Source organism: Siminovitchia sediminis, from assembly GCF_042680885.1.
Lineage (GTDB): Bacteria > Bacillota > Bacilli > Bacillales > Bacillaceae_C > Siminovitchia > Siminovitchia sediminis.
In genome coordinates this window covers 1-57671 of record NZ_JBHUEO010000020.1, presented here as the reverse complement: position 1 = coordinate 57671, position 57671 = coordinate 1, and the positions used below count along the sequence as shown (strand labels likewise).

Annotated in this window: 57 protein-coding genes, 2 pseudogenes and 1 other annotated feature (1 of these 60 running past the window's edge); of the genes and pseudogenes, 22 read left to right on the top strand and 37 right to left on the bottom strand. The window is 44.0% G+C overall.

The window, feature by feature from the left end:
• Positions 1 to 105 carry the end of a helix-turn-helix domain-containing protein gene (locus tag ACFSCZ_RS09110; protein ID WP_380773598.1) on the top strand. It extends 120 nt beyond the left edge of the window, so 105 of the gene's 225 nt are visible here — the last part of the coding sequence; its start codon lies beyond the left edge, outside the window; it ends in the stop codon at positions 103 to 105.
• 86 nt (positions 106 to 191) lie between these two features.
• Here the strand turns inward: ACFSCZ_RS09110 and ACFSCZ_RS09105 are convergent, their stop codons facing one another.
• Both ACFSCZ_RS09105 and ACFSCZ_RS09100 read right to left on the bottom strand, forming a co-directional pair.
• On the bottom strand, positions 192 to 908 hold the full coding sequence (locus tag ACFSCZ_RS09105; protein WP_380773596.1) for a 3-ketoacyl-ACP reductase: 717 nt from the start codon (positions 906 to 908) through the stop codon (positions 192 to 194).
• A gap of 703 nt (positions 909 to 1611) precedes the next feature.
• Entirely contained in the window at positions 1612 to 2418 is an 807-nt protein-coding gene (locus ACFSCZ_RS09100) for an RDD family protein (RefSeq protein ID WP_380773595.1), read from the bottom strand.
• Between the two features lie 84 nt (positions 2419 to 2502).
• Between ACFSCZ_RS09100 and ACFSCZ_RS09095 the strand changes: the two genes are divergently transcribed.
• Complete coding sequence (locus ACFSCZ_RS09095) at positions 2503 to 3465, top strand: stage II sporulation protein M (protein ID WP_380773594.1); 963 nt, start codon at positions 2503 to 2505, stop codon at positions 3463 to 3465.
• A gap of 352 nt (positions 3466 to 3817) precedes the next feature.
• Here ACFSCZ_RS09095 and ACFSCZ_RS09090 read toward each other — a convergent pair whose 3' ends face one another.
• From ACFSCZ_RS09090 to ACFSCZ_RS09060, 7 genes are all read right to left on the bottom strand, one after another.
• The gene (locus tag ACFSCZ_RS09090; protein WP_380773593.1) at positions 3818 to 5182 is read right to left on the bottom strand and encodes a DUF58 domain-containing protein; all 1365 of its coding nucleotides are present in this window, start codon (positions 5180 to 5182) and stop codon (positions 3818 to 3820) included.
• A complete protein-coding gene (locus ACFSCZ_RS09085) occupies positions 5130 to 6059 on the bottom strand; it encodes an AAA family ATPase (protein ID WP_380773592.1) in 930 nt (309 codons plus the stop codon). Before ACFSCZ_RS09085 ends, ACFSCZ_RS09090 begins: the two co-directional genes overlap by 53 nt.
• A complete protein-coding gene (locus tag ACFSCZ_RS09080) occupies positions 6056 to 7186 on the bottom strand; it encodes a DUF4350 domain-containing protein (protein ID WP_380773590.1) in 1131 nt (376 codons plus the stop codon). Before ACFSCZ_RS09080 ends, ACFSCZ_RS09085 begins: the two co-directional genes overlap by 4 nt.
• A gap of 11 nt (positions 7187 to 7197) precedes the next feature.
• Positions 7198 to 7833 carry a DUF4129 domain-containing protein gene (locus ACFSCZ_RS09075; RefSeq protein WP_380773589.1) on the bottom strand — a complete coding sequence of 212 codons (636 nt, stop codon included), beginning with the start codon at positions 7831 to 7833 and terminating at the stop codon, positions 7198 to 7200.
• A 15-nt stretch (positions 7834 to 7848) separates the two neighbouring features.
• Positions 7849 to 8760 (bottom strand): hypothetical protein, encoded by a 912-nt coding sequence (locus ACFSCZ_RS09070; RefSeq protein WP_380773588.1) that lies wholly within the window; start codon positions 8758 to 8760, stop codon positions 7849 to 7851.
• A gap of 89 nt (positions 8761 to 8849) precedes the next feature.
• The gene (locus ACFSCZ_RS09065) at positions 8850 to 9482 is read right to left on the bottom strand and encodes a hypothetical protein (RefSeq protein ID WP_380773587.1); all 633 of its coding nucleotides are present in this window, start codon (positions 9480 to 9482) and stop codon (positions 8850 to 8852) included.
• The gene (locus ACFSCZ_RS09060; RefSeq protein ID WP_380773586.1) at positions 9457 to 10227 is read right to left on the bottom strand and encodes a MerR family transcriptional regulator; all 771 of its coding nucleotides are present in this window, start codon (positions 10225 to 10227) and stop codon (positions 9457 to 9459) included. The genes ACFSCZ_RS09065 and ACFSCZ_RS09060 overlap by 26 nt, the downstream gene beginning before the upstream one ends.
• 170 nt (positions 10228 to 10397) lie before the next feature.
• Here ACFSCZ_RS09060 and ACFSCZ_RS09055 point away from each other — a divergent pair, with 170 nt between their 5' ends.
• The 3 genes from ACFSCZ_RS09055 (at position 10398) to ACFSCZ_RS09045 (ending at position 13664) form a co-directional block, all read left to right on the top strand.
• A complete protein-coding gene (locus tag ACFSCZ_RS09055; protein ID WP_380773585.1) occupies positions 10398 to 11054 on the top strand; it encodes an SIMPL domain-containing protein in 657 nt (218 codons plus the stop codon).
• 99 nt (positions 11055 to 11153) lie between these two features.
• Complete coding sequence (gene ilvA, locus ACFSCZ_RS09050; RefSeq protein ID WP_380773584.1) at positions 11154 to 12422, top strand: threonine ammonia-lyase IlvA; 1269 nt, start codon at positions 11154 to 11156, stop codon at positions 12420 to 12422.
• A 252-nt stretch (positions 12423 to 12674) separates the two neighbouring features.
• Positions 12675 to 13664, top strand: coding sequence for a nuclease-related domain-containing protein (locus ACFSCZ_RS09045; RefSeq protein WP_380773582.1), 990 nt, complete (start codon positions 12675 to 12677; stop codon positions 13662 to 13664).
• 106 nt (positions 13665 to 13770) lie between these two features.
• Here ACFSCZ_RS09045 and ACFSCZ_RS09040 read toward each other — a convergent pair whose 3' ends face one another.
• Complete coding sequence (locus ACFSCZ_RS09040; protein WP_380773581.1) at positions 13771 to 13974, bottom strand: hypothetical protein; 204 nt, start codon at positions 13972 to 13974, stop codon at positions 13771 to 13773.
• Positions 13971 to 14162 (bottom strand): hypothetical protein, encoded by a 192-nt coding sequence (locus ACFSCZ_RS09035; RefSeq protein WP_380773580.1) that lies wholly within the window; start codon positions 14160 to 14162, stop codon positions 13971 to 13973. Before ACFSCZ_RS09035 ends, ACFSCZ_RS09040 begins: the two co-directional genes overlap by 4 nt.
• Positions 14163 to 14344: 182 nt before the next feature.
• Here ACFSCZ_RS09035 and ACFSCZ_RS09030 point away from each other — a divergent pair, with 182 nt between their 5' ends.
• The 5 genes from ACFSCZ_RS09030 (at position 14345) to ACFSCZ_RS09010 (ending at position 18587) form a co-directional block, all read left to right on the top strand.
• Positions 14345 to 15403 carry a C45 family autoproteolytic acyltransferase/hydolase gene (locus tag ACFSCZ_RS09030; RefSeq protein ID WP_380773579.1) on the top strand — a complete coding sequence of 353 codons (1059 nt, stop codon included), beginning with the start codon at positions 14345 to 14347 and terminating at the stop codon, positions 15401 to 15403.
• A gap of 223 nt (positions 15404 to 15626) precedes the next feature.
• Positions 15627 to 15782 (top strand): hypothetical protein, encoded by a 156-nt coding sequence (locus tag ACFSCZ_RS09025; RefSeq protein ID WP_380773578.1) that lies wholly within the window; start codon positions 15627 to 15629, stop codon positions 15780 to 15782.
• A gap of 238 nt (positions 15783 to 16020) precedes the next feature.
• Positions 16021 to 17178 (top strand): M20 peptidase aminoacylase family protein, encoded by a 1158-nt coding sequence (locus tag ACFSCZ_RS09020; RefSeq protein WP_380773577.1) that lies wholly within the window; start codon positions 16021 to 16023, stop codon positions 17176 to 17178.
• Positions 17168 to 18307 carry an o-succinylbenzoate synthase gene (menC, locus tag ACFSCZ_RS09015; RefSeq protein ID WP_380773609.1) on the top strand — a complete coding sequence of 380 codons (1140 nt, stop codon included), beginning with the start codon at positions 17168 to 17170 and terminating at the stop codon, positions 18305 to 18307. Before ACFSCZ_RS09020 ends, menC begins: the two co-directional genes overlap by 11 nt.
• Before the next feature lie 31 nt (positions 18308 to 18338).
• Positions 18339 to 18587, top strand: a complete 249-nt coding sequence (locus ACFSCZ_RS09010) for a hypothetical protein (RefSeq protein WP_380773576.1) — start codon at positions 18339 to 18341, stop codon at positions 18585 to 18587.
• A 276-nt stretch (positions 18588 to 18863) separates the two neighbouring features.
• Here ACFSCZ_RS09010 and ACFSCZ_RS09005 read toward each other — a convergent pair whose 3' ends face one another.
• Entirely contained in the window at positions 18864 to 19676 is an 813-nt protein-coding gene (locus tag ACFSCZ_RS09005) for a GNAT family N-acetyltransferase (protein WP_380773575.1), read from the bottom strand.
• A 233-nt stretch (positions 19677 to 19909) separates the two neighbouring features.
• On the opposite strand from ACFSCZ_RS09005, the gene ACFSCZ_RS09000 reads away from it, so the two are divergent.
• The 4 genes and pseudogenes from ACFSCZ_RS09000 to ACFSCZ_RS08985 all read left to right on the top strand — a co-directional run bounded on the left by ACFSCZ_RS09000 (position 19910) and on the right by ACFSCZ_RS08985 (position 23335).
• Positions 19910 to 20089, top strand: a complete 180-nt coding sequence (locus ACFSCZ_RS09000) for a response regulator (RefSeq protein ID WP_380773608.1) — start codon at positions 19910 to 19912, stop codon at positions 20087 to 20089.
• A gap of 266 nt (positions 20090 to 20355) precedes the next feature.
• Positions 20356 to 20727 carry a sensor histidine kinase gene (locus tag ACFSCZ_RS08995; protein WP_380773574.1) on the top strand — a complete coding sequence of 124 codons (372 nt, stop codon included), beginning with the start codon at positions 20356 to 20358 and terminating at the stop codon, positions 20725 to 20727.
• A 95-nt stretch (positions 20728 to 20822) separates the two neighbouring features.
• Positions 20823 to 21195: pseudogene (locus ACFSCZ_RS08990) on the top strand (hypothetical protein).
• Positions 21188 to 23335 (top strand): MMPL family transporter, encoded by a 2148-nt coding sequence (locus ACFSCZ_RS08985; protein ID WP_380773573.1) that lies wholly within the window; start codon positions 21188 to 21190, stop codon positions 23333 to 23335. Before ACFSCZ_RS08990 ends, ACFSCZ_RS08985 begins: the two are co-directional and overlap by 8 nt.
• 16 nt (positions 23336 to 23351) lie before the next feature.
• Here the strand turns inward: ACFSCZ_RS08985 and ACFSCZ_RS08980 are convergent, their stop codons facing one another.
• Positions 23352 to 24155 (bottom strand): cytochrome c oxidase assembly protein, encoded by an 804-nt coding sequence (locus ACFSCZ_RS08980; protein ID WP_380773572.1) that lies wholly within the window; start codon positions 24153 to 24155, stop codon positions 23352 to 23354.
• 201 nt (positions 24156 to 24356) lie between these two features.
• A pseudogene (locus ACFSCZ_RS08975) lies at positions 24357 to 25907 on the bottom strand (multicopper oxidase family protein).
• A 194-nt stretch (positions 25908 to 26101) separates the two neighbouring features.
• Here ACFSCZ_RS08975 and ACFSCZ_RS08970 point away from each other — a divergent pair.
• The 3 genes from ACFSCZ_RS08970 to ACFSCZ_RS08960 are packed head-to-tail and all read left to right on the top strand — an operon-like array spanning position 26102 to position 28045.
• Entirely contained in the window at positions 26102 to 26485 is a 384-nt protein-coding gene (locus tag ACFSCZ_RS08970; RefSeq protein ID WP_380773571.1) for a GntR family transcriptional regulator, read from the top strand.
• A complete protein-coding gene (locus ACFSCZ_RS08965; protein WP_380773570.1) occupies positions 26469 to 27365 on the top strand; it encodes an ABC transporter ATP-binding protein in 897 nt (298 codons plus the stop codon). Before ACFSCZ_RS08970 ends, ACFSCZ_RS08965 begins: the two co-directional genes overlap by 17 nt.
• Positions 27362 to 28045, top strand: coding sequence for a hypothetical protein (locus ACFSCZ_RS08960; protein WP_380773569.1), 684 nt, complete (start codon positions 27362 to 27364; stop codon positions 28043 to 28045). Before ACFSCZ_RS08965 ends, ACFSCZ_RS08960 begins: the two co-directional genes overlap by 4 nt.
• Positions 28046 to 28216: 171 nt before the next feature.
• Here the strand turns inward: ACFSCZ_RS08960 and ACFSCZ_RS08955 are convergent, their stop codons facing one another.
• The 12 genes from ACFSCZ_RS08955 to ilvE all read right to left on the bottom strand — a co-directional run bounded on the left by ACFSCZ_RS08955 (position 28217) and on the right by ilvE (position 43121).
• Positions 28217 to 29440 carry an MFS transporter gene (locus ACFSCZ_RS08955; RefSeq protein WP_380773568.1) on the bottom strand — a complete coding sequence of 408 codons (1224 nt, stop codon included), beginning with the start codon at positions 29438 to 29440 and terminating at the stop codon, positions 28217 to 28219.
• Between the two features lie 45 nt (positions 29441 to 29485).
• A complete protein-coding gene (locus ACFSCZ_RS08950) occupies positions 29486 to 30043 on the bottom strand; it encodes a TetR/AcrR family transcriptional regulator (protein WP_380773567.1) in 558 nt (185 codons plus the stop codon).
• 1096 nt (positions 30044 to 31139) lie between these two features.
• A complete protein-coding gene (locus ACFSCZ_RS08945) occupies positions 31140 to 31475 on the bottom strand; it encodes a hypothetical protein (protein ID WP_380773566.1) in 336 nt (111 codons plus the stop codon).
• 740 nt (positions 31476 to 32215) lie between these two features.
• A complete protein-coding gene (leuD, locus tag ACFSCZ_RS08940) occupies positions 32216 to 32803 on the bottom strand; it encodes a 3-isopropylmalate dehydratase small subunit (RefSeq protein WP_380773565.1) in 588 nt (195 codons plus the stop codon).
• Positions 32800 to 34215 (bottom strand): 3-isopropylmalate dehydratase large subunit, encoded by a 1416-nt coding sequence (gene leuC / locus ACFSCZ_RS08935; protein WP_380773564.1) that lies wholly within the window; start codon positions 34213 to 34215, stop codon positions 32800 to 32802. Before leuC ends, leuD begins: the two co-directional genes overlap by 4 nt.
• A 10-nt stretch (positions 34216 to 34225) precedes the next feature.
• On the bottom strand, positions 34226 to 35326 hold the full coding sequence (gene leuB / locus ACFSCZ_RS08930; protein ID WP_380773563.1) for a 3-isopropylmalate dehydrogenase: 1101 nt from the start codon (positions 35324 to 35326) through the stop codon (positions 34226 to 34228).
• Positions 35327 to 35354: 28 nt separating this feature from the next.
• On the bottom strand, positions 35355 to 36899 hold the full coding sequence (locus ACFSCZ_RS08925; RefSeq protein ID WP_380773562.1) for a 2-isopropylmalate synthase: 1545 nt from the start codon (positions 36897 to 36899) through the stop codon (positions 35355 to 35357).
• Positions 36886 to 37920 carry a ketol-acid reductoisomerase gene (gene ilvC, locus ACFSCZ_RS08920; RefSeq protein WP_380773561.1) on the bottom strand — a complete coding sequence of 345 codons (1035 nt, stop codon included), beginning with the start codon at positions 37918 to 37920 and terminating at the stop codon, positions 36886 to 36888. Before ilvC ends, ACFSCZ_RS08925 begins: the two co-directional genes overlap by 14 nt.
• A gap of 18 nt (positions 37921 to 37938) precedes the next feature.
• On the bottom strand, positions 37939 to 38454 hold the full coding sequence (gene ilvN / locus ACFSCZ_RS08915) for an acetolactate synthase small subunit (RefSeq protein WP_380773560.1): 516 nt from the start codon (positions 38452 to 38454) through the stop codon (positions 37939 to 37941).
• Positions 38451 to 40172 (bottom strand): acetolactate synthase large subunit, encoded by a 1722-nt coding sequence (ilvB, locus tag ACFSCZ_RS08910; RefSeq protein ID WP_380773607.1) that lies wholly within the window; start codon positions 40170 to 40172, stop codon positions 38451 to 38453. Before ilvB ends, ilvN begins: the two co-directional genes overlap by 4 nt.
• Before the next feature lie 111 nt (positions 40173 to 40283).
• Positions 40284 to 40536 (bottom strand) — a binding site (T-box leader).
• Between the two features lie 2 nt (positions 40537 to 40538).
• Positions 40539 to 42203, bottom strand: coding sequence for a dihydroxy-acid dehydratase (ilvD, locus tag ACFSCZ_RS08905; protein ID WP_380773559.1), 1665 nt, complete (start codon positions 42201 to 42203; stop codon positions 40539 to 40541).
• An 18-nt stretch (positions 42204 to 42221) separates the two neighbouring features.
• Positions 42222 to 43121 (bottom strand): branched-chain-amino-acid transaminase, encoded by a 900-nt coding sequence (ilvE, locus tag ACFSCZ_RS08900; protein WP_380773606.1) that lies wholly within the window; start codon positions 43119 to 43121, stop codon positions 42222 to 42224.
• Positions 43122 to 43528: 407 nt separating this feature from the next.
• Between ilvE and ACFSCZ_RS08895 the strand changes: the two genes are divergently transcribed.
• Both ACFSCZ_RS08895 and ACFSCZ_RS08890 read left to right on the top strand, forming a co-directional pair.
• The gene (locus tag ACFSCZ_RS08895; protein WP_380773558.1) at positions 43529 to 44104 is read left to right on the top strand and encodes a hypothetical protein; all 576 of its coding nucleotides are present in this window, start codon (positions 43529 to 43531) and stop codon (positions 44102 to 44104) included.
• Positions 44105 to 44123: 19 nt separating this feature from the next.
• Complete coding sequence (locus ACFSCZ_RS08890; protein WP_380773556.1) at positions 44124 to 45386, top strand: efflux RND transporter periplasmic adaptor subunit; 1263 nt, start codon at positions 44124 to 44126, stop codon at positions 45384 to 45386.
• Between the two features lie 38 nt (positions 45387 to 45424).
• On the opposite strand, the gene nagB is transcribed toward ACFSCZ_RS08890, so the two are convergent.
• The gene (gene nagB, locus ACFSCZ_RS08885; protein WP_380773555.1) at positions 45425 to 46138 is read right to left on the bottom strand and encodes a glucosamine-6-phosphate deaminase; all 714 of its coding nucleotides are present in this window, start codon (positions 46136 to 46138) and stop codon (positions 45425 to 45427) included.
• A gap of 289 nt (positions 46139 to 46427) precedes the next feature.
• Positions 46428 to 47612, bottom strand: a complete 1185-nt coding sequence (gene megL / locus ACFSCZ_RS08880) for a methionine gamma-lyase (RefSeq protein ID WP_380773554.1) — start codon at positions 47610 to 47612, stop codon at positions 46428 to 46430.
• A gap of 200 nt (positions 47613 to 47812) precedes the next feature.
• Between megL and ACFSCZ_RS08875 the strand changes: the two genes are divergently transcribed.
• Both ACFSCZ_RS08875 and ACFSCZ_RS08870 read left to right on the top strand, forming a co-directional pair.
• Complete coding sequence (locus tag ACFSCZ_RS08875) at positions 47813 to 48889, top strand: C40 family peptidase (RefSeq protein ID WP_380773553.1); 1077 nt, start codon at positions 47813 to 47815, stop codon at positions 48887 to 48889.
• Positions 48890 to 49178: 289 nt separating this feature from the next.
• Positions 49179 to 50768 carry an alkaline phosphatase gene (locus ACFSCZ_RS08870; RefSeq protein ID WP_380773552.1) on the top strand — a complete coding sequence of 530 codons (1590 nt, stop codon included), beginning with the start codon at positions 49179 to 49181 and terminating at the stop codon, positions 50766 to 50768.
• A 212-nt stretch (positions 50769 to 50980) separates the two neighbouring features.
• Here ACFSCZ_RS08870 and ACFSCZ_RS08865 read toward each other — a convergent pair whose 3' ends face one another.
• Both ACFSCZ_RS08865 and ssb read right to left on the bottom strand, forming a co-directional pair.
• The gene (locus ACFSCZ_RS08865) at positions 50981 to 51157 is read right to left on the bottom strand and encodes a hypothetical protein (protein WP_380773551.1); all 177 of its coding nucleotides are present in this window, start codon (positions 51155 to 51157) and stop codon (positions 50981 to 50983) included.
• Positions 51154 to 51540, bottom strand: a complete 387-nt coding sequence (gene ssb, locus ACFSCZ_RS08860) for a single-stranded DNA-binding protein (RefSeq protein WP_380773550.1) — start codon at positions 51538 to 51540, stop codon at positions 51154 to 51156. The genes ACFSCZ_RS08865 and ssb overlap by 4 nt, the downstream gene beginning before the upstream one ends.
• A gap of 274 nt (positions 51541 to 51814) precedes the next feature.
• Between ssb and ACFSCZ_RS08855 the strand changes: the two genes are divergently transcribed.
• The gene (locus ACFSCZ_RS08855; RefSeq protein WP_380773548.1) at positions 51815 to 52240 is read left to right on the top strand and encodes a YwpF family protein; all 426 of its coding nucleotides are present in this window, start codon (positions 51815 to 51817) and stop codon (positions 52238 to 52240) included.
• Positions 52241 to 52300: 60 nt separating this feature from the next.
• Here ACFSCZ_RS08855 and ACFSCZ_RS08850 read toward each other — a convergent pair whose 3' ends face one another.
• The 7 genes from ACFSCZ_RS08850 to spoIIID form a co-directional block, all read right to left on the bottom strand.
• A complete protein-coding gene (locus ACFSCZ_RS08850) occupies positions 52301 to 52612 on the bottom strand; it encodes a hypothetical protein (protein ID WP_380773547.1) in 312 nt (103 codons plus the stop codon).
• 168 nt (positions 52613 to 52780) lie between these two features.
• A complete protein-coding gene (fabZ, locus tag ACFSCZ_RS08845) occupies positions 52781 to 53206 on the bottom strand; it encodes a 3-hydroxyacyl-ACP dehydratase FabZ (RefSeq protein ID WP_380773546.1) in 426 nt (141 codons plus the stop codon).
• Between the two features lie 220 nt (positions 53207 to 53426).
• Positions 53427 to 53702, bottom strand: coding sequence for a DNA-directed RNA polymerase subunit beta (locus ACFSCZ_RS08840; RefSeq protein ID WP_380773545.1), 276 nt, complete (start codon positions 53700 to 53702; stop codon positions 53427 to 53429).
• Positions 53703 to 53752: 50 nt separating this feature from the next.
• The gene (locus ACFSCZ_RS08835) at positions 53753 to 54589 is read right to left on the bottom strand and encodes a flagellar hook-basal body protein (RefSeq protein ID WP_380773544.1); all 837 of its coding nucleotides are present in this window, start codon (positions 54587 to 54589) and stop codon (positions 53753 to 53755) included.
• 15 nt (positions 54590 to 54604) lie between these two features.
• Positions 54605 to 55381, bottom strand: a complete 777-nt coding sequence (locus ACFSCZ_RS08830) for a flagellar hook-basal body protein (RefSeq protein ID WP_380773543.1) — start codon at positions 55379 to 55381, stop codon at positions 54605 to 54607.
• Between the two features lie 14 nt (positions 55382 to 55395).
• On the bottom strand, positions 55396 to 56394 hold the full coding sequence (gene mreB, locus ACFSCZ_RS08825) for a rod shape-determining protein (protein ID WP_380773541.1): 999 nt from the start codon (positions 56392 to 56394) through the stop codon (positions 55396 to 55398).
• A gap of 531 nt (positions 56395 to 56925) precedes the next feature.
• Positions 56926 to 57186, bottom strand: a complete 261-nt coding sequence (spoIIID, locus tag ACFSCZ_RS08820; RefSeq protein ID WP_380773540.1) for a sporulation transcriptional regulator SpoIIID — start codon at positions 57184 to 57186, stop codon at positions 56926 to 56928.
• Positions 57187 to 57671 lie beyond the last annotated feature (485 nt).

Genomic DNA, 57671 nt, shown 5'->3' with positions numbered 1-57671 from the left:
AAGGCGATTCGTTTTTCAACATTAGAGGCGATTTGTAAGGCTTTGGATTGCCAGCCCGGGGATATTCTTGAATATCGAAGTGATGGTGACACTCAAGGTTCATAAAGAATATATTATTCAAATACAAAAAGGATAGATGAAACATATCTGTTCATCTACCCTTCCTCTGGATGACCGGCTGAAATATGTAATTATGGGTTTGTCGACCACAAACCTGCTTCCTTGAGGAAGACGCGCCGGTTGAGCTTCAGCTGAGCAACCATAAGCTCTGCAAGATCTTCCGGCTGCATGACTTTTTCCGGGTTCCCGTCTGTCAAGTTTTCTGCAAAAGCCAGGTCAGTAGCAACCGTACTTGGTGTCAAGGCTGATACACGGATATTGTATTTTCTGGCTTCCTGCATAATGGATTCTGTTAAACCCAATACGGCAAACTTGGAAGCACTGTAAGCACTCATCACCGGGCCGCCTTTCTGGCCGGCGGTAGAAGAAATATTGATAATATCTCCCGTTTTCCTTTCCATCATATCCGGCAGAACTTCTCTTGTCACATAGTAGGTTCCCATCAGATTAACATCGATGATTTTTTTAAATTCCTCCGGTGAAAGTTCCAGGATCTTGCCAAACTTGGCAATTCCCGCATTGTTGATCAAAATGTCAATTGAACCGAGATCTGATTGTACGTGCTCAACTGCTGATTTGACTGCCGCAGGATCTGACACATCTGCCACCGCCACGGTCACTTTGACATCGAATTCCTGAAGTTCTTTTGCCACTTTCTCAAGATGATCGAACGTTCTTCCGACAAGCCCCACGTTGATTCCTTCCCTGGCAAAAGCCAAGGCTGTTGCCCGTCCGATCCCTCTGCCGGCTCCCGTAATCAAAGCATTTTTTCCTTGTAGATTTTGCATATCCACTTCTCCTTTTTACACTGCTTTTGCCTAACGATGCAAATTCAACGCAAGAATACTATGGTACGTCTCTCAGGTCAAGTATTCCACCTGAGCAGAAGAAAATCCACTTCCTGCCTGAATGACAAAAAGGGGATTTTATATTTTTGGGGCATAAAAACATTTATGATTTAATGTAGTTGAACCCTTCTTAAGAGGATCACCCATTGTCAGACCTGATACACTTTGGCTTCGTCTATTTAATGGTTGGGTCCAGTTGAACCGGACAGTTGCCGGCAAATTACTTTCCCTTTTCAGCCAAACAATCTGTAAGACTGCTGTTCAAGTTAATTACAACCTTTAAAAAGTTGGAATAGATCACGGATTGCTGAACAGATGGATAAGCGGAGATCATACAAAAGGACTCTCTTAATAAAGAGAGCCAGGGAAAAACCATTTCATGAAAGCGCTTTATAAATTCATGAAACTAAGAAAGAAGTGATAAATCCAACGCTAAATTCAAGAAAAAGGCAGTGTGTATAATGGCAAAAATGAGTCCATTCTTTGTAGTTTTGTTCATAAAAATTATCACTCCTTTTTTTGGGTGTTTTTAGTATATATTAAAACAGGAGTTTTTGTAAACGTTTTCTTTAATTTTTTTCTGTACTTTTTCAATCTATTAAAAAGGAGGAAGAAGAACAATTATTCTCTCCCTCACACTCACCTACGATTCATACTCCCATTCATCTCTCAGTTTTACGTATAACGCTAACAATGTGCCCTCAAGCTCGGCCATACTTTTTCCCGTTGTCTCCCATCCAAATTTTGGAAATACCACTTCCGCAACTTTCCTTGTGATCTCCTCACGTTCACTGGCAGGCAGTTGCCATAAGCGGCTGCTGTAAGTACGGATCAAATCCCAATCCTGTGCACGAATGGATCGTAAAGTCAGCGGTTCAACAGGAAGATCATTTTTGGATATTCCTCTTTTATGAATCTCTTTTTCTATGAGTGAAAGCTTTCTGTTACTTTTTGCTTTCCGTTCGTGCACCACAATGGTTCCAGCAGCGAGATCCCCAATTCTTTTATGCTTTGAATGAAAAAAGATCATCAGCATCCCCAGCAAATAACTGGCAGGCAGCTGGTCAATGATTCGAAGGAAGTTTCGGATGAAACTTGAAAGCAGTGTCAGGCTGTGTCCATTTTCTTGAATAACGCGAATGCCCAGGACTCTTTTTCCAATCGTTTTACCTCCAAAGAAATATTCCATGAAGACAAAGTAACCCCAGTTTGCGATAAATACGATGATAATGGCTGCACCCAATATGATGGAGTTTACTTCATTCTCCAATCCGGAAAAGGAAGCATCCCTGCCCAGCAAAACGAATAAAATAATGATGACCACAAGATTAAACGAGGTCAGAATAAGCTGATCCAGCAATTGGGCCGCGATCCTGCTTCCAAGGCCGGCCAGCTGAAATTGTATAGAAACATACTCCGGCGTTTTAATGCCGATCTGGTCTTTATCCATCAAAATCACTTCCTTCTTTGAGGTGTATCTCATTCTCCGGCATGCTACTATATAGAGAGTACGTGATGAGAGGTGATAGGCCGCATGAATACAAATCAATTTATTCAAATGCACCGTGAGGACTGGAAGGAGCTGGAACAGCTTCATGCTCTGATGCGTAAGCGCAAAAATGTTTCAGGAGCTTCAGTTGATCGGTTTTACCGGCTCTATCAAAAGGCTGTACAAAATCTCTCATACGCTCAAACTTACTTACCGCATGAGGAGGTCACATTTTATTTAAATGGACTCGTCTCCAAATCTCATAATGTTTTATACAGAGATCAAATGTCCAGCATGCAGCAAGTTCGCCATTTTTTCAGCACGGTCTTTATCCGGCTCCTTTGGGGACAGTGGAAATTTGTTGCAGCAGCATTTGCGCTTTTTACATTCGGTTTTATTGGCAGCTATATCGCTGTACTGCAGGATCCGCAGAATATATATGCTATTCTCCCGCCGGACATTGCCTACGGGGTTGACCCTGATGCATTGGGCAGTGCGGATAGCCAGTGGAATTCCTCAATCATGTCCGCCAACATCATGACAAACAATATCCAAGTGGCGATACTGGCTTTTGCCGGCGGTATCACCTTCGGCTTGCTGACCGTCTATGTCCTCATATATAACGGAATCATCGTCGGAGCGCTTGCCGCCCTGTTTTGGAGCCATGGAAAAGCATATGAATTTTGGGCATATATCGTTCCTCACGGGATGATCGAGCTTACAGCGATATTCATTGCGGGCGGTGCAGGACTGTTGATGGGATACAAACTATTTGTGCCGGGATCTTTTTCTAGAGGCCACCAATTAAAGGTGAACGCCAAACGATCTATCCAGCTGCTGCTTGGAACGGTTCCCCTGTTCATTATCGCCGGAGTGATCGAAGGCTTTATTACACCGGCAGCTCTCCCGCTTGAAGCCAAATACTTCTTTGCTGTGCTGACCGTTCTGGGATTGGTATTTTACATAATTGTCGGAAAAAGACGCTACTTGCGTGAAAGCGGGGGCTGAGCCCCCATTTTGACCGCGTGGACAATACGCAGCGGTGTTGGACAGTATTACTGATCATGCGGACAGTATCCCTGTTTCAGCGGATAGTATTTTATGAAATTCAGACATTATTTTACTATTCTGCAGACAGTACCTGCTTACGATGGATAGTATTTCATCTTACTCGGCTAGTATTATCGAAACGGCTGACAGTATTTCAGTTCGTTGACAGTATTTCTGAAGATCGGACAGTATTTCCTATTCTGCGGACAATCTGCTGACGAACGGATAGTATTTCATCTTACTCGGACAGGACTGAATCCACGTCAAACAGGAGCGTTATAACCCGTTCGGACACTTCACCCGGCCATATCTACAAAAGATTCCGGTTCATCATATCTATATAATAGGAAACCGCTGCTGATGCCAGTTTTCCCTCCTCTGTTTCGACCATAAGCAGTCCCCGGCTTTCCCAATTAGCCTTTTCTCTCTTTTGAAACAGCATCTGCTGTTGGGCAATACTTTTGATCATTGCCTGCTCCACATGATTCGGCCTTTCGCTAATCCGCCTTTGAACCGCTTCGTCTTTTACACCGATCATGAAGAACACATGCCTTCTCCTGATTTTCATCAAATGATCCAGCATGCTTTCCTCATACAAAAATGCCCGAATATCACTGAACAACAGGAGAAGACTGCGTTTTTTCTGCATGGTCTCCAAAAATGAAAAAACGGCTCCATAATTTGATTCGACCGGATCGGCCTGGACAGAATAGATAGTCTTTAAGATTAACTGTAAGTGTTCCATCCCTTTCGCAGGCGGCACATAACCCTTTACCCCTTTTGAAAACACAAGGACGGAGACGTAATCACCTTTTTTCAGTGCAGCGGCTGCTACCGTCATGGCCGCTTCCAATGAGCGTTCCAAGCGGTTTCCCTTTTTCAATTCGGCGCCCATCATTCTTCCGCAATCCAATAAAATCGTAATATATTTTCCGTGCTCCGGTTCATATTCATTGGTCATGACTTCTTGGAGTTTGGCTGTCTGTCTCCAGTTAATCATGCGCGGGTCATCCCCCGCTGCATATTTTCGGATCTGGGCAAACTCTCCCGAGCCGCTGGAATATTTGCGGATTTTTTCCCCTTCGTGCAATAAAAATTTCTGTGCATCCTGCAGGTAATGCTTCGTTTCCGTCATGTCGGGGATGACTTTCACTTCTTGCGGGATTTCCACAGTTATTTGTTTTTCCCAGAGCCCCCATACACTTTGGTAGCGAAAATACAGCTTGTTCACCGCGTAATCCCCCCTGACAGACGCACGAGTATTGTAGGAGGCTTGGGTGACCGCTCTTTTTTCTCCTTTTCCGACAACCGGAAACGGACGAAGAAATGATTGCGGCAGATCATCGACAAATGCATAGGAAAAAGGATACTCTGAGCGATTCTCCACTTGCATGTGGATCGTATAAGGCAGCCCGCGTTCCCATTCATCCGGCAGGGTTCTCATCAAGCTTAACTCTTCTTTCCTCGGAGAAAAAAATACATCTGCCAAACTGGCGGCTAAAATGAAAAGATTCATTATAATGATGACCGGCCAAGAGATAGGTAAAAATCCTCCAAGCAAAACAAAAAAAACAGAGATTCCCAGGTAAATCCACAGGAGCCGCTTCGTTGGCAATATCCCTCTATCTTGGAACAGGAACCGAGCCCACAAGTTCTTCAATGACTTGGTCAACATTTCCTCCCTCCAATTCCACATGCGGAGATAATTGAATCCTGTGTCTGAGAGATGGTTTCGCCACCATTTTCACATCATCCGGAGTGACATAATCCCGGCCGTCCAAATAAGCCCAGGATTTAGCCGCTTTACCCATCGATATCGCAGCCCTAGTACTGGCGCCAAACCGGATTGTCTCGGTTTCCCTTGTTCTTCTGACAATATGCGTCATATATTCCAATATCGTATCGTTAACCGTTACCTGCTCGATCTCCCTTCTGATCTGTAAAAATTGATCCATGCTGATCACTGGCTCTGCTTCAGAAGCAGAAAAGCTGTTGGCCAATACAAGCTTCAAAACATCTTTTTCCTCTTCAAAAGCAGGAAAGTCTATCAACAGCTTAAACAGAAAACGATCTTGCTGTGCTTCCGGCAGCGGATAAGTACCTTCAAATTCAATCGGGTTTTGTGTAGCCACTACGAAAAACACCTCGTCCAGCGGGTAGGTAGTCCCTTGGATCGTGACCTGTTTTTCTTCCATGGCTTCCAATAGGGCAGCCTGCGTTTTGGCAGGTGTCCGGTTAATTTCATCGGCCAGTAAAATGTTGGTGAAGATGGGGCCTTTCAAGGTTTCAAAAGAACCTTCTTTTACGTTGTAAATGACACTTCCGGTAATATCACTCGGAAGGAGATCCGGTGTAAATTGGATGCGGTTGAACCTGCCGCCCAATAGTTTGGCAAGTGTACGGACCATGGCTGTTTTACCCGTACCCGGCACCCCTTCTATCAGGACATGGCCTCCTGCCAGAATGGCAGAAAGCAAGAGCCGGAGATTCATTCCCTGTCCAAGAATCCGTTCTTCGTATTTTTCCAGCAGCTTTACGATTTGCGTGTTCATTGTTCTTCCACCACTTTCCTCATCCTGTCAATTTGTTTTGACCAGAATATATACTCCTGTTTACTCAGCCTGTCTTTATTCAATACTTCCGTTAACCCATTCGTAAAAGAATCAATCTCCTTTTGGTCAATTCGGCCGCGGCTTCTTTTGATCAAACCGGAAACAGAGCTCCACCCCTCCTGGTATGGTATATGCCATCTTTCTTGTAAAACAAATTTTAAGTAGTCCGCCTGAATGGCAACCGAGTCATGATAGAGGCGGCTTCTCTTATACCAGGCAGCCAGTGCGCGAATCCCCTCATCGCTGAAACGCACGGTTGCTTCTCTCGGCCTGTATATTGGCCCGAACCGCTTCCCCTGATGCCAAAGCCAAAGGATCAGGAGGAGGGCCCCTTGAAACATCACAAGCAAAAACCACATCGGATAAACATGCATGACCTTTGCAGCACCCTGCGGCTGATGGACATATTCATCAAACAACAGATGATCGCTGCCCGCCTCATTGAACAAGGAAACCAAAAGGGGGACATGATCATCTGTTAAGAGGTTCCTATTCATCAGCCATTCAGGAAACATTGAAACAATTAACTTCCCTTTGCCGACCGGGCGCTCAAGAGCCATGGTTCCGGCATCATCATAAATCAGAATGTCATCTCCCTGATCAGTCTGCAGCCGGCTTCCATAGGACACTTGCGCTTGACGGCTGATGTCTTGCCGGTCATAAACCAAACCTTCTTCTGGTTCAGCTGCTGTAACGGGGTTGGTCTTGATATCAAACATCCCTTGCGGATTGTTCTTAAACAGTATGAGGGTATGGCCGGCTTTCATAAATTCTTCGTAAGCTTCCATTTCTTCGCTTTTGGGAGGTAACTGCGGTTCAATCATGACAAGGACCTTCCTGCCATCTCCGTCCGCCAATTTGCCGGGCGGCTTATTCCACCTTTTTACTGATTCTGCTTCTTCTTTTACATATGTATAGAAGGCTTTCGTGCCTGTTGGAGAGGGGGAATCAGACACATAGTCCAAATATGCGGCGGGCTGTTTGGACTGCAGAACATACCCTGCAGCCAAGAAACAGACAAGAAGAATGACAAGCGTGATCCATGTTCTTTTTCCTGATCTTTGCAATCTTCCGCCCCCTATCTTTCTATAGACGTGTGCGGCTCTTCCAGCCGTTCCATCACTTTTTTTCGAAATGGTTCAAAATCCTCTTTATCGAGTTCTCGTTTACCGTATGTTACTTCATCAAATATACGTGCCAATTGGTAAAATTGGCCGGCCCATTCGCTGTTGGACCTTTTTAATTCATCATAATACTCCCAGTTCGTTTTCCAAACTCTGGCTTCCAGCCACTTTTGCTGATGAGAATACAGAAGTAACGCCAAAAACAAGTGGCGGGCAGCCATGGAGTATTCCTTCTCACTTTCCTGCTTGAAAGCTTCCGACAGATGCCTGCCATACGTCCATTCAAGTTCCTGATTGGTGAACGGAGACCGGTCCTTATATTTTCTGGATCTGTGCGTCTGGCGGATCAGCCAGTACACAGCAGCCCCCAAAAGGAGGAGGACCAGTATCATCATCCCCGCCAGAACGGGCCCGGAGGCCGCGCTGGCAGCCTCAGAAGAAGAAAAAAGTTTTTCCAGCTGACTGGCTATCCATTCCTTGGCACTTTCCCACCACACTTGAAGAAAACTTTTTTCTTCCTGATACGCGGTGTATTCCGCCCTGCTTAAAATGTCCTCCAACCGCTGTCTTGCCTGGTCGGCATCTAACATGAGCCATCACCTAACTTAAATTTTTGGGGCTTGATAGTCATCGATCATTGCTTTTAGGTCATCCGCATCGTACCGAAGTTTTGCATCAAAATACATCACAGCATAGCCCACCGTAAAAATCAGGGTTGTGAAGATACTGACGAAATTAATAATGAGGGAAAGCAAAACACTGTTACCAAGCAGCATGCCAAACGTCATTTCCATCGCGACGCTGATCGCCATCACAATGAGCGAAAACACAATATAAAGTCCGAACAGAACCCATGTCCGCCCTCTCGTCAGCATCCAGCTTCTGTTTAGTCCCGGCGTGTCCTCCTTAAATACGACAGAGCCAAAATAAAGGCTCCAGCGGGTAAGCAGCAAACCCATTCCGATACCAAAGCCAATAAAAAGCAAGATGGCCGATATAATCCCAAATGCCGGATCAATGAACGCACCAAAGATGCCGGCAAGCACAGTGATAATTAAAGGAACGATAAATAAAGCAAATGCAATGATCCCATATAATATCGTGCTTCCCAGCATCGGCCCATACCGGGAAAATGCCTGCTTGATGACAGATCCAACTGTATAACTTTCTCCTTTTCTCACACGGTCAATGGCAATCATGATGGCTGCCCCGGCAACAGGAGCCAGGAAGAGCATGATAAAACCAACCAGCGCGATCCCCAAATCACCCGCCACATTCACGGGCTGCTGTGTTTCGTCAAAGCTGTTCACCATTTGGTCAAACCAGTTGTCTCCCGTTCCGACTTCCCTGAAAAAACTAACTCCGGAAGCCCATTGCACAAGCGCCTGCAGCAAATATACAGGCCCCATAAAAATGAGTAAAATCAAGAAAAAGTCTTTAAAATGCGTCTTGCTTAAACTAAATGTATGATCCAGAATCTGTCCAAACCCTTTCGGTCTGCTAAACTTCTCTTCCATTACTTTATCATCCTTCCTAAAAAACCCATATCGCTTATTTTAACATTATTCCTATGGTTATGAATTCGAAAAGAAAAAAGAGCATCGATTTATGATGCCCTTCTTGGAAATACAAAATATGAAACTGTAATAACCGTATCAATGATTAAAATAAGTGTCCAGACGCCTGTGATCTTCCCGAGAACCGGATCTGCAAACCATCCATTTTCAATGGTGCTTCCAAGCATATCACCCAAATTCTTATCTCCTGCAAGGTGGCTGAATCCGCGAAAATCCACAAAGAAACTCATAACAATCATCACGGCAGCAAACATCAGCACATGTTTCATAAGATCTTTCCCTTGTTTGATTGCATATGCCATGCCGTATAACTTCATGCTGTTTTGATCCTCATGAAGAGGCTCGCCTTTCACTTTCTTAATCTTTCTTTTTACCCAGCGGTCAAGATTTTTCATATCATTTCTTCCAAATGTCAACGCATAAAACAAGAAAATCAGAATGACTACTTGAAAGGTGTCAAATGTCCCGGTATGCCTGTAATCCAATATACCAAGCACCAAAAGCCAGACATCACTGAAAATCCAGACCAAAATAAAATATTTGCTTAGTTGTTCCCGCCCAAACGCATACCTGATCACAAAAAACCCAAGAAGGCTTACCCAAAAAATGATCTCGCCCAATATTAGAAAAAGCCACTTATACTGAAGAATCCATTCCGTCATGTTCTTTGCCCCTTTCCTGTTCGTATACCGCAAAGGCCTGATCCAAAAACTGCAATAAGTTTTTATCCAGCGGATACCAGCCGAGCTTAAGTGACTTTTCCGGTGATTTCCGTACATCCCACAGCTGCTGCTGAAGCAATTCATCATCGCCGAACAAAGCTGTGGATTTCATCCAAATTTCCCTTATAATCTCTTGAACCTTCGCCGACTCCGGAGGCAGGTCAATCATCTGCTGGACTTCCACTAATAAACGAATCCATTCTTTTGTCTCTTCATTGTCATCATTGACATTCGGAAGCTTTGCCCGGATTTCTTCGGCATGGTTTCCAAACATTTGCTGCGAAAGCTGTTTCATTTCAGCTTGACCGGCCTGCTGATATTGAAGCATCTCTATAATGAGGGACCAGTTCAGCTTTCCTTCCATTGAATAAGAATGCAGGAGTCCCACTACATCTCTCTCCATTTTCTTTAAAACCTGCTGTTCCGAACGGATCCAGCGGAGCTGTTTTTCCAAGTGGCCGGCAATGTCCGCTTCTCCTTCAAGCATCGTCTTGATCTCTTTTAAGGAAAAACCTGCTTTTTTTAAAAATTGAATTTGCTGAAGCCTGAAAATCTCTTTTTCATTATATGTTCTGTGCCCGCCTTTCGTGGTTCCGGAAGGGGTCAATAAACCAATAGAATCATAGTACCTCAAGGTTCTTGTTGTTACACTAGCTTTTTTAGCCAATTGGCTGATTGTAATCAACGCAAGCCCCCCTTTACATCTACCACAAGTATACAAGTTTACGTTACGTCAACTTCAATTATTTTTTAAACGGTTTGAACTTCTGCCCGGCATTCTTTTTTAAACAAGGTTGTTTTATACTTATATTCATCATAATTATGAAACTAAACAATGGAAAGCGGTGAATATTCATGTACTATCCACCTGCGTACAGAACGGTGAAAAGCAAGCCAAAAGTCATAAAAGTAACAGGTGAAGGAAGGCTCTCGGTGGAGCCTGATCGGGCAGAAGTCAGATTCGGAGTGTCAGTCGAACGGCAGGCGCTGGCTGAAGCGCAAAGAGAAAACGCCAATATGGTCTCTGCCATTAAAAAGGGGTTGAACCGCGCAGGGATTCCACCGGAAGAAATAAAAACGGTCGATTACTCGATCTATCCCCAACACGATTACAACCAGGGAAAGAAGCACTTTAGAAATTATAAAGTGGAGCACATGCTCCTGATTACGCTAACAGATATCGACCGCACAGGCCCTTTTGTCGATACAGTTGTACAAAACGGAGCCAATGTGGTGCCGAGCATCACTTTTTCAGTATCCGACTATGATCATCACTACCGGCAGTCATTGACACTGGCTATACAGAATGCCAGGGGCAAGGCGGAAACCATTGCTAAGACCATGGGATTACAGCTGGAAAAATCCCCTCTATCTGTTGCGGAAGGGACAGGTGAAGAGGTGATTCCGATTCAGACCCAGGCGTTTGCTGTCAGTGAAAGCCCCACGGATATCCAGCCCGGAGCATTGGAAATCATCAGCCACGTAATCATCGAATATACTTATACGGTGTAAATGTTTCCTCCAAAATGTTTTGAATACTCGTGTGTAATTTTTGTCCCATTCATGTTATAATATAGAAATGTTTATACCAAACCGGAGGGTGAATGAGCCATGAATACTACGGAGGAAAAAACAAAAACCTTGAATTTGGAAGATATTCTCATTGCACATCAGTCTTTAAAAGATGTAGTGGCACATACACCTTTGCAAAAAAACGAGCGGTTATCTGAGAAATATGATTGCCAAGTGTATGTGAAAAGAGAAGATCTGCAGCACGTACGCTCATTTAAGCTTCGTGGTGCTTACTATAAAATCAAAGCGGTGGAGCAGGAAGCACAAAAAAGCGGAGTCGTTTGTGCCAGTGCCGGCAACCATGCCCAGGGCGTTGCGTACGCATGCGCCCACCTTGGAATTGAAGGAACCATTTTTATGCCGCAAACGACGCCAACGCAAAAAATAAACCAGGTAAAAATGTTTGGCCGGGACCATATCGAAATCATACTTACCGGTGATACATTTGACGAATGCTCTGCTGAAGCGAATGAATATTCGGAAAAAGAAGGATGCATTTTTATTCATCCCTTTGATGACCTGGACATTATTGCCGGCCAGGGAACAGTCGCTATCGAGATTATGAATGATGTTCATGCTCCTGTTGATTTTGTCTTCGGCAGTATCGGCGGCGGCGGACTGATGGCGGGATTAAGCACATATATTAAAAATGTATCGCCGCACACCAAAATGATTGGTGTGGAGCCGGCAGGCGCTTTGAGCATGAAAGCAGCGCTGGAAAACAATGCCGTCACCCCGCTTCCTTCCATTGATAAATTTGTTGATGGCGCTGCGGTTCAATGTGCCGGCCAGAAAACATTTGAACTTTGTAAAAAATATGTCGATGATATTGTGTCCGTTCCGGAAGGAAAAGTCTGTACTTCTATTTTAGACCTGTACAACGAACATGCTATTGTTGCTGAGCCGGCAGGCGCCCTCCCTATCGCAGCCCTGGACTTTTACAAAGAAGAAATTAAAGGAAAAACGGTTGTCTGTGTGCTGAGCGGCGGAAACAACGACATCAGCAGAATGCAGGAAATTAAAGAAAAATCGTTGATGTATGAAGGATTACTCTATTACTTCATCGTTAACTTCCCGCAACGCGCAGGTGCATTAAGAGAATTTTTGGATGAAGTATTGGGTCCAGATGACGACATCACTACTTTTGAATATACGAAGAAAAACAACAAGGAAAGAGGGCCAGGCCTGGTCGGCATTGAACTGAAGCGCCGTGAGGACTATGCCGGACTCATCGAACGGATGAAAAAAAGCAACATTTCTTACACAGAAGTCAATAAGGACAGTACGCTGTTCCATTTATTGATCTGAGATCAATGAAAAAGCGCCCTTCGGGGGCGTTTTTTTTTGGATGTTATTGAGTTCGGTAAGGCAGATCGGATGAAATTTATGGTGACATTACCGGACCACGTATCTAGGTGAAGATCCGACTGTGAATCCACGAGGACATCGAGACAATGAAGAGCCTGGATGCGATACCGGAACCAAGCCTTAGCTTTTTATGAAGGATTTTTACGAATCATGTAGAAAGCCTTCTTTAACCGAATAAAAAGGAGTGATTGAATGATAGTAAAGACACGCGATCCGGATGAAAAAGTTTTAAAACTAGAAGCTTTAATACGACGATTACCTCGTCATCACTTAAAGTTAGCCGATTTAAAATCTGAGTTAGCTAACCGGCGTTCTGGAATCCGTGGAGAAAAATCCATTGATTACCATTTAACTTTTTTACCGGACAAGGAATATTATATTTTACATGATTTACGCCTGCAAAACGGACTCGGCTATTATTTTCAAATGGATACCCTGATTCTTTCCCCTTATTTTATGACTTTGTTGGAAATTAATAACTATAGTGGACATATTGTTTTGGATCATACATTTGAGCAACTTATTCAATTTACAAATCATGGAGACAAAAGAGTTTTACCAAATCCTATTCCGCAATTAAACCGGCAAGAAGCTCAATTGAAAAGCTGGCTTGCCTCCCGCAAGTTTAACTTACCGCCTATAGAACCCCTCGCGGTAATGAGCAACCCCTCAGCATTTATAGAATCCAGGAACAATACCCCTTTTTCTCAGCAAATCATCCATAGCTATAGTATTGATTCCAAAATCAAAGAATTTCAAAATAAATATCATAAGGAGATTTTCTCTAAAAATACCATCTATGCATTAACAAAGCTCTTCATGAACAAACATACCCCAGGAAGCTATCATCCACTTCGTGAATTCCAAATCTCGGTAAGAGAGATTTTAAAAGGCGTCCATTGTCCAAAATGCTCTTTTTTACCTATGAATCGTACACACGGAACATGGACATGCCCTTCTTGTAAAGGTGTATCAAAAAATGCCCATATCGCTGCATTAGCTGACTATATTTTACTAATCGGAGATACTATAACAAATCCGCAAATGCAAGAGTTTCTTCAATTGCCAAATCGGCACGTAGTTCACCGGTTGCTCAGTGAATTGAAATTAAAACATGAGGGTGGTACCAGATACAGAAAATACCTTCTACCCTACTCCTTAATTCCTTTACAAAATAAATAAGACTTATTTTGATGTTTCGGTTAGGGAATCCGGAGCTCAGTTTGAACAGTGGTTTCGCGCTTTGGATCCCGGTTTCGCGCTTTGTACCGCGGTTTCGCGCTTTGAATCACGGTTTCGCGCTTTGGATCCCGGTTTCGCGCTTTGAATCACGAGTTCGCGCTTTGAACCGCGGTTTCGCGCTTTGAATCCTGGTTACGCGCTTTGAACCGCGGTTTCGCGCTTTGAATCGCGGTTTCGCGCTTTGGATCCCGGTTTCGCGCTTTGGATCCCGGTTTCGCGCTTTGAATCCCGGTTTCGCGCTTTGAATCACGGTTTCGCGCTTTGAATCACGGTTTCGCGCTTTGGATCCCGGTTTCGCGCTTTGAATCGCGGTTTCGCGCTTTGAATCATGGTTTCGCGCTTTGGATCCCGGTTTCGCGCTTTGTACCGCGGTTTCGCGCTTTGAATCACAAGTTTGCTCTTTGTACCGCGGTTTCGCGCTTTGTACCGCGGTTTCACGCTTTGGATCTCGGTTTCGCGCTTTGGATCCCGGTTTCGCGCTTTGGATCCCGAGTTCGCGCTTTAAACCGCAACTGCCATTTATACAAAGACCACTAGTACTATCTGCAAACCCATTGCCTTGCCCACTCCCTTCCCATAAAATAAGCCTAAATACGTTTCCATAAGAAAAGGAGCCCGTTATGAAAAAAATCTATAGTGAAGTCATACAATTCCGCGGTTCTCATTTTGATTTCGGCATGTTGCAGGGACAGCTGTTAAAGGATTCTCTGACAGTTATAAATAGGGAAAATCAATGGAAAGTACGCAGGCCGCGATTCAACATAGATGCGCACGAAGTGAAAATGGCTATTACCCCGATTGCACCTGGAATTTGGGATGAGCTTCTTGGCCTTCAGGAAGCGCTGGAATGGCCAATTGAGCGTGTTTTGACAGAATTTGGGGGCTATCGTCTGGAAATCCCCCGTTCCGGGTGCTCGATTGTGACAGGGGATGGATACATGATCAGAAATTATGATTATCACCCGAAAACGTACGAAGGCAGATATGTATTTTTTCAGCCAAAACAGCATGGTTATGCGACGGTAGGGCCGAGCCAGAGGATTACCGGACGATCAGATGGATTAAACGAAAAAGGCCTCGCCATGGGATACAATTTTATGAACCGAAAGAATCCGAAGGACGGTTTTATTTGCGGAATGATCGGCAGGTTGATCCTGGAGACATGCGCTGATGTCCAGGAAGCCGTCGCTCTTTTACAAGAAATCCCGCACCGCCACTCGTTCAGCTATATTGTGTATGACAAAAGCGGCGAGACTTACATAGTGGAGGCGACTCCCAGAGAAGTAACCGTCAGGCAATCCCAAGTGTGTACAAACCATTTTGAAGTGCTGAAACACGAAAACCGCCACCACCTTACAGATTCTCAGAGAAGACTGAAGACCATTCGAAACAATCCCTCCTCTGATGCCTATGAAGCTTTTCGCCTGCTGAATGATACGGACAAAGGAGTTTTTTCTGATTTGTACAGCAGTTGGGCCGGGACCATTCACACTTCTGCATACTTTCCAAAAGACATGAAGACATGGATGGCTTTGGGAGGAGATCAGGAGCCGACAGAATTTGATTTTGGAGCCTGGCTGGATGGTCTGCCGATCCGCACCCGGCAAATTACCGGGGAAGTCAAAACCGACATCCCTTTTGTGCATATGGATGAGAACGCTGATTGGTTTAGAAGATAGGGCAGTAAAGCATGAAGGAGACCCAATCAGGACCAGGAGCTCAAGCCCCTGAGGCACATGTTTTAAAACGCTTCCTAAAGGGGCTCTTTTGCCCGGTGGGTCAAAGATATAACAAACTGATTACAAACATGTTTAGGAACTGTCACCAAAGGATAAAGGAATTATATATATTTTGTGACCGACTCGCCAAGTAAATGATGAAAAAATGACCGGAGGGCACCTTATGGCGATTACAGAAGAAAACCAATTGTTTCTACGAGAGATGCGCCGTCTGCTGACTGATTATGAGCGCTTTCCTTCCCATAAAAAAGCGGAAATTATGGAAGACGTTATCATTCTTGCACATGCTTTACGTGAAAAACATCATACCAGCTTATAGTTCCCCGGACTTTCCCTTTCCAACTATAAGAACCGGCCATGATTTGTACTATTTCTATTTCCCCTGTACGTCCATCGAGTTGATTCCCTTTATTGACAAGCCTATAATTTATAATAGAAAGAGAATTTATGGGGTTTTACATGAAACAATAGACTGTTTCAGCGGACAGGGACTTACATGATTTTTCTTCATAAGATACATTAATTCAAATAATGATTTAAGAAAGGAATCAACAGGCATGCAAGATGAACAGTTTAGGCAGGATGTGCTGGATACGTTTGAGTATTTGCATACACATCCTGAAATTAGTTGGGAAGAGAAGAACACCAGCCGCTTTATTCAAGAGCAGCTTGAAAAAGCAGGCTGCAAAGTAACGACGTTCAGTGACTGTACGGGCGTTATTGCCGATTTCGGCGAGGTGTCAAAAGGCAAGCCTGTCATCGCCATCCGTGCCGATATGGATGCCCTGTGGCAGGAGGTGGACGGAACTTTTCAGGCCAACCACTCATGCGGCCATGATGCACATATGACGATGGTGCTGGGCGCCTTATGGACATTGGCTGAGGATCCTTCCATCAAGGAGCGGGTTACTGTAAGATTTATTTTTCAGCCGGCTGAAGAGGTCGGTGACGGAGCTCTAAAAATGGTTGAAAAAGGCGCTGTAGACGATGTGGATTATTTATTTGGCATCCATTTGCGGCCTGTTCAGGAAGCTTCGGACGGATATGCCACACCAGCAATTATTCACGGGGCCGCTGCTTCCATTGAATGTGAGATTATTGGAGATGACGCCCACGGAGCAAGACCTCACCTGACGAATAATGCCATTGATGTAGGAACTCATATCGTAAATGCGATTAACGCGATCCACTTGGACCCTTCTGTACCACATTCAGTAAAAGTAACAAAGTTTCAGGCTGGGGGAAAGAGCGTCAACATTATTCCGGGTCAAGCGTCACTGGCCTTCGATTTACGTGCACAGACAAATAAGCATATGGAATTGTTGAAGGAAAAGGTCCATGACACTTTGAAGGCAACGGAACAGCTGTATCAGACCAGCATTCATGTAACAAAGGAATACGGCATTGCCGCTGCAGAGGTATCCCCCGAAGCGGAGGATATTTCAAGAATGGCGATTTCGAAAGTTTTGGGAGCTGACCGCACAATGGAACCGATTGTTACACCCGGCGGAGATGACTTCCATTTTTACACCATTAAAAAGCCTGAACTAAAAGCGACCATGGTCGGGCTTGGATGCGACCTGAAGCCCGGACTTCACCATCCGCAGATGACCTTTAATCGTGAAGCCATGTTCAATGGGATTAAAATTATCGCCGAGATAGTTAAAGTGATTGCCGAAAAGGAGAGAGTACGCGTTGAAACCAATTCACATTAAAGAAGTGGTCCTCCACACAGTAAAAATGAAATTAGTGGCCCCTTTTACAACAAGCTTTGGAACGTTCAATGAAAAACACATTTGCCTTGTAGAAGCAATTGATGAATCAGGGATTTCCGGCTGGGGGGAAACGACAGCCAGCGACGAGCCTTATTACAACGAAGAGACAACCTATACGACGGTTTACATGTTGAAGAATTTCTTTATTCCGAGGGTGATTCATCAAACGATTAAACATCCTATGGATGTCCATGACATGCTTACGTTTGTCAGAAGGAATCAAATAGCAAAATCAGCAATAGAAACAGCGATTTGGGACTTGTTTGCCAAGAAAAATGACATCTCCTTGGCTGAATTGATCGGTGGTACAAAAACCGAGATTGAAGTCGGAAAAAGTATCGGCATCCAGGCTTCTCCTGAAAAGCTGGCGGAAAAAGTCGGTGATTATGTGGATGAAGGTTTTAGAAAGATTAAAGTAAAGATAGCACCGGGTGAGGATCTCGAATATATTGATGCCGTTCGAAAGAAGTTTCCGGACATCCCTTTAATGGCTGATGCGAATTCCGCTTATACGCTGGATGATATCGATCATTTAAAAAAGCTGGATCCCTATAATCTCATGATGATTGAGCAGCCGCTCGCCCATGATGATATTATTGACCATGCCACTTTGCAAAAAGAAATTCAGACGCCCATCTGCCTGGACGAAAGCGTCCATAGCCTGGAAGATGCTCGAAAAGCCATCCAGCTGGGCAGCTGCCGGATCATTAATGTGAAAATCGGACGCGTCGGAGGACTCGGCGAAGCGATACGCATCCATAACCTTTGCCAGGATAATGGTGTTCCAGTATGGTGCGGCGGCATGCTGGAAACAGGGATCGGCCGTGCTCACAACATTGCCTTGACCTCCCTTTCCAATTTTACCATTCCGGGAGATACCGCTCCGTCTTCCCACTACTGGGACGAAGACATTATTGAGCCGGAAGTCACGATGGATCAAGGAATCATTCAGGTTCAAAAAGGACCCGGTATCGGATTTGACATCAATCGGGAGAAATTGGAGCAGCTGACGGTTGAAAAAGAAAGCATCACAACGGCCGACACACCGCATCCAATCCCAACAGCATAAAACCAAAATCGCCAGGCTCCAAGAAGTCTCAATGGATAGTGAAACGCCCTTATACTGTGCAGGCCAAGAAGAAGAGCAAAGCCGATGGCATCAAGCCTTCGGCTTTGCTTGGCTGCAGACCATCTATCTGCTGGAGTTTGTAACCAGCAGTTTCACTGCTTTTTACGCATCACGAACTGTGTATGGCGACCGGTTAGTCCCTTTTACAGATTCTTTGGGATGCTTGAACCTTGGGTCACCATATCAGCTCATTCACCGACTTTTCCGGATGCTTGGATAATCCTTGGCGACCAGCCCGGCTCATTGAACCTTCCAGCCCCTCACTCATTTTCCGGGATACTTGAACAACCCTATGGCGACCACTCCGGCTCCCGCTGATTTTTCAAGATGCTAGGATAACCTTGGCGACCAGCGCAGCTCATTCACTCATTTTTCAGGATAATTGGGACGCCCTTGGAGATCTTCCGCCTACTTCGGTCCGGACAACCAATTTTCTGCCCTCCTTCAATACTTTTTCAAAAAGTTATCGATCTATTTATACTGATTCAGCCTCCCCTTATAAATCAAGCTCCGATCTCTTTACAAGCAAGTAATGATGAACAGGCCCCTCTTCGCTGCGTACCAAAGAGACAGCGGTATACCCCTGCCCGAAAAGCTTGGTAAATAGCTCCCGGGTTTTCATTCTCCAGTCCATCGCCAGTTCCATATCTTCCAGTTTGATTGACTGAAACGCTTTAGGTACCGGTACAAGTATTTCATCCGCTTCAGGCACTGACAGATCACCAACCAAAACTGGTCCTGTTTGTCCGTGTTTCCATGGTATCCGTTCGGCCCCCTCTTTGAAAGACACAGGCTTCCGCTCGGCCACATGCCGGCTGTGAATCCACCATTCCACCTTAAATCGATCTGTTGGAAGCCCCTTATTGATTCCTTCCTCAAATATCCCGTAAGAATTTTCCACATAGATACTGCAGATCGCCCTCAATTTGGATAAGTTGAGGTAACCATTGCGGGTTTCTAGCGGATCATACGTCCATGTCAGCATGTCATAGCCCAGTTTAGCCGCTTCTTCTTTTTGCTTATTTTTTAACGACGCACCGATTCCAGCATCACGGTACTCAGGATGGATCCCCATATTGTGTGAACACAGATATACCTTTCCGTCCTTAAAACCGGGAAAACCGTAACTGAACCCGACTAATTGGCCTTGATCGTAGGCGCCAATGGCAAGGCCTCCATTACGAACTGCTGTAATCGTCTGGTGTACTGGAATACCGCCTTCCCCTGACCAGATCGCATTCTCCAGTTGCTGCATTTCGTTCATTTCTTCAATCGTAGTTAAGACGCGAATATCAATGGTTGAAGTCATGGGAACCCCCTCTTTCCAATAAAAATCAATACTATCATAACACTTTTATCTATTGGGCTTAAATCACCTTGTCCCTTATAATAAAAACAGTTTAAAAACGAAAGGAGCTGCCGCAGGATGAATATTTTAGTTGTCGACGATGATCCGCATATTCGGGATCTTGTCAGTGTCCACTTGAAGCAGGCTGGCCATCAGGTTAAACAGCTTCAGATGGTTCGGAAGGTTTAAAACGGATCGAACGTCAGCTTCCGGACCTTGCTGTTGTAGATGTAATGATGCCTAACATGGATGGTTATACACTGACAAAAAAATTAAAAGAAATAGCAGATATTCCCGTCTTACTTTTAACCGCCAAAGGAGAACTTGAAGATAAGGAAAAAGGCTTTTTGGCCGGATCGGACGATTACACATGACTTTCAAATCGCCGCTTCTTAATATTAAAGGGTGCGCTGAGCTGATGATGGACAGTCAACTGCCGGAATCTGAACGCGCCGCTATGCCGGCGTGATCCAATCGGAAACGGAGCTCTGTCCTCCTTGACCCAGCAGCTTATCTTGTTAACCTCACTGGATCAGCTGGTCTCCCCTCTTCAGAAAAAAATGTTTGAGCTTGACCAGCAAATTAGAGAGGTTACGCGGAGGAATCGTTGGCTGCTTGAGGAAAAGAGATGTCCCTGTCAATGGAATTGCAAGAGGTGGAGTTTGATGGAGATCCGGCTTTTCTTGAAAAAGTATGGGAAAATTTATTGTCCAATGCTATTAAATATACCGAACCCTGGGGCTCTATAGAGGTTTCTCCGACTGAGCAGGATCACAAGGTTAAAGTTACCTTTTGCGACACAGGTATAGGCATTGATGAGGAACATCTGGACAGAATTTTTGACCGCTTTTACATAGTGGACGAATCAAGAACAAAGGAGATTTCTGGAACAGGCCCCGGCCTTTCAATTGTCCAGCAAGGCGTAAAGCTGCATGGAGGAGAGATGGATGTTTACAGGAACAAAGAACGAGGCATGACGTTTACAGTGACATTGCCAAATTGTAACCTGTAGTTCATGTTGTGTTGATATTCGGATTATATATTAGACCTATCATGAACAAAGCAGGAGGAATGAATGTGTCACAGGAGAAATAGAGTACCCGTCTCATACGGATTGCCTCAACTTTTGGGCTGATCGGTACCTTTTTGGATACACATATGGCAGAAGCAGGTTCTTATGCATTTCGTCCGGACCATGCGCATATTTTACTCGTAGGCTGGCTTTCCTTGGGAGTTTTTTACAAGATGTAGAAGGTGCGCTCCAGGTAACTCGTTACTTTTCATGGGTGGACGGCTATTCTGGGAGCTATCGGATTGACCGGTGGAATGTGGCTTCAGTTTCTTCAGACTCTCAACGTTCATCCAACCTTTTTTGTTAATCTTTTATATTGCCGGCGGAAGCCTTTTGCTGATCAGCTTTTTCTTGTTTGTGTTTGTCACATTTTTTACAGAGAGAGATGTGAATAAAAGACATGGATAATAGAAGATTCAAAGGTAATCGTCTTTGGCTCGGCTTGTTACTTGCCTGGGCGATCCTTGCCGGTATTTTATCCAGCTTTGCACCAAGCGCCAGTGATGTGGTTACTGCCAATAAAAATGCGGGGCTTCCCGAACAGGCACCATCAATTATTGCCGAACATGAGCTGGAAAAACACTTCCCTGAGAATGATGGGCCCCCCTTATTTGCCGTATTTTCAAAAGAAGATGGATTGACAGAAGAGGAAATATTGCACTTTGCACAGAAGATTGAAAATTTACGGATAAATGAAAAGTACGGAGACATTGGAACAATCCCTTTATCAAAACTGCCGCCGGAGGTAAGCAGTTCTTTTCTCTCTGAGAATGAACAGACTTTCTTTATACCGGTCACGCTATCCGAAGATCTGGAAGGCAATGACTTGCATGCCGCAGTGGATGACATTAAAAAGCAAATTACGGTAAAGGATGACATCAAATTATCCTGGACGGGACCTGCAGGAATTGCGGCCGACGCAGTGGAACTGTTCACCCGCGCAGACATCATTCTGCTGCTGTCAACCGTCGGGTTGATTCTCGTATTGCTGCTGATTATTTACCGTTCCCCGCTATTGACCTTTATCCCGCTTATTGGGGCTGCGATGGTATATGTCGTGGTAGATAAAGTCATTGGATTAGCTGCAGAAGGAGGACTGTTTGGCATTGACAGTCAGGCAGTATCCATTATGACCATCCTTTTGTTTGCTGTAGTAACGGATTACTCACTGCTGATTTTCTCGCGTTACCGCGAGGAACTTCGGACCCATGAACTGAAACATAGGGCGATGCGCGAGACGATGCGTCATGTAAAAGAGCCAATCTTCTTTAGCGGCAGCACAATAGTATTGGGTGTAGCTACACTATTTTTCACGTTATATGAACCCTATCGGAACTTTGCCCCGGCTTTTGCGATTGCTGCAGGTCTCATGCTCGTTGCAGGCCTGACGCTTCTACCTGCCCTATTTGCGCTGTTTGGCAGAAAAGCTTTTTGGCCTTCCATCCCCAAGTTTGGTGATGAAAAGGCCGATAAAACATCTATTTGGGGAAAATTAGCAGAGAGGGTTATCAAGCGTCCTGCTGTATTTTTCATCTCCATTGCATTGCTCATGGCCTTAGCTTCATGGAATATGACGAACCTCAAAGAGTCTTATGATCTCCTTGAGTCCTTCCCGGATGACCTGTCATCACAGATCGGCTACGAGCAGCTGAAGGAAGATTTTTCTGAAGGCAGCTTAGCCCCCGGAACGCTGCTATTCGTCTCGGAGCAAGAGCTGAACATGCAAAATCTTCAAACTGTCATTGACGAATTGGAGAGTATGGAGGGCGTCGACCAGGTTACTGCGCAGGGAATACCGCTTTCTGAAGACAATAAAAGCGCCAGGTTTACGTTAGTGCTTGAAGGAAACCCGTATGAACATGAAGCCATGGATATTGTGCAATCGATCCGTGAAAAAAGCGATTTGATCTTGCAAAAGGCTGATTTGCCGGGCACTGACCTGTTGATCTCCGGCGAAACCGCCAAAAATGCAGATCTCAGGGAAATTAATATGCGAGACACCATTGTGGTGATTGTCCTGATGGTGATCCTTATTTCCATCATGCTTGGCCTTCAAACCCGGTCCATTTTGGCTCCTATATATATGATGGGAACAATCCTGCTCTCTTATACCGCTACGATCGGGCTCTCGTTGTTCTTATTCGAACTGTTTCTCGGACTTGAATCCATCAGTTATCGAATTCCACTATATTCCTTTGTATTTCTGGTTGCCCTCGGTGTGGATTATTCGATTATGCTGATTGCCCGAATCCGGGAAGAGCTCAAAACCATGCCCTTTCAGGAAGCTGTCAAACGCGGGGTTGACCGTACGGGAGGTGTGATCAGTTCTGCCGGTTTAATTTTGGCTGCCACCTTCCTGGTCCTTGCCACAATGCCTTTCTATGAACTTAAATTATTCGGATTCATCATGGCCTTAGGAATACTCATCGATACTTTTATTGTCCGCCCCCTGGTCATACCGGCCATTTTAACACTGCTTGGAAAGTATAGCTTTTGGCCGAAGCGCATAGCTGAATCTGCGCAAAAACATAAAGGACTTACTCAGTAAGAACAAAGAAAAAACGTCATTCCCCTATTCGGAGTGACGGTTTCCTCATAGTGAAATGAATATCCCTCCCTTTCCGTTCACCCAAATGAAGGGCCAGCAATAAACAAAGTTTATGCAGCCCAAGCATGAATAGTCCACCGGCAATCTGGTCTATCCGGGTATCGATGTGAAAGGGCAGCAGCACATCCATTTGCTCAGGCGAGATACAGAGTTTTACAATAAGCTGGTCCATAAAAGGTGATGTAGTGGACTGATGGATGAGTCCATTCACGACAAATAAAAGACAGGCCGGCATCAATAACATGCTGCTAAGAGACGCAAACTTTTTTCTGGTGTCCCTTTGATTGAAGTGGATCATGGGCAGCCACATAAAAATGGCCATGATAAAAAGCAGCCAAGTGAGGAAGGTATGCAAGATTGGAGATTGAATGAGAAATGCAAGGAGCGGCGGCAAATGATAGAGAAAGAACAGGATGGAAAAGGCAATGAGAGCGATACGGGGAATGATGACTTGTTTTCTGTATAATCCGTTCCACTTTTGTAATAGTTTCCGGGGGACTCCAAACAAAAAAAGCGGAGGAACCAAAAAATACAGTAAGCTCATTTGCAACATATGGGTACTAAAAGACAGGTGACTCCATGTGTTCAAAGGACTGCCTGCCAGCAGAAAAAGGATGAGAAAACTCGTACAAAACATGATTGATTGCAAAAAATTATTTTTTTCTTTTCCGACATATCGAAACAGGATGAAGAATACTGCGAAAACCGCCAAAAGAACGAAGAAAAGAGCTTTATCCCAACTCACAGATGCTTGCCACACATGAATCCTCCTTCCCGTCGCTACACCATCTTATGTTACAAATTTGAAGATCATTCACCTAAAGAACCCTCTCTTTATAAAAAGAGAGGTTCTTTGTTTTACAAGTATCAGCCCCTGTCCCTAGAAGTCTTAAGCAAACATAGCTGAAGCCAAATGAGAGTTTTTTTCGGGCCCAATCAATGTGCAACCGCCTCTATCAGGCTATATATCTGAATAATCCTTCACCACTTTCATCGGCCGCATCATGTCGTAATCCTCATGCTCCAATATATGACAATGCCATACATAATCCCCCGTGTATTCTTTAAATTCCATCATTACAGCCGTAATCATTCCCGGGTCCGCCCTTACGGTATCCTTCCATCCCAATTCATGTTTTTCCGGCTCTATTTCAGGACCTGTATAAACAATTGAGCCATTTTCCCGAAATAGTTCTACATCACACGGCCGGCGATGTGAAATTTTAAATTGAACCAAGTGAATATGCATGGGATGCGAAAAATCGGTTACATTGATAAATTTCCAAATGTCTGTGCTGCCAAGCATTGGTTTTTGTCACGGGATCATCCCATGTCCGGTGATCCAGTAAGAGGACAGGCCTCTCATAAATATCTGTATAGACATCCAGTGTCAACAGCCTTACTTTATCCGCTTGTTCCTCGTGTAATGGCTGATGGTACTGCAGTATGTCCGGGATGCGGCTTGTATCGTCCCCGATCAGTGGCAACGTTACATCAAATCTCATAATTATCCCCATATCCCCTTCGCCCTCGGTGTTCTCCAGGATAAGCTTTTTTCCTTTGTGATTTGAAAAGTCAATAATGATTTCAGCTCTTTCAGCCGGCTCCAGCGGCAAGGTGTCTAATATAACAGGTTTTTCCATGAGGCCCCCATCTGTAGCAATTTGGTAAAACGTCCGTCCGCCGTCCAGGCAAAGTGTAAGCGAATTTGTATTGGAGGCATTAAGAATTCTAAACCGGTATTTTCTCGGCTGCACTGTCAAGTATGGCCACAGCTTTCCATTCACCGCTATTGTATTGCCATTAAAAAAAGGTTGGACAGAAGGATTGACAGGTGCTGGCGGAGTTGTATTTTCCGGATAAAACAGGGATCCATCCTTGTTAAAGGACCTATCTTGAATCATCAAAGGTATATCATATGCCCCATAGGGCAGCTTCAGTCTTTTCTCCACCGGATCCCGTATCAGATAAAACCCGGCAAGGCCGGCGTAGACATTTAATCTTGTAATGCCAATGGCATGATCGTGATACCAGAGAGTGGCTCCCGGCTGGCGGTTGGAATATTTATAGACCTTCTTGGAGAAAGCCGGGCCTGTATCGTGTAATCTCTTGTATACCATGCTTCAGGATAGCCATCGCTGTCTGCAGAAACATGTGCACCATGCAAATGGACTACAGTACGGACCTCAGGATGATCCATCGTACCGTGAAGAGTACGGTCTATGGGAAAAAGGTGATCATCCGGAAGCCTATTCACCCACTCCACATAAACACTTTGATCTCTGTCTGTTTCATTAGTCGGACCAGGGTACATGCCATCATATCCCCAAACTCTGGTTTTTGGTAACAGCTGATGAAATTGGTGATGGATTTCCTTCATCTCCAGTTGATAAAAAATTCCGTCCTTATTTTGCAACTTGGGATTTGCCGTTGCCGGGATCGGAAGAGAATCTGCAAACTTTGGAATGGTCTCAGGCTTCGATGGGTCTACAACTTGGTTTGCCCTACTCATCTTTCCACACCCTTGCTTTTAAATATATGGTTATTTTATGTAGTCAAATGATTGAGGTTAGGGATTACGTAAAAATGAATTATTTATTTTCATCTATTGGGAGAGTGCGGAATGTTTTAAAAATCTATTGACATTTCTCCCCAATACCTTTATGGTTAATTACATAAGTAACTAACCAAATTGGTGGTGAAGCAGTGAAAAATTTAATTGATGATGGCCGTCCCATATTTATTCAAATAGCTGAGTTAATTGAAGATGACATACTTTCAGGCGTATTGCCGGAAGAAGCCCAAGTGCCCTCTACCAATCAATTTGCATCTTTTTATAAAATTAACCCTGCCACCGCCGCGAAAGGAGTCAACTTGCTGGTGGAGGAAGGAATTCTTTATAAAAAGCGTGGAATCGGCATGTTTGTTGCCGAAGGTGCACGAAGGAAAGTCATTGAGAAAAGGAAAGAACACTTTTTTGAGCAATATGTTGTAACCATGATTCATGAAGCGAAAAAACTCGGGATGACAAAGGAGCAAGTCATCGACATGATTCAGAAAGGAGAGGAGCAGGTTGAAACGGATTATTGAAGCAAGCGGTCTTGAAAAAACATATGGAGAATCGAAAGCTGTCCAAAACGTCAGTTTCTCTGTTCAGGAAAATAAGATATATGGCCTTCTCGGCCGTAATGGTGCAGGAAAGACGACGCTGATGAAATTAATTACCGCCCAAGTGTTACCGACAGGCGGAGAGTTAAAAGTATTTGGTGAGGCTCCATATGAAAATAGTGAAGTGCTGAGTCAAATATGCTTTGTAAAAGAAAGCCAGAAATATCCGGATAACTACCGGGTGAAAGATGCCATGGAAGTAGCAAGGCAGCTATTCCCGAATTGGGATGCTGACTTTGCTCAAGCATTGATGGAAGATTTTAATCTTCCTTTAAAGAGGAAAATCAAAAAGCTTTCCCGCGGGATGCTCTCAGCTTTAGGTGTAGTTATCGGCCTTGCCAGCCGGGCACCGCTGACTATTTTTGATGAGCCTTACTTGGGACTTGATGCGGTATCACGCGGAATATTTTACGACCGGCTGATGGAGGATTATGCAGAGTATCCGCGCACGGTCATTCTTTCCACCCATTTAATTGATGAGGTCAGCCATTTGCTCGAGCATGTGTTAGTGATAGCAAATGGTGAGATCGTAATTGATCAAAACGCAGAGAATCTTAGAGGAAGAGCTTTCACTGTAACCGGGGAAGCTTCTGTCACGCAGAATTTTTTGACGGGAAAAGAAGTGATCCATCGCGAGCCTTTTGGAGGCCTTCTCTCCGCAACTGTGATTCAAGACGAATACCAGTCAGAAAGAAAGCAAGCCGAAGCCGCCGGCCTGAATGTGACAGACGTTTCTTTGCAGCAGTTGATTGTACACCTTACTGCTGCCAAACATGAACAAAAAGGAGTGATCGCCAAGTGAACATTCAACATGTCATCCACATCCATAAACAAGACCGATGGGGCTGGTTCTATGTTCCTGCTTTAATTCTATTCCTGGCATTTTTGGTCAGCATTTTGATCAGCCTGATTATTACAAGCAACGACGAAATTTACTCCGGAAGCATCAGTTCAATTTTTGTCTATATATTTGTTATGGGAATTTTGGTCATCGCTCAAACCTATCCGTTCGCCATTGGGATGTCTGTTACAAGAAAGGATTACTTTTTCGGAACTCTTCTAATGGCAGTAACGGTTAATATCATTATTGGCGCCCTGCTCTCCCTTTTTGCTTACCTTGAGAGCTATACGAATGGGTGGGGAATCAATTTACACTTTTTCCACTTTCCCTATGTAAATGACGGTCATTTTTTTGAACAATTGTTCATGTATGTCATACTCCTAACCTTTCTGTTTTTCTCCGGTTTTTTAATGTCAAGCTATTTCTACCGGTTCGGCGGGAAAGGAGTCCTTATTTTGGCAGTGGTTGTTTTGCTCGCAGGGAGTATCACTTCATTTCTGCTTACCCATTTGCAAATGTGGCAGGATCTCTTCCTTTGGTTCAGCTCCAAACCAGCAGTTGTACTTTCATATTGGCTGCTGCCATTCATTCTGCTCAGTTTGATTCTGTCTTTTTGGATGTTGAGAAAGACACCTGTGTAAAGCAAGCTTTGGTGGATTTTGGGTTTCTGCTTGCTCTCTGGATTCCCGTTTGCCCATATGTTAAAAATTTAAAGAAGAGGCGCTTTAATGCATCCTCTTCCTTCTTTTTGTTAAGGCAGCCCCACGATCAACCTTTGAATGGACAACAAACAGATGCACCTTAATAACGTATTATGGAATGTTCGCCTCACTTGACTTCACACGATGCCTCTGTAGGTACACCTTTTTACTGGATAACCATAATCCAAGAGTACCAAGCAGTATACCTCCGCTCGCAATGATTATCGTTATTTTTGACGTAAATACATCCGTCAAGACTCCCCCAAAAAACGGACCTATAATAGCAGCTACTGCAAAAAAAATGTTAAATAGACTATACAATGTTCCATAAGAGCTTTGATTACTGCTGCTCTGAGAATTTCCCAGCATGGTTAACGTTGGAGAGACTGCCAGACTGATACTTCCTCCCAGAATGAATAAAGCCGCCACCAGCTGTATGGTTGATTGGGCCAGTACAACAAAAGGCAAGGTTACTCCGCTCAGGAGCAATCCTGTTAAAACAACCCGGCTTGGATGATATTTGTTTATCAAAGCTCCCGAGACAGGAGCCATGATGCCATAGGCTAATGTCATGGCTCCAAACATTAATCCGACGAAGATTGTATTGGCATCAAAAACCTCTGTTAAATACATTGGCAAAACCGGCTCCAGCATGGTCAATGCCCCCTCAGCAATTACCATAATTGCCAAGATCCACAGGACTTCCCGCTGTCTTAATAAATCCCATGTTTTGACGGAAGTTTCCTGTATAACAGGCCGTTCCTCATCTTTTAAATAGAAAATACCTAATACCATCGTAACAAGCAGCAGTAATGAAGTTGTATAAAATGGCGCCTGGTAGCCGCCAAATTCTACTAGAAATCCGCCAATTGGAGCCCCTAGCAATGTTCCGGCTGACATACTGGTTATGGCGAACCCCATAGCAATCGCCCGTTCTTTTTCATTAAACAGATCAGCTATTAAGGCAAGGGCCGCAGTCCATGTTGCAGCTGAGGCAATCCCTTGCAATGCCCTGGCAATGATCAACATTTCAAAGTTCAGCGGATGTGCAAACAGAATGGTAGAAACCGTCATCCCGATCAAACCAATAATGATAGGTTTTTTTCTGCCGATCCGATCCGTTAACTGACCAAAATACGTGGTGGTTAATAATAGAGTGACAGAGTAACTGCTGAATAAAATCCCTATAAGGGTTGGCGAAGCATGAAAAGTAGTTTCATAATAAGAAGTCAAAGGGATAATAATGCTGTATAGCAACATGTCATAAAATATAATGACAGTCGCAAACACTAATCCGATCCATTGCTTCTTGTTCATCCGCTTAAAAAAACTCATTTTGTACCTCCGCGTCGATAAAAATTTAAGACTCACATTGTTTGCTTAATTCTTTTCAGAAGCCATTCCAAACAGCAGAACCTGAACAATTCCTTCCATAGCCTCTTCCACAGTAATGCTATTTTCCCAAATAAAACGACGGTCCAATGTGATATTCGTAGCGTCTATGACCAGCTTCATAAGCAGCTCAACATTTTGCTCTTTAATCAGCCCTTCCTGAATTCCCTGCTCCAAAAGTTTCTTTAAGGCATCCCATTCATTTAAGGATTGATTCATTTTACTCCATTGCCGTGGATAATACTTTTTCATTTCTTCTAATATCCGCAAGTCATAAAACTCATCATATTTAGGAACGACTTTGATAGCTGCCTTGATCTTTTCCAATAGGGGCAGTTGTTCATTTTTCACTATGGCCTCAGTTTTTTCGTCAAACTCCATGATTGTAAGATCTATTATGGAATCCAATATTATTGCTTTGGATGAAAAATGCTCATACAGGGTCCGTTTGCTGATGCCTAAACGGCTTGCCAGATCATCCATAGTAAACTTAATTCCTTTATCTTTCATTTCATCAACAAACGCCTGCATAATTCTTTCTTTCATACAAATCCCCTCTGCAAAACTAATTAAACAAAAAAAGTTTTAGCGGTTTTAACTATGTACTTATTATACCGTTTGCAGGCTTGGGGAGTCCAAGAAAATTTATTAATTTTCTTCTCCGGCTGTTACCCGTTATGTACACCTGCTTCTTGTCCTAATTATAATTTTTCACAACAACTTTTCTAGTGGTGTCTCCTCAAACAACAAATGTATGATCGGATGTGGTCTTTCACTCAAAAATGACGGCTGCATTACTTCCGTAAAACAACCATGGACGCTATTTCCATAGGTATTTTACTTTTTGATGAACCATACACAATATATTCTTTGAGCGTTATTTTATAGATTTTTTTGATGCTGCTGTGAAGTTAAGTCCATTTCTACTAACTCTGTATGTTGATGATTATCATTGTTATGAGAAGGACTGCCACTCCAGGACAAAAGAAATAGAAGCTTAAAAACCGAGCTTTTGGTTCAAACACTGTTATTTGCAGCGCATCCGCTGGAATAAGCTAAATGCAATGCTCATAAAATCTTGAGTCTTACTGATATTGCATGTCATTTTAGAGTATGCAAAAATTATGCCCAGGTCATATATCTTTATATTAAAGACTTCATCTACTATATACAGTTTGGATTATATTCAAAATTAAAATCCGCTTTCGTTTTTGAATATTAGGATAATACCGCTAATTTATTTGCCAACATAGCGTTAGCGCAGAAAAAAATAAAAAAGGTTGTCATAAAACCAGACGCATGACAACCTTTTCTTCTTATAATAAGTGCTATTTTATTTAATCTTCTTATGTATTACCCATTCGCTGATGATTCACCAATTGAAACAGCAAAAGTCGGACAGTAACTGTACGCCTGACTGAAGAAAGTATAACCGCAAAAAAAAACCACTTCGGAATAAGAATGCCTGCACGATCGCTCCAACAATGGATATCGTCAAATATCACTTACCAGGCTCATCATGATCACTTGGTAGTCCCGGAACCTGTAAGCCTGAACTTCCAGCATAGGCTTTTCCTCTATTTTTATGCTGAAATTCCAACCAGTGTATAAAAAATCCCGGCTAAGTTCACAAACCTATTGATTAAACAGATACATACGGTTTTTCCTCTTCTTTTCCTTTCACCTTATCAATTTTATCAACAAACATCTGAAAAACTTTCCTCTTCTCTTCAAGATCCTTTATTTCTTCTTTTAATTGAATAAACTTTTGTTCAAAGGGTGTATGATAAAGCTCACGGATGTTTCGAATGATTTCCTCATTTACAGTTGATTGTATCACTTGTTTTGTAATACTGAATTTATAGGAGTACACACGAAGTTCACGATTGGTTTCTTCATATTTCTTATCAATTTCTATTAATAATTCACAAATCTCGCTCTTCCATTCTTCCAAAGACTTTTTTATATACTCCTCCATGGTCAATCTCCTTTTATCATCTATAATTAGAGTACTGGATGGCTCATAGACTATCTTACATTGTACTAATTGAACATTGCAGCTTTATTTCTGTAGAATTACATTATATGTAATTCTGATTAATAAGCGCTTACAATGGCTTTTGTGTGTCAGACAAATGTTTTGATGGTAAACACATTTAACTGCTCATGTTTAAACTGTTGAAACAGAACCTGATGAATCATTCAAACGATTGATTAACATGTAAGGGATGGTTGGCTGGAGGCGTAAAGTGTTTATGAAATCCGGCTTGGCCCGGCTGTTCAAACAGTTGATGAGTGCGTGAAGAGCGGAATTATATGAATAACGGATATTTAATCAAATGTTTGATTAAAAGAGTTGTGGAGGAAGAACATTTACAAAGAGGGCCCTCATCAAATGTTTGATTAAAGCCCGCGCTCTTTTGGTTAGTGGGCCAAACACGATGCCAATCCCGGCTTTTAGCTGCTATTCAAACGTTTGATTAAAAGCAAGGGTGGGCTAATGACCGGCCATCCGATAGTTACCTTTATCCTGGTTCCCGCTGCAGTAATCAACCATAGGATGACAGAAAAAGCCGGAGCAGGTTCAGAGCACATTGCAGATGGTTAAAGGTTAGCAATAGAATTTTTACAATTTACAAATCGAAACGGAGCACACGTTCCTAAATTTTTCATAATAAAAAACTTGCTCAAGAACATCGTTCTCAAGCAAGTTTTTTATTATTTTGCAATGGATTGTTCATAGACAGTAATTTTATCTTCCAATTGCAAGGTCAATGCAATCTCATCCCATCCGTTTAACAGCATCTCCCGGCGGTATGGATCTATGGAAAATTTATATATTTTCCCGTCCTCTGTTTCGATAGTTTCGGTCTCAAGATTCACTTTTACCTCCAGAGGCTTTTCCTTTCCTGCCTGCATCAGCTCTTCAATCTCGGACTCTTTCAATTGAATAGGAAGAATGCCATTTTTGAAGCAGTTATTATGGAAGATATCTGCAAAGCTTGTTGCAATGACAACCCGGAACCCGTAATCTCCCAATGCCCATGGAGCATGCTCGCGGGATGATCCGCAGCCGAAGTTCTCTCCGGCAACAAGGATTTCGCTTCCTTTATATTCCGGTTGATTTAAAACAAAGTCACTTTTTTCTGTACCGTCGTCATTAAAGCGCCAGTGATAGAAAAGATAGTTGCCAAAGCCCGTCCGTTCAATCCTTTTTAGAAATTGCTTCGGAATAATTTGGTCGGTGTCGACGTTCACGCGGTCTAATGGTGTGATGACACTTGTAACTTCTTTTATGGGTTTCATGCGTGAACCTCCCCTTTCATCATTTTCCTAACATCGACGAAACGGCCTTCCACTGCAGCTGCTGCAGCCATAGCTGGGCTGACAAGATGAGTACGGGATCCGTTTCCTTGGCGGCCTTCAAAGTTCCGATTGGATGTAGAAGCACATCTCATACCTGGCGGTACTTGGTCCGCGTTCATCGCCAGACACATACTGCAGCCGGTTTCTCGCCATTCAAAGCCGGATTCAAGGAAAACCGAGTCCAATCCTTCCTCTTCAGCCTGCGCTTTAACTGTTCGGGAACCCGGTACGACAATCGCTGTGACACCGTCTTTGACTTTTCTGCCTTTCAATACTTCTGCTGCTGCCCTCAAGTCCTCAATCCTGGAGTTTGTGCAGGAACCGATGAATACATATTGAATATCTACATCCGTCATTTTCATTCCGCCGTCCAAGCCCATATAATCAAGCGCCTGCTCAATGGATTCTTTTTCTGTCTTGCTCTTGGCCTCTTCAGGGCTTGGAATGCTTTCAGAAATTCTGACACCCATGGATGGGTTCGTTCCCCATGTCACGAATGGTTCAATTTCATCAGCATCAATTTCAATGACTGAATCATATTCAGCATCCGGGTCGGTTGCAAGCTGTTTCCATTCTTCTACCAACTGATCAAACTCTGCTCCTGACGGTACATGTTCCCGTCCTCTTAAGTATTCAAATGTTGTTTCATCAGGGCTGATCAATCCGGCTCTTGCTCCGGCTTCAATGGACATGTTGCAGATGGTCATCCGCTGTTCCATCGTTAAATTCCTGATCGCTTCACCTGTGTACTCCATGACATGGCCAGTACCGACATCGACACCGTGCTTGGCAATAATTGCCAAAATCAGGTCTTTCGCTGTTACACCGGCACCCAGCTTGCCATTCACCTGGACTTTCATCGTCTTTGGCTTCTGCTGCCATAAGGTCTGTGTGGAAAGGACATGTTCTACTTCACTTGTACCAATCCCAAATGCAAGTGCACCAAACGCTCCATGTGTAGATGTATGGCTGTCTCCGCAAACGATGGTTTTACCCGGCTGTGTCAAACCAAGCTCAGGACCAATCACGTGGACAATTCCTTGATCCGGATGGCCCATGCCGGCAAGTGGTACACCAAATTCAGCACAGTTTTTCTCCAAAGTTGTCATTTGTTTCTTGGCAATCGGATCGGTTACCTTTTCATTCACCCGGGTTGGAACGTTATGGTCCATTGTTGCAAACGTAAGGTCAGGCCTTCTGACTTTTCTGCCGTTTAAGCGTAAGCCTTCAAATGCCTGCGGAGAGGTAACCTCATGGACAAGGTGCAGATCAATATAGATGAGATCCGGTTTATTCTCTTCGCTGTGAACAACATGCTTTTCCCATATCTTTTCAATAATTGTTTTTCCCATCTTCTACACCTCACTCATAGGCTGATAATATATGATCTGAAACTTGCTCATTTTCAATGTGGTCCACAACTTTTTCTGTCAATTCAGTTGTAGATAATACTGTTCCGCCAATTCCTTTGAACTCCGCTGTAGAATAGCCTTCTTCCAGAACAGTTCTTACTGCTGCTTCCACGGCATTTGCTTCTTTGCTCATTCCAAATGCAGTCCGCAGCATCATGGCGCCTGAAAGAATTGCTCCCAAGGGATTGGCAATATTCTGCCCTGCAATGTCTGGAGCCGAACCGTGAACCGGTTCATACAGCCCAAACCCGTCTGCACGCAGACTTGCTGATGGAAGCATACCCAGGGACCCGCAAATGACAGATGCTTCGTCACTTAAAATATCTCCAAACATATTTTCAGTCACAATGACATCGAAAGAAGCTGGAGAAGTAATCAACTTCATTGCTGTAGAGTCAACGAGCATATGCTCATATTCTACGTCCGGAAAGTCTGCAGCCACTTCCTCTACTACTTCACGCCACAGCCGGCTTGACTCCAGCACATTGGCCTTGTCTACAGATGAAACTTTCTTTCTTCTTTGTTTGGCCATTTCAAAAGCAAAGCGCACCACACGTTCAATTTCTTCTCTTTTATAGTGCAGCGTGTCTACTGCTTCTTCATCATTGTGATAACTCGGTTCTCCAAAATACAGACCGCCTGTCAACTCTCTGACGAAAACCAAGTCGACTCCTTCTGCAACTTCCTCCTTTAAAGGAGAGGAGGCAAGCAGTGTCTTATATGCTTGGACGGGTCTTAAGTTCACACTTAATTCAAAGTGTTTACGAAGTTGAAGAAGCCCTTTTTCCGGCCGAAGCTCCTTTGGATAATGATCCCATTTTGGTCCTCCAATGGCACCGAGTAAAATGGCATCACTTTCCTCACATTTCTTGACGGTCTCTTCCGGAATAGGGTGGCCGGCTTGATCAAGGGCATCTCCACCGAGTAAGCCGTGCACCCACTCAAATTCGTGTTGGAAGCGGCGGCCGACTGCATCCAGCACAGCCATTGCCGCATTTGTTACTTCTTTTCCTATACCGTCTCCAGCGAGTACGGCTACCCGTTTCTTCATCCCGTATCCTCCTATGGTCATCATATGATTATATGGTTGCTGAGATCAGCTGCTTCATTTTTGATTGAAGCAAGCTTCTGTTTATTGCGTTTAAATAAGCTTTGGCGGAAGCTTCCAATACGTCTTGAGCCGTTCCGCGGCCCGTGTATTCTTCGCCATTGAAAGTCAAGTTGACTACCGCTTCCCCTAAGGCATCGCGCCCTTTTCCTATTGAGGAAACCCTATAATCCGTTAAATGAATTTTTCCGTCAACCAGACGTTCGAGTGTATTAAAGATCGCCTCTACACTTCCCGCTCCGTTGCATGCCTCTTCTTTCATCGTGCCATCCGGCATCTTAATCCGGGCTGTGGCCATTGGGCTGTCCTCTGTTCCATAATGAACTTGAACAGATTCCAGTTCATATACAGCAGCATCACTATCTTTTAATTGCTGTTGTGTTAAAATGGTCCAGAGATCTTCTGCAGTAATTTCTTTCTTGCGGTCAGCCAATTGCTTGAATTCCTTAAATGCTTGATTCAATGACTCTTTATCAAGGTCAAATCCCATAGATTTCGCACGGTCACTGAAGGCATGGCGTCCGGAATGCTTCCCGAGAACCAGCTGATTGGACTCTTCACCAATCAGTTCAGGCGTAATAATTTCGTACGTTGTCGGCTCTTTTAACACCCCATCCTGATGAATACCGGATTCATGTGCAAAAGCATTTTTACCGACGACCGCTTTATTTGCCTGAATCATCATACCGGACAGCTGGCTGACCAGCTGGCTTGTACGCTTAATTTCATTCAACGTCAGATTTGTTTCAACGTGATACGCGTCTTTTCTGATATGAAGTGCAACCCCGACTTCTTCAAGTGCCGCGTTGCCTGCTCTTTCACCTAATCCATTGATGGTTCCTTCCACTTGATCTGCTCCATTTTCAATAGCAGCCAGAGAGTTGGCGACAGCCATTCCCAGGTCATTATGACAGTGACATGACAATTTCACCCGGTCAATATTCGGGACGTTGTCCTTCATATATTTAAACATGGCGCCATATTCTTTTGGAGTAGCATATCCAACGGTATCAGGAAGATTGATCACCGAAGCGCCTGCTTTAATCGCCTCTTCTACAATATGCGCAAGGAATTCACGGTCGGAGCGAAAAGCATCTTCTGCTGAAAACTGTACGATCGGAAAAAATTGTTTTGCATATTTGATCGACTCTACAGCAGTTTGTACTACTTGATCCGGGGTCTGTTTCAGCTTATAAGTCATATGAACGGGTGACGTGGCAATGAATACGTGAAGCCTTGGGCATTCTGCGATTTTAAGCGCCTCCCATGCTGCATCGATATCCGATTTAACAGATCTTGCCAACCCTGTGACAGACGCATTTTGAATGGTAGACGCAATCTGTCTGACTGCGTCCAAATCGCCAGGAGAGGCGGCGGGGAACCCCGCCTCCATGATGTCCACTCCAAAGCGGTCCAACTGCTTCGCAATTTCAAGCTTTTCGGCTGTATTCAAGTTGACTCCGGCCGACTGCTCTCCATCTCGAAGTGTTGTATCAAAAATGTCAATTTTCCTCACTAGCTACCACTTCCTTGCCGGATTTCTTTTTTCCTGCCTTGACAAATGGCATCATTTCGCGAAGCTCTTTACCGACTTTTTCGATGAGGTGTTCATTTTCACGCTGGTTGATCGCATTAAATTCCGGTCTGTTCAATTTGTTTTCAAGCAGCCAGCCTTTTGCGAATTTACCCGTTTGGATATCTGAAAGGATATCTTTCATGCGCTCTTTTGTATCAGCGTCAATAACGCGCGGTCCAGATACGAAGTCTCCCCATTGAGCTGTATCGGAAATGGAGTAGCGCATGCCTGCCAATCCATCTTCGTACATCAAATCAACGATTAATTTCAATTCATGCAAGCACTCGAAGTATGCTACTTCCGGCTGGTATCCTGCTTCTACAAGCGTTTCGAATCCGGCTTTTACAAGTGCAGTTGTTCCACCGCAAAGTACTGCCTGCTCTCCGAACAAGTCTGTTTCGGTTTCTTCTTGGAAAGTTGTTTCCAATACGCCCGCACGAGCAGAACCGATTCCTTTCGCATAAGCTAAAGCAATGTCTCTCGCTTTTCCGGTAGCATCCTGGTAAACAGCAAACAGTGCAGGTACCCCTGCGCCTTCTTGGTAAGTACGTCTTACTAAGTGGCCGGGTCCTTTAGGTGCAGCCATGAATACGTCGACGTTCGCAGGAGGAACGATTTGGCTGAAGTGGATGTTGAATCCATGAGCAAATGCCAATGCTTTTCCTTCAGTCAATTCAGGTTTAATTTCATTTTCATAGACTTCTGTTTGTCTCTCATCCGGAAGAAGAATCATGATGATATCTGCTTGAGATGCTGCATCCTTTACCGTGTATACTTCATGTCCGTCTTCTTGAGCCTGTTCGAAGGATTTACCTGGTCTTACACCTACGATTACGTCAAATCCGCTTTCTTTCAGGTTGGAAGCGTGAGCGTGCCCTTGGGAACCATATCCCATGATCGCAATTTTCTTTCCTTGTAGTACTGCCTCATTAATTTCGTTGTTGTAGTAAACTTTTGCCATTCCTAATACATCTCCCTTTTATAATTGTAGTATGGATAGTTGTGGTGAATCTTGCTTTTGATGATCCCGGACAAAGGCGGTTGCCCCAGTCCTTGAAATATCTTTAATTCCATAAGGCTTCAAAAGTTCAATAAAAGCTTCCACTTTTGAAGGCTCGCCAGTGACTTGGACAGTAATCATATTTTTGCCAATGTCAATGACAGTTGCCCTGAACGGTTCAATAATGCTGTATACTTCACTGCGAACCGGCGGCGGGCAAGAGACTTTGATAAGGGCCAGCTCGCGGGTTACCGCTTTTTCGGTAATGTCTGTTACTTTCAGCACGTCAATTTGCTTTTGTAATTGCTTTGAGAGCTGCTCCATTTTTGCCGGATCGTCAATTGGAACGATCAGCGTCATTTTGGAAATGCCCGGATTTTCTGTAGGCCCGACCGTAATGCTCTCAATATTAAACTGTCTTTTTGAGATTAGTCCGGTGATTCTGTTCAACACGCCGCTGCTATTGTTGACTGTTAATGTTACAACGCGTTTCATTCTCCCACCCCGATCATTTCATGTAGTCCTTTGCCTGGTGCAACCATTGGGTACACATTTTCATTTTCTATTACGCGGCAGTCGATGAGAACCGGTTCATTGCTGTTAAGAGTTTTTTCAAATACTTCCTTTGCTTCCTGTTCATTCTCCACTTTATATCCCTTAATGCCATAGGCTGCAGCCAATTGGATGAAGTCAGGCTGATTGGGAATGAGGGATTGGGAATATCTTTCCTCATAAAACTTCTCTTGCCATTGGCGAACCATCCCCAAAGATTTGTTATTCAAAATAATAATTTTGATAGGAAGGTTCAATTCACTGACAACCGAAAGTTCCTGAAGACACATTTGAAATCCGCCATCACCGGATATAGATACTACAGTTTTTTTCGGGTCAGCCAATTGAGCGCCGATGGCTGACGGGAATCCGAAGCCCATTGTTCCCAGGCCGCCGGATGTTACCCAGTGATTCGGAGCATTGAAACCATAGTATTGGGCGGCCCACATTTGATGCTGCCCAACATCCGTAGTGACAACCGCTTCCCCATTTGTTGCATCATGGATCATTTTGATGACATGCGGAGAAGACAGTCCATTTTCATTGGATTCGGGTTTTCTGAATGGATACTTTTCTTTATATTCTTCCAGATGCTCTGTCCAGGAAGTGATGTCAGGAAGGTTGAAGTCCATTTTAACCAGCTCTTCCAACACTGCTTTCGCATCTGCCACAATGGGAATATCCGTTGGGACATTTTTGCCGATTTCTGCAGGATCAATGTCAATATGAGCAATGGTGGCATTTGGCGCAAAGTGTTTCAAATTCCCTGTCAAGCGATCATCAAAGCGTGCCCCAAAGTTGATGAGAAGGTCGCACTCCGTAATGGCCATGTTGGATGTATAAGTTCCATGCATGCCGGCCATTCCCAAGAACTGGGGATGATTCCCCGGGATACTGCCCAGACCAAGCAATGTATTTGTAATGGGATATCCTGTTTTTTCTACAAAAGATTTGAGAGTCTCAGATCCTTTGGCGAATATGACCCCTGCTCCAGCCAGGATCAGTGGTTTTTTGGCTGTTGCCATCACATTTGCCAATTTTTGCAGCTGCAGGTAATTCGGCTTTGTTGTAGGCTGATAACCTGGTAAATGGATGGCTTCATCCGGATAAACGCCTGCTGTTTCTGTAGCGATATCTTTTGGAATGTCGATCAGTACAGGACCCGGTCTTCCACTGTTGGCAATATAGAAGGCTTCTTTGATAATGCGGCCAAGATCTTCAAGCTTATTTACCTGATAGTTATGCTTTGTAATCGGCATGGTAATTCCCACAATGTCAGATTCTTGGAAAGCATCTGTTCCAAGAACTCCGCTTGCTACCTGCCCAGTGAAAATCACAAGCGGAATTGAATCCATCATGGCATCAGCAATACCTGTAACCAGGTTGGTTGCTCCAGGACCAGAAGTCGCGATGACAACACCCGGCTTTCCTGTAACTCGTGCATACCCTTCTGCTGCGTGGATGGCACCTTGCTCATGCCGGGTCAAAACGTGCTTGATGGGGTTTTTGTATAAGGCATCGTAAATGGGAAGAACGGCACCTCCCGGATATCCGAAAATCAATTCTACATTCTCTCTTTGCAAAGCTTCGATAAACAAGTCCGCCCCGGTCTTTACTTGTTCCTTTTTGGCCGTGTCTGATTGTTGGCTGCCTGTTTTCATCGGGAAACCTATACTCACCACTAGCGCCTTCCTTTCATTTTTTATTTTCATGTAAAAAGATTCATATAAAGAAAAAAGTTTTTTCAGCCCACACAAAAGGAGAACCTTTTATGCAGGGATGAAAAAACTTTTCATGGTACCACCCTACTTTACAGTGAAAACTCACTGACTTAAGAACAGCTGAATATCAGCCATTCATTGATAACGGGAACTCCTAAGTATCCCCGTGAATCCCTAATCGCGCTTGCTTTTAGGATTCCGGCTCCAAGGGGATGTCGTGAATGACTGCATTGCCGGTTTCCAGCAGTTCCGGCTCTCTGTAAATGCAGGACTTCATTCACTTTTTCCTTTTCATTGCCTTGAATTTTATATTTTCATTACTCCGCCTGTGCTTGCAGAGGTAACCAATTTTGAATATCTTGCCAAGTAGCCTTTTTTAATTTTCGGCTCAAATGGTTTTAACTGCTTTCTGCGTTCTTCCAGCACTTCGTCATCAACATGCAGCTGGATCGTCCGGTTGGTTAAGTCAATGAAAATTTCATCTCCATCTTCCACCAGTGCAATCGGTCCGCCTTCGGCAGCTTCCGGTGAAATATGTCCAATCGAGATGCCGCGAGAAGCCCCTGAGAAGCGTCCATCTGTAATCAATGCTACTTCTTTGCCAAGCCCTCTTCCTGCAATCGCTGCTGTAGGAGCGAGCATTTCCGGCATTCCCGGACCGCCTTTTGGCCCTTCGTAGCGGATGACTACGACATGGCCGGGTTGAACAGTCCCATCGTTAATCCCTTTTTGAGCATCTTCCTGAGAGTCAAATACGATAGCCTTCCCGTGGAATGTTTTAATGGAAGGATCAACAGCTCCCACTTTAATGACTCCGCCATTTGGAGCGAGATTTCCGTACAGGATGGATAACCCTCCAACTGGACTATATGCATTTTCTTTTGGTCTTATGACTTCAGGATTTTTGATGACACTGTCTTTTACATTCTCGTAAACTGTTTTACCAGTGACTGTCATCCTGTCTGCCTCTACAGCGCCCATCTCGCAAAGTTCGCGAATAATGGCGCTGATTCCGCCGGCATCATGGATATCCTGCATCGTGTAGTCTGAGGCAGGTGCAATTTTTGCTAAATATGGAACCCGCTCTGCCACTTTATTGATTCTAGATAAATCGTAATCTATTTCTGCTTCTTGTGCAATAGCCAAAGTGTGTAAAACTGTATTTGTTGATCCGCCCATTGCCATATCCAGCGCAAAGGCATCGTCAATCGTGCGCTCTGTTACAAGATCCCTTGGCTTAATGTCTTCTTTTACCATGCGGATTAAATGCCGGGCCGCTTCTTTAATCAAACGGTGGCGTTCATCTGAAGTTGCAACAATGGTTCCGTTCCCCGGGATGGTCACTCCAAGCATTTCCATCAAAGAGTTCATGGAATTTGCCGTAAACATACCGGAGCAGGATCCGCATGTCGGACATGCATTTTGCTCGATATCCAGCAATTTTTCAGCTGTCATCTTTCCGGCGTGGTAGGCACCGACGCCTTCAAAAACAGAGGTCAATGTAAGCGGCTCACCCTCGGATGACATACCGCCTTCCATCGGCCCTCCGGAAACAAAGATGGAAGGAACATTCGTCCTGAACGCTGCCATCAGCATACCCGGTGTGATTTTATCGCAGTTCGGAATATAAAATACCCCGTCAAACCAATGCGCATTGATCACTGTCTCAGCTGCATCCGCGATCAGTTCCCGGCTTGGCAGCGAGTATCTCATACCGATATGCCCCATGGCAATACCGTCATCCACACCGATGGTATTGAATTCAAACGGCACTCCTCCGGCTTCCCAAATAGCTTCTTTGACCACTTCCGCAAATGTGTTTAAATGCTTGTGGCCGGGTATAATATCAATATATGAATTACAGACTCCGATAAACGGTTTGTCCAAATCTTTTGTTTTGACTCCTGTTGCATATAACAGGCTTCGATGAGGGGCACGATCGATCCCCTTTTTTATCATATCACTGCGCATCGTCTTCCCCCTCTTTACTTAGCTGACATGTACTGGTTCGTCGTATACTTTGACTCCGTCTTTCACTGTTTGTTCACGGAAGGCGGCAAGGAGGTCGTTTGTCACTTGTCCCGGTTTACCTTCTCCGATGACACGTCCATCGACTTTTACAACAGCAATGACTTCGGCTGCTGTTCCAGTGAGAAATACTTCATCTGCAGTATAGACCTCATGTCTGGTAAACATTGCCTCTTCCACTTCATAGCCTTTTTCCCTGGCAATCTCAATAATTGTGTTTCTTGTAATTCCCACAAGTGCGCCAACATGCCCTGGCGGCGTCAGCAGCTTGCCATCTTTTACTATGAATATATTATCAGCAGAACCTTCTGCAACGTAGCCCTGGTCATTCAGCATCAGAGCTTCCGGAACGCCTGCCAGGTTCGCTTCCATTTTTACCAAAATATTATTTAAGTAGTTCAAAGATTTAATCATCGGGTTGAGCACATCCGAACGATTTCTTCGGGTGGCTACCGTTGCAATTTCAATTCCTGTATCGTATAACTCTTTGGGGTAGATCCGGAGCGGTTCGGCAATAACAATGACAGAAGCCTCCCGGCAGTTTGCCGGATCAAGCCCGAGATCTCCGACACCACGAGAGACGACCAGGCGAATATATCCGTCTTTCAATTCATTTCTACGGAGAGTTTCAACGATAATCTGAGTCATTTCCTCTTGTGTATACGGTATTTCAAGCATGATTGATTTTGCGGATTCATAAAGACGAACAAGATGCTCATGAAGTTTAAAAACATTGCCGCTGTATGAGCGGATCCCTTCAAACACACCGTCTCCGTACAAAAATCCATGGTCGTATACCGAAATGACAGCATCTTCTTTTTTTACATAGCTGCCGTTGAGGAAAATCCACTGCTCACTCACCATTTTTCGCCCCTCTCGCGTGATAGTAAAATTACGTATATTAAAATGTTACATTGTTCCTAATCTTACCGTTGATTCCTTGATTCGTCAACCTTTTTTCAGAATCTTGCACTCCTCAAAATGTTTTGATAAATGCAATCGTTTACAATGGTTTTTCACTCAATAATATATACCTTAAATTTTATATGACACCTCACGACAGTTTGATCGATAACCATATATTTTTATAAAAAGTATTTTTTCCACTTGGTAATTTCAAAAAATAGGGTTTATAAGGTAAAATGGTGAAAGTGGAAGGATTAGGAAACAGGTGATGCATGGTGGTTTACCAGCTTAATATTTTAAAAGGTCTTTTTGATCCTCATAAGCATTTTTTTCAGCTGCACAAAGCAGAAAGTATATACAGGTTGAAACTGAAAATTTTTCTGCTTTTTCTGATAAGCGCTTTTATTTTTGCCATTTCCGGCTATTTGGGCATCGGGTCCAATCCCTTTTCTTCTGAATTAATCACGAGGTCTCCCGAAGAATTTGAATGGCTGAAAAGTTCCTTTGCCGCAGGAAGGCTGATCCTGGGACTTTTTTATGCTGCTCTTATCATCTTCTTTCATGCACTGTGGTTTTGGACTTTAACAGATGTTCCCTACGCCAAGCTAGTCGTTTTGCAGTCTTTTATATTCCCTGTCTTGCTGGCTGAAAATACGTTGAATATATTTTTGGCCGTACAATTCAATCTGCCCTGGTTCTCATCACCTTTTTCTTTGGGGCCTGCCGCCCATTATATGATGAGCCATCCTTTTTTTATTTACTTTCTTGGCAGTATATCCCTGTTTAAATTCTGGGTGATTGCATTTCAGCTTTACGGTTTGCGCATGTTGAGCAGTCAAAGGCCGCTCATATTGTTTATGATCATCATCGGCATACATATCATTTCGTGGATCGGAAAGGCAACTTTGGCCTTTCTGGATTTCAAGGTCATCCTATGATGAAGGTGAGTAATGAAAAATGAATAAATGGATTCGCGTACTCATGGTATTGGGAGTCATTCTGTTTATCACAGCCAATACCATTTTAATTACCAGGGAAAATGGCAGCGTCAGCCGCATCAATTACATCAGTGACTGGTCAAAAATAAGGGAAACGGATATTGTCCACTCGCTTGCTGCGGACGGCGTTATTGAGGAAGCTGACACGATATATATCATGGCTGATCAAGAAAAAACAATAGAAGAGTTTCTTGTTAAAGAAGGTGATCAGGTGGAGGCAGGAACCACCCTGTTCATCTATCAAAGCAATCAAGTAGACCGCCAGACTTCATTTTTGGATTCGGAAATCGAAAGTCTTCTGGCCAAAAGAAATAGTGTGGAAGCTTTGATTGATGAATGGAGCAGCTTGACCCCGCCAGCATCAGCAGATACTTTTGCAGACCCCGTTTATTCCGGAGAGGCAACTGATTTCGAAGAATGGGATCCATGGACAGCACTTGAGAACCCCCAAAGCGCAGACCCGTCAGAATGGCAGCAGACAATGGATAAAGAGATTGGCGAGAAAAGACTTGAGCTCGAAAAAATTGAGGCGGAAATTGAAAAGCTGGAGAAACAAAAAGCATTCCTTCAAAACGAAAGAGATGACTTAGCCGTTACAAGTCCCGTGGATGGAATTGTGAAGAAATTGAGACCAAATGAAAAACAGGTCATCACCATTGCGTCCAATGAAAAAGTTCTGACAGGAAAACTTACGGAAGAAGAGTTGCCAGAAGTAAAGGAAGGAATGAGGGTAAACATTCTATCACACCTTTTTGAAAGCCGGCCGACCGGAGAAGTCAGCAAAATTACAAGGATGCCGGCGGGGGCTGACGATGGAACAAGCCTGTACCCCTTTACGGTTACACTTGATGAACAGCACAGCGATGTGCAGTACGGTTATCACGTGACGGCTGATATTATCCTAAATGAAATGCAGGGTGTTCCGGTTGTTTTCGCAAAAAGCATAAGGGATCAAGGCGATCAATCTTTTATTTGGGTCCTGAATGAAAACGGGATAACCGAAAAAAGGGAAATTGAAAAAGGGTTGGAAGACGGCGGCCTCTATGCAGTGACCAGCGGGGGACAAACCGGGGAATTATATGTAACCCGCCCCGGAAAAACTGTCAAAGAAGCACCGTTTATTACACCGCTGGAACCCCATCGGCTGAATCGCGGAGCTTTAAAAAATATAACCTGCAAGCAAGTGCTGAAACACATCTTAATCGGTGTATTGCAACATTAAAGCCGTCCCCGGAAAGGGGGGCGGCTTTCCCTATTGTGCTATTCGCTTTTCTTTAATTTTCCGGCTGCGGCTTCGTCCAGTATAATGATGGCATTCGGATGATTCTGCAGGACTGAAGCAGGACAATCTACTGTCACAGGCCCTTCGACCATACACCTGACAGCCTCCGCTTTCGCTTCTCCAAACGCAAGCATCATGACTTCTTTTGAATCCATGATCGAGGAAATCCCCATCGTAATTGCCTTTTTCGGAACATCTTCTTCCTTTTCAAAAAAACGTTTGTTTGCCTCCCGTGTAGAAGGAGTCAATTCTGCTACATGTGTCACGGAATCAAAAGAAGTCCCCGGTTCATTGAAACCGATATGACCGTTTGGACCCATTCCCAATATCTGTAAATCTACAGGGTGTCTGCGCAAAATTTCTTCAAAACGCTCACATTCTTTTTCCAAATCCTCGGCAACTCCATTTGGAACATTGGTAGAGGCAAAGTTCATATACTTGAACAACACCTCATTCATATAATAGTTATAGCTTTGAGGATCATCAGGCTCCAACCCCACATATTCATCCAGGTTTACCGTGGTGATATGTGATACATCTCTATTGGATTGACGGAGCTTTTCATAAAGTTTTAAAGGAGTGCTTCCCGTGGCTAGACCGATCGTTTTGAGGCCTTCATCAAACCGCTTGATTACCATATCATAAGCAGCTTCCGTGGCTTCTTCTGGGGTTTTAAAGATTAACACCTTCATGTCTTTTTCCTCCTAACATGGCACAGAAACATCCTGTCATGGTCATGGCAGTAATGTCCGCTTACATTCAACAAGTGTCCATTGCCACTATAGGCATTCATAAACAAAATTGCTGAACATCACTCATTATAAAGCTCCTTTTTTTCATACACAATAATAAAATGATAGATAACGAAAATTTTGCAGACAAGAATGTTTAGGAACCATCATGGCAACCAGCCGGTTCCGCAAAAATAAAAAACCTTGCCATCGACTCAATGTATGGCAAGGTTTTTGGAATATGCAGTAATTATATGCTGTTCAGAGCCTGTTCCAGGTCTTCCCAAATATCTTCCCAGGATTCCAATCCGACAGACATTCTGATTAACGTGTCGGAAATCCCCATTTTCTTCCGGTCTTCTTCCGGAACAACAGCATGCGTCATGGAAGCCGGGTGCTGAATCAAAGTCTCTGTATCACCCAAGCTGACCGCAAGCCGGATCAGTTTTACTGAATCCAGCAGCTTCTGAGCAGCTTCTTTACTGCCTTTCACTTCAAAGCTGATCATTCCCCCAGGGCGCTTCATCTGACGGCTGGCCAGCTCATATTGAGGAAAGTCCGGATCTCCGGGGTAAAACATTTTTCCTACCTTTGGATGTTTTTTCAAGCGCTCTGCAATTTTTTCGGCATTGTCACAGTGGCGGTCAAGCCGGATTGGCAGCGTCTTTAACCCCCGCATCAAAAGCCAGGCATCAAACGGGGACATGATCCCTCCAATATCTTTCCTGACCGTTGATCTCATTTCATCCACCGCTTCTTTGTCTTTTCCCGCAACGAGCCCTGCTACAACATCTCCATGACCGCCAATATACTTCGTGGCACTGTGAACAACAAAGTCGCAGCCGATGGCAAGCGGTCTTTGTAAATACGGTGAGCAGAAAGTGTTGTCTACTACCACGCGTATATTCCGTTCTTTTGCGACGCGGACGATCATTTCAAGGTCCACCAATTTCATCGTCGGGTTGATCGGCGTCTCCACATAAATTATTTTAGTATTTTCGCGAAGGGCAGTTCTCAATGATTCTTCAGTGTCCATGCTGATCAAGTCATGATCAATGTGATACTTTTTCTCCATGAGCTGCAGCAAACCGAAGGTACAGCCGTAAATGCCATCAGAACATACAATATGGTCGCCTGTGTTTGTTAAATGTAAGAGCGTTGCACTGACTGCCGCCATTCCTGAAGCAAACGCGAGGGCTCCTTCCCCATCCTCCAAAACGGCCATTCTCCTTTCAAGAGCCGTAACCGTCGGGTTACCCAATCTTGAATAAATGTTCCCCTCAGATTCCCCGGCAAAGCGCCTTTCCCCTTCAAGTGCTGATGGAAAAGTGAATGTCGATGTCTGAAAAAGAGGGGGAACCAAACTCCCCATATGGTCAGATGGCTCATAGCCTGCATGTATCACATCGGTTTCAAATCGGTTCTTTTTTTCCAAATCGTATACCTCCTGAAGTCCTTCTCCCTTTCATTCTATGATACAGGGGATGAGATGAAAAGAAAATCCATTTATAAATCTGGTAATATATGGTTTTATTATTAAAAACATGTAACATTTTGTAAAAATATCATGAATTGGCAGGAATTTATGCTAGAATTTCAGAAAAAGAGCTTTATATAAACTGGGGGGAATGTATCATGCGGAAAAAGTTAGTGGGCGGTGTAGCAACTGTTGCATTAATGGCGACTTTTTCTGGAAAAGCATCTGCTGCAGAACAGTACCAGGTGAAGCCCGGAGACACACTCTGGAAAATTGCCAATCAATATAAAACAACGGTATCCAATATTAAACAGTTAAATAAATTGTCATCAGATATCATTTATCCCAAACAAGTACTGAGAGTAGATGGAAGCAAAAGCTCCGGCTCCGGAACTTCTGCAAGCACCTCTGCCCGGAGCTCCGCAAAAGCGAGCAGTGCAACGAGCAGTTCCGGCAGTACATATACTGTAAAGCCCGGAGATTATTTAATCAAAATTGCCAATGCCCACGGAATCTCACTCAGTCAACTCAAACAATGGAACGGCCTCTCTTCAAATATTATTTATCCGGGGCAAACATTAAAGGTAAGGCAAGGCGGCTCCGCAGCACCTGCTTCCTCGTCAAGTACAGCTGCTGCACCCGCATCATCTTCTGCCGGTTCCAGCAGCACCGGGTCCACGTACAAAGTGGTTAGCGGGGATACACTCGGAAAAATCGCTGCTAAATACAGTACAACCGTAGCGAACTTAAAGCAAATCAATGGGTTAAGATCGGATTTAATTTACGCTGGACAAACCCTCAAGGTGAGTGGCAGCGCTGCTTCCAGCACTCCGGCCAAACAAACGGCTGCACCTGCTTCCAAGCCTGCTGCATCTTCGTCCGGCAATGTAATTTCTGTGGCCAAACAGCAGTTGGGGACAAAATATGCATGGGGAGGAACGAGTCCATCAGGTTTTGACTGCAGCGGATTTATTTATTACGTATTTAAGCAAGCGGGGCATAATATCAGCAGAACGAGCACAGAGGGTTACTATAATCGCTCATATTATATAAGCAGTCCTCAACCAGGAGATTTGGTTTTCTTTAAGAATACATATAAAAAAGGCATTTCCCATATGGGGGTCTACCTTGGAGGCAACCAATTTATCCATGCCGGAAACAACGGAGTTGAAATTGCAAGCCTCAACAATTCTTATTGGAAAAGCAAATTTGACGGCTATAAAAAATTCTACTGAGAGCAATAGGCGAGCTTCCGTTTAACGGATGAACGCAGGCACAATCATCTACAACTAAAGAGGCCGTTTACGGCTTCCAAAATCTGATGTTAGTTTTTCCTTATTTACAGACCCTTGCGTTTAAGCATGACACGAGCATATAGTATTAATATCAAAAAAGCTGCAAAGCCGATGGGCATGCAGCTTTTTTGGATGTTGTTATTTTGGCTCTATTCCACTCCCCCTTCGAATAAACCCCACAATTCTCCAAATAATATAATGAATGACCACCTTATATTGGAGGAATCGCATGTTTAAGAAAATAGCCGGGTTTTCCCTTATCTGTTGTCTTTTACTCAGTATTCCGCTTCATGCAGGAGCCGAAAAAAAAGGCCCACGAAAAAATGTCATCTTTATGGTCATGGATGGAACCAATTCTGATGTCATTACGCTTGCCAGACACTTTAAAGGGGAGCCTCTCGCTTTGGACGAAATTTTGACGGGAGGTGTTCGCACATATTCTCTCCGCTCAGCCATTACCGATTCAGCTGCAGCAGCAACCGCTATGGCCACAGGCCATAAAACAACAATGGACTTTATCGGAATGGTTCCATACCAGGCACAGGATGGGACAGTCGGCGGGCGGCCGGTTGCCAATATTTTGGAGGCCGCTCAGGAGAAAGGTTTAGCTACCGGATTGATTGCGACGGCTCCTGTCCAGCATGCAACTCCCGCGGCTTTTTCGGCACACTCCATCAGCAGACATAGATTAGAGGAAATCGGCTGGCAGCAGGCACACCAAAACATTGATCTGATCCTCGGCGGCGGGAAACGATATGCTTTTTCCGCCTCTGACAAACAAGGGAATGCAATCCGTACCCAAAAGGATTTGCTTCAGTCCGACAGTCTCCCCCTTTACGGTTATTTTGCAGATGAGGATTTGGCCTACGAACTGGATCGGAAGGTACTTCATCCAGAACAGCCCTCTTTGGCTGAAATGACAAAGAAAGCACTTCGTTTACTCAGTCAAGACCACAATGGGTTTTTCCTATTCATCGAAGGCAGCAAGGTAGACTTCGCCGGTCACAAAAATGACCCGGTTGGGATGATCAGTGAGATACTGGCTTTTGATGCTTCTGTACAAGAAGCTCTTACTTTTGCAAAAGAGGACCAGCAAACTCTTTTAATTGCAGTAGCTGATCATGGTAACGGCGGTCTGACGATGGGAAATAATAGGACGGACAAGACCTATCCGGACACTTCGCCTGATCATTTTGTCGCACCTTTGAAAAAGGCCAAATATACGGTAACCGGTGCCCTCTCCCAATTGAAGCCGGATCGATCAAACTTAAAAGAGGTCTTGAACAGCTATGGACTGGACGGCGTCTCTCCTCAAGAATTGGTAAAACTTAAAAACGGGCAGAACATTGAACAGACCATGGTTCAAATGATGGCAAGACGGGCAAATCTTGGATTTACGACTAAAGGGCATTCTGGAGAGGATGTTTCTCTTTATAGTTACGGGGGTGCAGGTGTCGAACATCATCCGACTGGACTTTTGAACAATACAGAGCTTGCAGAATATGTCGTCAAGCACCTGCAGCTTCCCTCTCTCGCCAAACTCACAGATGAGAAATTTGTTTCTGCACAGGAACATTTTGAGAGCAAAGGGTTTCGAACCAAGATTCAGAAAGGAGACATTGGACAGCCTGTTTTTATTGCTGAAAAAGCTGGCTTGACCATTCAATACCCCGCCAACCAAAACATCCGCTATGTCAACGGAAAAAAGGAGACAGTCAATGGTGTGGTCGTATTTAACGGAATGACGTTTTGGATACCAATGGATAAGGAGCAGCAGGATTCATGGACTCCCGTATCTCCGAACTATGCGGGTATATAGACTTCGGATCATATTCATCAGTCCAGAAACAATTTGCGGGTTGACACTAAGTTTCACTCCTGATCAGACCGGGCTTTTTGGAAATACTTTTTAAAATAAAATACACAATGAAAAAAGACCAGCTCATTCGGGCTGGTCTTCCACATGGGGAGGGCTAGCGGGGATGTTATAAAAGAAAAGCGGGGACTGTACATGAATGGAATCATGTTTCTCTAGGAGGTTTTAGATTTGTGTTGAAGAAAAAGTCCGGGTGTTTGCTGATGTAACAAATGTTCAAGCTGTTCAACCCGCTGGGTTAAATGATGGATTTGCTGATGGGCTTTTCCCAGTTTAAAGATTAAATCGCTGACTAATCGCTCCAATGACTCTCCTTGCCTTTCCCTTATCAACGGTTCACCTCCCTGACTTCCTCTGCTTGTTTTCCGGCCTGGCCAGCCTGTCTTTCTTCTTTTGGACGCCCTCCCATAAATTTTACGGCATCTGCCACCACTTCAGTGACATAGACTCTTTTCCCTTCGGGGTTTTCATAATGCCTTGTCTGAATTCTTCCTGTTACCCCAACAATAGATCCTTTCACACAGTATTTTGCCGTATTTTCTGCAGTCTTGTTCCAAAGGGTACAAAGGACAAAATCGGCGTCATATTCACCCTGTGAATTTCGATAGTGACGGTTTAAGGCAAGGGTAATGTTCAGAACAGCTCTCCCTTCCACCGTATAACGAAGATCCGGATCCTTGGTCAGCCTCCCGACCAGTGTTACCTGATTGATCAATGGATCACTCCTTTAAATATGGTACTCTAAGTGTATAATCGAAGCTATTTTATGTAAAATGGCGATAATTCATTTTTTTCTCAAAAATCACCTTGATCATTTCCTTTTGTACAAGTGAAATTTATCGTTTGGATCGATCTATATAGAGATATGGCAATTATACGCATTTTTTTAAAAAAGTGATTTATGGCAATATATGACGAAACTTTCGCTTTATGTAGAGGAAGAAAAAACATGATATACTTGAAAAAAGCCGATATGGAGGAGACTCGATTTGAAAACATTTAAAATCGTAGCCCTGCAAGTCATCGATGACCTTCACTCCAAGAACATTCCACTAACAGACGGGTTAATCATCAATAAGGAAAGTGAAGATGGAAGCTGGATTATTGAAGCATATGTCGAAAAAAGATTTGAATCTTACTTTACATCTTTTAAGGAAAAAGATGAACCTTTTGAAATACGGGTCATCATTACTCATGCTGCAAACGATCCGGCTCCTTTCACTGTAAAAATTCATTCCATTAAACATGTAAAAGACCACGTGAGTATCTTATTTATAGGCAAACTCAGCAAGCGGCGAAATGAGTACCTGGAATTACTTCTGGACGATTTGATCAAAGAAGGACTTTCCGGAGAACAACTCTTGAAGGAATTTAAAGCAAGGATGCGGATGAAACAGCCGGCAGAGAAAAAATAAGAATACCATCCAAATGAAAAGGCTGTCTCCGACATTGCGCGGAACAGCCCTCTCAAATGTTTACCTATTCTCTTCGTCATTCCTTAAATCATTGTTATCCATGTTGTTGTCATCAGTACCATCCATCACGTCACCATTATCCAGGTTTTCATCCACGTCGTTGTTCATGTCAAGATCATCGTTGTCATTTACACCGTTGTTGTCGTTGGTACCGTCGGTGTCCTCAACACCATTGTTATTGTTGTTGCCCCCGTTGTCTTCGACTCCGTTGTCTGCTGGTGGAGGGGGTTCTTGATCATTGTTTGCACATCCTACAAGAAGGAGGGAGGATAATGCAGCTGCTCCAATGATTTTTCCGAATTTCGGATTCATTTAGGTAAGCTCCTTTCAGATTTTGTAGTCCCACTTTTTGTGGGTAAGCTCGGCTTTGCCGATTTCCATTTTGAACAGGACCTGCTGGTCTGATGTTAGCTTTCCCAAATCCTCTAAAATTCTTCAACATTTTTTGTTTTTTATGGACCCCTACAGGAATTATTCCTTTTATTCCCCTAGCGCAAACATAATTTCTGCTTCACAAACCAACTCATCCCCAACACGGGCAATTCCTTTGCCTTTCCCGACAGGGCCTTTTACCCGGATCATTTCCACTTCTAATTGAAGTTGATCGCCGGGCTTTACCTGGCGCTTAAACCGGCATTTATCAATCCCTGTAAAAAAAGCCAGCTTCCCGCGATTTTCTTCTTTCTTTAACATCGCAACAGCCCCGACTTGTGCAAGAGCCTCAACAATCAGAACACCGGGCATCACCGGATAGTCCGGAAAATGTCCATTAAAATATTCTTCATTGGCAGAGACATTTTTTATGCCAACCGCCCTTTTTCCCTCTTCAATCTCCAATATCCGGTCCACTAGCAAGAACGGATATCGGTGAGGGATAATCTCTTTGATTTGCTGAATATCCATCATACAAAATTCCTCCCAAATAGTAGTAACACAAGCAAAAAAACTGTTTAGCCACGCAAAAACGAGGACTCAGCCGCATGATTGCCTTTCAGGTGTGACCCCGTGAGACAGTAAGTGGTTTGGGTACATTCTGCTTTACTGCAGAATGTGGAAAGTGCTTCCCCGCTCATCTTCCGAACCTATGGTTTACATGTAACTCTTTCTTGTTAAAAAAGGGCTGTCATCAGCCCTCACTTTCTTTTTGAACGATATCAATGATATGTGTCCATGTTTCTATTTTTAGTGCATCTGCGGGCTTTCCATCGCCAATGACGGAATATCCGATGACAACCCCTATAAATAAGCTGATTGAAGCTAACACAGCTACAATAAGGATTCTAAGCCAAATGGGGATTAAGCGGACCTTAATTCTCTTTATTGTATCATCAGCAGGTTTTTCCTTGGGCTGCTCTTTTTTCGGCGCTTCTTTTGCTTTTGATTGTTCTTTGCTGATCGACATAGAAAAAAACTCCTTTTGGCGGTTTGTTCATGTAAGTATGAACGACAAAACTAACGAATACCGTTAATAAGACCCATCATTTGATCAGCAAGCGTTATGGATCTTGATTGAAATTGAATGGAACGCTGCGTTGTCAGCAGTTGAGCCATTTCCTGTCCCACATCCACATTAGAGACTTCCAGGGCCCCTTGCTCCAGACCAACATCTGCCCTGTTGGCTCCAATTAAGTCCATGTATATGTCATTGACGTTCACCCCGGCATCGAGTTGATCCGGGAGACCAATCAGCGAATTTCCTTGGGCTTCCATAAACTGGGGTTTGAATAAAGCAACAATTCCCAGTTGTGATACCTGTGTTTCACCACTTGCTAATCTGAACTCCATTGTACCCGACCGGTCCATTTTGATGTCCTCTACCTGATCTGAAAAGGCAATGATCTGATCATTTGCATCTAAAACAGGATGACCATCTTTTGTAGCAAGCAGCCACTGGCCGCCGGCCTGGACAATATCCAATTCACCATTTCGTGTAAATCGTAGTGCTGATTCCCCGCCCTCTTGAACCAACACTTTGAAGTATTGATTTTCTTTTGTAAAAGCAAGGTCAAGAGGCCTTCCGGTATTTTTTAACGAACCCTGGCCTGTCGACATGAAAGTTTGAGAAATCCCGGAACCGGGACTTTGGCGGATACCCAAGGGCGAAAGCCGGCCGATTTCCGATTCAACCGAAGAGTGGTTATTGATCTGTTGTGCAATTAAATCTGAGAAAGAGGCTTCTCTTTTTTTAAAACCGCTAGTTTCAGCATTAGCCAAGTTATGTCCGATCAAGTCCACTTGCTTTTGAAGCTGCCCCAATGTATTAACTGCTGTAAGCATTGTCCTGTTCATTTAGACTTCACCCTCTTAACCATTGACCCTGCCCACTTCATTGACTGCCTTTTCAAGACTGCGGTCATAGGCCTGGACTATTTTTTGATTCGCTTCAAAAGTGCGGTAGGCCGCCAGCATATCTCCCATGGAACGTGTAATATCCACATTGGCTCTCTCTATAAAGCCTTGGGAGACAGAAAAATCTGCATTGCCTGCAAGGGGCAGGGGAGCATTATTTTCAGTCTGAAACAAGCCGTCTCCCATTTTGGATAAGGCTTCCGGCTCATCTGCCCGAACAATTCCCAACCGGGCAACAGGGACACCATTTTCAGTAATTCGGCCAAAGTCATCTATATCAAATTGATCGCTGTTCAGGCGGATAGTATTGCCATTTTCATCCAAAAGAGGCCAGCCATTTTCTGTGGTCAGCATACCTGAAGGATCAATGGTAAAACGGCCATTTCGCGTGTAGGATATCTGCCCATTTTGGTCAACAGAGAAAAAAGCAGTCCCCTCACCCCTGTCCGTAAGCGCAAGATCACCGGAACGGCCGGTCTCCATCAAGTCCCCTTGAATGAACCTTGGAACAATCTCTTGGACATACATGCCTGTATGTAATGTACCCACACGCTCGGTTCGGCGATTGCCGGCTTCAAACCTGGAGAGAAGCATGTCAGGAAAAGCACGCACATGCGTATGATCTGCTTTATATCCAGGGGTTTGGGCATTCGCCATGTTATTCGTCAACATTTCTGTTTTCCTCTGCGAAGCATACATCCCAGATGCAGCAGTAAAAAGACCCCTTAACATTGAAACGCCTCCTGTTATACGTTCGCCTTGGCGATTCGATCAATATTCTCCAGCATCATTCCGGTTCCTTTAGCTACTGCATCCATGGGTTCTTCTGCAACAAGCACCGGAACACGCAGCTCTTCCGCGAGCAGCTGGTCAATCCCATGCAAAAGCGCACCTCCGCCTGTAAGAATGACACCTCTGTCAATGATGTCTGCAGACAGTTCCGGAGGAGTTTTTTCAAGCACGTTCTTGGCAGCCTGTACAATAAGACCCACGGACTCTTTCAATACAGCTTCAATTTCTTTTGAATTCACGGTAATGGTTCTCGGAAGTCCGTTAACTAAATCACGTCCCCGTATTTCCATTTCTTCATTATGCGTCTCGGGGAACACGGTACCAATTGAGACTTTTATATTTTCTGCTGTTCTTTCTCCGATCAACAGCTTGTACTCTTTCTTTACATAATTTAAGATTTCATTGTCAAAGCTGTCGCCAGCCACTTTAATCGATGCAGATGTAACGATATCTCCCATGGACAAGACGGCTACATCCGTTGTACCTCCGCCGATATCAATAACCATGTTTCCGCTTGGTTGAAAGATGTCCATGCCTGCTCCGATGGCTGCAACTTTCGGTTCTTCTTCCAAATATATTTTTTTACCCCCGCTTTTTTCAGCAGCTTCCTTGATGGCTTTCTGCTCAACACTGGTAATATTGGTCGGACAGCATATAAGGATGCGCGGCTTGGCCAGGAATCCTTTTACATTCAGCTTATTGACAAAATATTTTAACATGGATTCTGTCACATCAAAATCGGCAATGACCCCGTCTTTTAAAGGGCGTATAGCTACGATATTTCCCGGTGTCCTCCCGACCATTCTTCTTGCTTCTTCACCTACCGCCAGCACCTTGTTCGTGTTGCGGTCTATAGCCACAACCGAAGGTTCATTTAAAACAATTCCCTGTCCCTTTACATGAATGAGAACATTGGCCGTCCCCAAGTCAATGCCGATATCTTTTGCAAACATCTTTAATCCCTACCTTTATCTATTTAAAAACTATGTAAATGGCCGCTGCACACACATATCCCAAGTATATATTTTATCATACCCTTCCCGCCAAAAGGAATGAGGGATTGACAAAATTTTAGTTTTTTTGACAATATAGAAAAGCGCAAGGCGGCTGCCCGGGGGCGACAAGCGCTGGAGAAAAACCTGTGAAGGTGCCTTTGACCTTCATTGGTTTTTTGAAGCGACCTCGAGCCCCTGCCGCCTGGAGCTGGACAATATAGAAAAGCGCAAGGCGGCTGCCCAGGGGCGACAAGCGCTGGAGAAAAACCTGTGAAGGTGCCTTTGACCTTCATTGGTTTTTTGAAGCGACCTCGAGCCCCTGCCGCCTGGAGCCGGACAATATAGAAAAGCGCAAGGCGGCTGCCCGGGGGCGACAAGCGCTGGAGAAAAACCTGTGAAGGTGCCTTTGACCTTCATTCTGCTCGGTAACCCGGGCCTTATGAAATCAGAAAACCTAAAGAAGAAGGCCTTTGCCTTCTCCGGTCCAAACTATTTCTGCAGCTCGGCTTTTTTATACTTCTGCTTTGTTGCCTCCCCCCCTCTAAGATGCCGAATGGATTTATGATATTCCAAAATGCTTTTTACCTGGTTGGCCAATTCCGGATTAAGTTCCGGCAGCCTTTCTGTTAAATCTTTGTGGACTGTACTTTTGGATACGCCAAACTCCTTCGCAATGACGCGAACTGTTTTTCTCGTCTCCACGATATACCTTCCAATCTTGATCGTTCGCTCTTTGATGTAATCGTGCACACCACTCGCCCTCCCTGAATTGGATGTGAGGAGTGTGAAATGAGACTCGTCTTTTGTATATATATACTGGGTCTGCTGTTTTGGGAACATTCTGTTCCTCAGCATACTGCACGGGTAGAAAATCATCTTTTACAAATCAAGCTCATTTTACAGGAATTAAACATTATATAGAGTTGAATGTAGGCCTTGTATAAACGATTACTCACCTCAAGCACTCTCTATTTTTTATCGTGTTGGTATCATCTTATTTGTCCAGTTCAGGATATATGCTCGAAAACGCCAATAAGGACAAGGTAATTGATTAAAATAACGGTTATATGTATAAAATCACAAAAAAAGACAGGCTTATGCCTGTCTTGCAGCTTGTAGAGAAAGTATATGTTTTTTTCTCTACAGGCTTTTTTATTTTACATTTAGACGACTTGTATCTAGATTTTTGTGTTTTTATTTTTAAGAAAAAGATTCCCATCCACCTAGACCTGTCT

What these genes read in the sequence shown, in the direction of transcription:
- leuB (WP_380773563.1), bottom strand. Translation starts at nt 35,326, where the DNA reads ATGAAGAAACGGGTAGCCGTACTCGCTGGAGACGGTATAGGAAAAGAA.
- leuC (WP_380773564.1), bottom strand. Translation starts at nt 34,215, where the DNA reads ATGGGAAAAACAATTATTGAAAAGATATGGGAAAAGCATGTTGTTCAC.
- ACFSCZ_RS09070 (WP_380773588.1), bottom strand. Translation starts at nt 8,760, where the DNA reads ATGGAAGAGAAGTTTAGCAGACCGAAAGGGTTTGGACAGATTCTGGAT.
- ACFSCZ_RS09105 (WP_380773596.1), bottom strand. Translation starts at nt 908, where the DNA reads ATGCAAAATCTACAAGGAAAAAATGCTTTGATTACGGGAGCCGGCAGA.
- ilvA (WP_380773584.1), top strand. Translation starts at nt 11,154, where the DNA reads ATGAATACTACGGAGGAAAAAACAAAAACCTTGAATTTGGAAGATATT.
- ACFSCZ_RS08890 (WP_380773556.1), top strand. Translation starts at nt 44,124, where the DNA reads ATGAATAAATGGATTCGCGTACTCATGGTATTGGGAGTCATTCTGTTT.
- ACFSCZ_RS08870 (WP_380773552.1), top strand. Translation starts at nt 49,179, where the DNA reads ATGTTTAAGAAAATAGCCGGGTTTTCCCTTATCTGTTGTCTTTTACTC.
- leuD (WP_380773565.1), bottom strand. Translation starts at nt 32,803, where the DNA reads ATGAAACCCATAAAAGAAGTTACAAGTGTCATCACACCATTAGACCGC.
- ACFSCZ_RS08985 (WP_380773573.1), top strand. Translation starts at nt 21,188, where the DNA reads ATGGATAATAGAAGATTCAAAGGTAATCGTCTTTGGCTCGGCTTGTTA.
- ACFSCZ_RS09020 (WP_380773577.1), top strand. Translation starts at nt 16,021, where the DNA reads ATGCAAGATGAACAGTTTAGGCAGGATGTGCTGGATACGTTTGAGTAT.
- ACFSCZ_RS08875 (WP_380773553.1), top strand. Translation starts at nt 47,813, where the DNA reads ATGCGGAAAAAGTTAGTGGGCGGTGTAGCAACTGTTGCATTAATGGCG.
- ilvD (WP_380773559.1), bottom strand. Translation starts at nt 42,203, where the DNA reads ATGCGCAGTGATATGATAAAAAAGGGGATCGATCGTGCCCCTCATCGA.
- ACFSCZ_RS09090 (WP_380773593.1), bottom strand. Translation starts at nt 5,182, where the DNA reads ATGTTGACCAAGTCATTGAAGAACTTGTGGGCTCGGTTCCTGTTCCAA.
- ACFSCZ_RS08850 (WP_380773547.1), bottom strand. Translation starts at nt 52,612, where the DNA reads ATGAATCCGAAATTCGGAAAAATCATTGGAGCAGCTGCATTATCCTCC.
- nagB (WP_380773555.1), bottom strand. Translation starts at nt 46,138, where the DNA reads ATGAAGGTGTTAATCTTTAAAACCCCAGAAGAAGCCACGGAAGCTGCT.
- ACFSCZ_RS09085 (WP_380773592.1), bottom strand. Translation starts at nt 6,059, where the DNA reads ATGAACACGCAAATCGTAAAGCTGCTGGAAAAATACGAAGAACGGATT.
- ACFSCZ_RS08955 (WP_380773568.1), bottom strand. Translation starts at nt 29,440, where the DNA reads ATGAGTTTTTTTAAGCGGATGAACAAGAAGCAATGGATCGGATTAGTG.
- ilvN (WP_380773560.1), bottom strand. Translation starts at nt 38,454, where the DNA reads ATGAAACGCGTTGTAACATTAACAGTCAACAATAGCAGCGGCGTGTTG.
- ACFSCZ_RS09075 (WP_380773589.1), bottom strand. Translation starts at nt 7,833, where the DNA reads ATGTTAGATGCCGACCAGGCAAGACAGCGGTTGGAGGACATTTTAAGC.
- ilvC (WP_380773561.1), bottom strand. Translation starts at nt 37,920, where the DNA reads ATGGCAAAAGTTTACTACAACAACGAAATTAATGAGGCAGTACTACAA.
- ACFSCZ_RS09005 (WP_380773575.1), bottom strand. Translation starts at nt 19,676, where the DNA reads ATGACTTCAACCATTGATATTCGCGTCTTAACTACGATTGAAGAAATG.
- ilvB (WP_380773607.1), bottom strand. Translation starts at nt 40,172, where the DNA reads ATGAAAACAGGCAGCCAACAATCAGACACGGCCAAAAAGGAACAAGTA.
- ACFSCZ_RS09030 (WP_380773579.1), top strand. Translation starts at nt 14,345, where the DNA reads ATGAAAAAAATCTATAGTGAAGTCATACAATTCCGCGGTTCTCATTTT.
- ACFSCZ_RS08835 (WP_380773544.1), bottom strand. Translation starts at nt 54,589, where the DNA reads ATGAACAGGACAATGCTTACAGCAGTTAATACATTGGGGCAGCTTCAA.
- ACFSCZ_RS09045 (WP_380773582.1), top strand. Translation starts at nt 12,675, where the DNA reads ATGATAGTAAAGACACGCGATCCGGATGAAAAAGTTTTAAAACTAGAA.
- ACFSCZ_RS08950 (WP_380773567.1), bottom strand. Translation starts at nt 30,043, where the DNA reads ATGAAAGAAAGAATTATGCAGGCGTTTGTTGATGAAATGAAAGATAAA.
- ACFSCZ_RS08945 (WP_380773566.1), bottom strand. Translation starts at nt 31,475, where the DNA reads ATGGAGGAGTATATAAAAAAGTCTTTGGAAGAATGGAAGAGCGAGATT.
- ACFSCZ_RS09065 (WP_380773587.1), bottom strand. Translation starts at nt 9,482, where the DNA reads ATGACGGAATGGATTCTTCAGTATAAGTGGCTTTTTCTAATATTGGGC.
- fabZ (WP_380773546.1), bottom strand. Translation starts at nt 53,206, where the DNA reads ATGATGGATATTCAGCAAATCAAAGAGATTATCCCTCACCGATATCCG.
- ACFSCZ_RS08830 (WP_380773543.1), bottom strand. Translation starts at nt 55,381, where the DNA reads ATGTTAAGGGGTCTTTTTACTGCTGCATCTGGGATGTATGCTTCGCAG.
- ACFSCZ_RS09025 (WP_380773578.1), top strand. Translation starts at nt 15,627, where the DNA reads ATGGCGATTACAGAAGAAAACCAATTGTTTCTACGAGAGATGCGCCGT.
- ACFSCZ_RS08840 (WP_380773545.1), bottom strand. Translation starts at nt 53,702, where the DNA reads ATGTCGATCAGCAAAGAACAATCAAAAGCAAAAGAAGCGCCGAAAAAA.
- ACFSCZ_RS09100 (WP_380773595.1), bottom strand. Translation starts at nt 2,418, where the DNA reads ATGGATAAAGACCAGATCGGCATTAAAACGCCGGAGTATGTTTCTATA.
- ACFSCZ_RS08995 (WP_380773574.1), top strand. Translation starts at nt 20,356, where the DNA reads ATGGAATTGCAAGAGGTGGAGTTTGATGGAGATCCGGCTTTTCTTGAA.
- ACFSCZ_RS09055 (WP_380773585.1), top strand. Translation starts at nt 10,398, where the DNA reads ATGTACTATCCACCTGCGTACAGAACGGTGAAAAGCAAGCCAAAAGTC.
- ACFSCZ_RS09095 (WP_380773594.1), top strand. Translation starts at nt 2,503, where the DNA reads ATGAATACAAATCAATTTATTCAAATGCACCGTGAGGACTGGAAGGAG.
- mreB (WP_380773541.1), bottom strand. Translation starts at nt 56,394, where the DNA reads ATGTTTGCAAAAGATATCGGCATTGACTTGGGGACGGCCAATGTTCTC.
- ACFSCZ_RS09010 (WP_380773576.1), top strand. Translation starts at nt 18,339, where the DNA reads ATGGATAGTGAAACGCCCTTATACTGTGCAGGCCAAGAAGAAGAGCAA.